This window comes from Xenorhabdus anantnagensis, assembly GCF_028598555.1.
Classification (GTDB): Bacteria; Pseudomonadota; Gammaproteobacteria; order Enterobacterales; family Enterobacteriaceae; genus Xenorhabdus; species Xenorhabdus anantnagensis.
The window spans coordinates 173,015-230,685 of the sequence record NZ_JAQRFN010000004.1 but is presented as its reverse complement, the minus strand read 5'-3'; the positions used below and the strand labels follow the sequence as shown (position 1 = coordinate 230,685).

Here is a 57,671-nt window from a genome sequence, read left to right as displayed (position 1 = left end):
GATGATATCCTTATTGATATATGGCACTGTAATGCAATGGGAAAGTATTCAGGTTGGAAATACATAAACCCAGACCTCGAGGCTCCATCTGATAATATAGGGACGATTTCAAGAACTGATGAAAGCACATTTCTTCGTGGGGCACAAAGGACAGACAAAGAAGGCATAGTCAGATTCACTACAATTTTCCCTGGATTTTATGCTGGAAGAGCTATACATATCCATTTATCAGCAAGGAATGCGAGTGTACAAAAAAGACAGGACGATAAATTCTATTTTGTGGGTCAACTATATTTCCCTGAGGATATATCTAAAGAAATAATGATTAATGATATGTATTCTCCAAGGGATATTGATAGGCTTAAAAATGAAGATGATTCCATCTTTTCTGGCGTCAAAAATAGAGCTGCAATTCTGACAGTAAAAAAAATAGGTGATAGTCCATTGGATGGATTACATGGAAAGATAGTTTTATCTATTAATAAAGACAATGTGTCCAAAAAAATAACCCCTAAAGACTTGGCCAAATACACTGTCTAGGGGAATATAACATAGTAAAAGTTCGATATTTGGAACCGCTTTTGAGGTTGAAAAACAGAGTCTCATATATATTAGTTCAGACCTGATCTGATGAGATGGACGTCCCATATAGCATCAATTGTACCAAAATGAAATAGCCATATTCATTTTACGGGAGCGTCCATCATACGTAATAAAATTCTCGGCATTAATTTAACCGTAGACCAATCCTGATAATCAAACAGATCGAGGATAGCCTGTTTCTGCGATCTGAGTGAATCTCAAGAAAGGCCACTTTTCCAGTGATAGTTAGTCTGGCCAAAGAATTTTTTTATCAGATGGCAAGATGAACAGCGTATCATAGGTTATGTTCTCGAAGGCAAATCGGAAGAATTGCTGTTACACGTTGCCGGCAAACTTTATTGTTCGCTCACACCTCTATGAAAATTTTATCCTTTATAAACAAATAGTTATATTTTATTAAGATATTCAAGTCACTCTACTTATTAAAAGAATCATTTGAAAAAGTAAGGTTTATTGAATAAGATAGCGTGAGTGATTAGCCGTAATTTTTACGTATCTCAATCATTAATACGCGCTCAATTTGAGCAAAAAACAAACTATCAGGAATGGGGAAATGGAAATGTCTGTTCCGCTTAACCACGAAAATAACGGTGATAAAAAATCACTGATTGTGCTGACCGACTCTCAACAAGAACAGGGTATGTTGATGTCGTTATCTGCACCGGGAAAACGAATATACGATAATCCTGCAATTGCATATCTTGTCAGTCTGGGATCAAAACGTAGTCGCCAAACTATGAAATCATTTCTGGATATCGTGGCAAAAATGCTGGGATACCAAAATGTACAAGATTGCACTTGGCACGCACTTCGTCGTCATCATGTTCAAGCAATTATGGAAATGCTTTCAGATTCAGGTAAAGCACCTGCAACAATTAATACTTATCTTTCTGCGTTGAAAGGCGTTGCATTGGAAGCATGGACAATGAAACAACTCGATACCGACTGTTTTCAGCATATAAAACAAGTGCGATCTGTCAGGGGGAATCGGTTGCCAAAAGGTAGGGCACTTGAACGTTATGAAATAAAAACTTTATTTTTTACCTGTGAAAATGATATCAGCACAAAAGGATTACGTGATGCAGCTATCATTGGTGTGCTTGTTGGGTGTGGACTTCGTCGTTCAGAAATTGTTTCACTCGATATGAAACACATTATTCGCCGCGAGCAAGCGTTAAGAGTTATGGGAAAAGGCAATAAAGAACGGTTGTCTTATATGCCGGAAGGAACATGGGAACGTTTAAATCGTTGGATAGATGAAGTACGCGGGGATCATTCAGGCCCACTTTTTACCCGAATTCGTCGCCATGATGATGTGACCGATAACCGTTTGTCAGACCAAGCAATTTATCACATCCTTGAGTCACGCAGAATAGAAAGTGGGCTGGAAAAATTTGCGCCACACGATCTGCGAAGAACATTTGCATCAGCTATGTTGGACAATGGTGAAGATATCGTAACCGTCAAAGATGCGATGGGGCATTCAAGCATCACCACAACCCAGAAATATGATCGCCGTGGAGATGAACGTTTAAAGAACGCAGCCAGAAATCTCAATTTTTGATAAAGCAGATAGTCTTTATTCATATATTCAAAAAAGCTCCTGATATAGGAGCTTTTTTAGTTAATATCTATCTATCACTTATTAATCACTGTTCAAACCCGTCACTCTTCTTCTACCTTGATCGGGCAAACAAATCCATCAGGTTTTATAGCCAACAAATCACATTTAAGTCGATCGATAACATGTTCTGCTGTATTACCAAGAAATGCGGCTGACAGCCCAGTTCGTCCAAGAATGCCTAAAACAACTACACCTGCATTTAATTCATCACATATTTCAGGAATTATTTTTTCTGGTACACCTTCATGAACGTGGGTTTGCTTTTCATCAATATAAAATTTCTGCCGTAATTCTTTCATGGCGATCAAATGCTGACCGCGCAACGCCTGATTATACACATTAGGGTCAAAATCAGGCAGCTCAGTTGCTATGTTTAAAGGCGCGACCGGATAAGCGCTGACAAGATGAATCAAAGGATCTTTTACAATCCGGTTGGCAAGGTCTTGCGTTTCACGTACTAATTTCAGATTCAGTTCATTATGGTAAGGTTCTTCGTTGGATAAATTCACAGCAACAGCAGCAGAACCATTTTCTGGCCATACTTGATCTTTTACCATCCAAACTGGGCAAGGGCATTTACGTAACAGGTGCCAGTCAAGAGGAGTAAAAATCATGGATTCTAACCGAGAATGTTGATGTGCCATTTTCAATAATAAGTCATGATTTCCAGCGATAATTTCTTGAATGATGGCTTCATAAGAACGATTATTCCAAACCACTTTGATCTCAATATCAATGCCTGATTCGAGATAGTAATGGGCTTGCTGTTTTATCCAAGCGACTCGTTGGCCTATTACACCTTTTCGCATTGCACTTCTTTCTTCTGGAGAAAGTAAAGTGGTCATTTCATATGAAAGGTCGTAAATAGGTAAAAACGCTTTAATTCTCCCCCCATTACGTTGCACGATATAAACTGCACGTCTTAATGCGGGTTGATCATCCTGATTGGGATCAATTGCAACCAAGAGGTTTTGGTAGTTTGCCATATTGAGTTCCTCGCAGAGTCTGGATGCCTCTTTCATATAGAAAGATAAACCAATATAGACAACTATAACAGGCTAAAAGTATGCCAGATCAGCAAAATATAGTGATCTGGCTTAAAATTTAGCTAATACTAGCACACATTAGCAGGAGATTTTCCGGCCAACTCAGTCAATTTATCCATATTTTCGACCGCGATATATTTGCCTTTGACAGCTAAAATACCACTTTTTTGGAAACGGCCAAGTAAGCGACTAATTGTTTCAACAGTCAAGCCTAAATAATTACCAATGTCACCGCGTGTCATAGTAAGGCGGAATTCACGAGGCGAAAAACCACGCTGTGCAAAGCGGCGTGACAGATTGTAAATAAAAGCAGCCAGTCTTTCTTCAGCATTTTTTTTGGAGAGCAACAGTATCATTTCTTGGTCGCTTTTAATTTCACCACTCATCAAACGCATCATCTGTTGGCGAAGATTAGGCATTTTCCCAGAAAGGTCATCCAATGTTTCAAATGGGATTTCACATACCATTGACGTTTCCAAAGCTTGGGCAAAACTTGGATGTTCAGTATTTATGATGGCATCAAATCCCACTAAATCACCAGCAAGGTGAAAACCTGTAATTTGTTCATCACCTTCTTCAGTAATAGTATAGCTTTTGATAGTCCCAGAGCGGATGGCATAGAGTGATTTCAGTGCATCACCAGCCTTAAATAACGTTTGTCCTTTCTGAATGGGTTTCTTACGCTCAATAATATTATCAAGCTGGTCAAGTTCATGTTCATTTAAGGTGAAAGGAATGCAAAGCTGGCTAATGCTACAATCCTGACAATGGATTGCACAACCACCAGATTGAATCCGACGAATAATACGTTTTTCCGGGATCATAGGAGATGCTCATTAGAAGTGATTGAGATTGATATGCGTAAATTTAACATATTTAGGTTGTTCTGATAAGGGCTAGGTACATCCATTAATCACGGTATTTATCATCACTAGCGAAAAAGTGAAATTTTTTGGGGATTTATTTCGAATTTACATAACATCTTAGTTATTCAATATAATATATTAAACAAAATTAAATTTAATTAATAATGTATGGATTCAATAGGCACAAGTGATATTGTCATCGATCTTTATTGTATGGCAATGATTTACGCTAAAATCACCAACAGATTAAGAATGCTTTCATGGTGCTTATATATTATTGCAATGGCAATCTCAACTTACTTTCTCAGGAGAAGAAAATATAATGCGTTGATTAAATGGAATAAATTTTATTCTTATTGTTGCAACTCCCATGTTCATCGCTAAAGTGATCAACCAATATACATTTTTTATTATGTGAATCGTATGATAAATAATTCATACTATCTCGATTGATTATCCTACTCTTTTCGCTTTTAGTTCCACATAACAGAAACTGTGACGTTGTCACAGTTTCTGTTATGCATGGAAATTATCACCCTTATAGTTCTCCTATTTTATAGTTTTATAAAGGAATATTTTCATATAAATACTATAAGATTTATTCTCATTTCTTTGTGGTAGCGCACAAATTTAAAGTTAACTATTAACTTATTATTAATATTCCAAGAACTATGTTTTATATATATAAAAATAGATTGATTAGACATATGTTGCAGAATGTTTTTTACGCAGCGATCGAAAATCAAACAAAGTATTTTCAGTTAGTTATTGTGGGTGTTTTATCACCGTCGCAAGACATTCGCCATTAAAACAGAAAATAAAAACAAATTATTAATAAATTTTTAATTTACGACAAAAAACAAAGAATCAATTAAAAGGCTGTGTGATTATGACTAAACCATTTCATCCGAATTTAAATGTAGATGCGTTATTTTTGGGTCCAAAATCAGAGAACGCTGTTTTTTTTAGAGAAATGATGGATTATGCGGTTAGCGAACATATGCATTGGCGTTCAGGCTTTCACCCTGAAGATACTACTTTGGTTACATCCGTTGATCGCTACGAACATAACTATAGAGAAACACTTTATCGCACAGAAGGGATTTTAAACCAGCTATCTGCAAAATTGAAAAATACATCTATTCCTTTCTTTTCTCCCCGTTACCTCGGTCATATCAGCAGTGATACCTTAATGGTTTCTAATCTTGCCTACGTTATGGCCATGATGTACAACCCGAATAACTGTAGTTATGAAGCATCCCCGACAACAACAGAACTAGAGCTTGAATCAGGATTAGATCTCTGCCGCATGTTTGGCTATAACCCTCAACAATCCTGGGGACATATTACTTCTGGCGGCACAGTGGCTAATTATGAAGGAGTGTGGGTAGCCAGGAATTTAAAAACATTGCCTTTTGCAATATCTCAACATCCTAAAGCAAAAGATCTGATCAGCCATAAGACATCCCGGCAATTGAAAAATATGCCAACCGCTGAAATTTTGGATTTGATTACCGAACTGAAAAAACGTGGACTCTTTGACGAAATTCGCGATATGACATGCCGTGGTACGGGAGTTAAAGCGGAAATTCTGGGCAAGTTATTGGTTCCACAATCCAAACATTATTCTTGGATGAAAGCCGCAGATATTTTCGGGATTGGTCAGGAAAACATTATTCCACTACCTGTCAATGAAGATTATCAAACTGACGTTGCACAAATGCGAAAAATCACCTTTGAATTAATTGAACAAGGTGAACCTATTTTGGCAATGGTTGCTGTAGTAGGAACGACTGAAGTTGGCGCAATTGATCGGATTGATGAAGTTGTTGCATTGAGGAAAGAATGTGAAAAGCGTTATGGTGAATCATTTTACATCCACGTTGATGCTGCCTATGCGGGATATGCATGTTCCATGCTTCTGAATGAGCAGGGAGAATTTATAGAATATGATGAGCTGGCTAGTTACCACCAGTCGGTAGGGATCATGCCGGAAAATATCAGCTGGCCGAAACCGGAAGTTTACCAGAGCTTCAAGGCATTGAAAGAAGTTGACTCGATTACCGTGGACCCGCATAAAGTTGGTTTCATTCAATATGCGGCGGGTGCCATCTGCATGAAAGATAAGCGTATCCTCGACCTGATCTCTTCCCATGCAGCGTATGTATTCGAAGACAATAATGATAAAACGGATACCATCAATCGGGGAATTCTTGGTTCATCCATTATGGAAGGTTCAAAAGCGGGAGCAACAGCAGCGGCACTTTGGGCTGCCCATCGTTTATTACCTTTGAATATTAATGGATACGGGAAAGTCATTGCCGCCGGCATCGTCACAGCACAAAGGTTATTGAATAAACTGGCAAATTTATCGCCAATAGAAATCGGTAAACATCGATTTGAAGCACATATTTTTCCATCCCCTGATTTTCATATGATCAACTTTACATTCAAAGAAATCGGTAGTAACAGTCTGAGCAATCATAATGCTCTTAACAAGCGTCTATACGAACTTTGCTCATATTCCACAGGGCGTGCTTATGCCAACGATTTTCTCACATCATCAACCATATTGGATTATAAAGAATATGGTGATACGCCATGGCTTTATGCAGAGAAATGTGGTTTTAATCGTAATGAATGGGAAGAAGTCCGCAATATTTATGTATTACGCGCTGCGGTAATGACTTACTGCTTACGCGATGAAGAGCACTTTGAAGAGTTCTGGGAGCAACTTCAAGCTATCTTTGTCAAAAAATTGAATCAGGTTGTTGATGAAGAAGAGAAAAAAGCACGAGTAAAATTGGGATTAGAAGTACCATTTGTTGGTTAATAACCATAAATTACAATATTAATCAAGTTAGTGTTTGTAGCTTGAAATAATAGTAAATTAATTAAAAAGAGCCTATTTGAATAGGCTCTTTTTATTATGAGTTACCTTTATTATTCCGTCCTTACCTTAAAATTTGTTAAAAACAGCAAAATTCAGTTTTAAAAAGCTTTTTATTTAACCAATGATTTTTAATCAGCTTAATTGGTAAAATCCAAAAATATTTTTTCTTGGGCATTAAAGTTAATTGGCATAGTAATGAACCCTCATGGTTGATTGCTGTAAAAATTGATGATTAAGCTTATCGTTTTTATCAACCTGCAATAGGGATTATCCCTAAAGAAGCACCCAATCCCATTAAAATTATGCCAATAATCCGATTGAGTATGGTTTGTTTTTCTAACATTGTGGCTCTGAGTTTATGATGAGAGAAGAAAACAGCGACTCCCATAAACCAGATAAGGTGCATAAGGGACATGAAGATCCCATAACCAATTTGTAATCCAATATTAGTTGATGGTGAAACAATTTGAGTAAATGTACTGACAATAAAAAGTGTTGATTTGGGATTTAATACATTAGTTAGAAAACCCGTTCTAAAAGAAGCTATTGAAGAATTTTCACTTGAGTTGATATCAACATAGGCTACCGTTTTTGACATGATCGTTTTGTAGCCAATATAGATCAGATAAGCCGCTCCAGCAATTTTTATAGCAAGCAATATGTTGGGAGAGTGAGTAATCAAAATGCCAATACCAAGAATGGTATAAGCAACATGAACCAATATACCCGATGCGATACCAAAAGCTGCAACAACACCTGCTTGTCGGCCATAAAGATAACTGTTTCGAGTGATCATCGCAAAATCAGCTCCGGGGCTGATAACAGCAAGAATGGTAATAACGGCTACAGTAATTAACTCTGTCATTATGTCCTCTAATCATCATGTATCATATTTTAATAACTTATTCTCTTGATTTTTTTGACTAAAGAATAACGATTAATTTACGCTAGAATGATTGAGAAAAAATCAACAATTACACGTAACCCCCCTGATAAAGGACTGTAATGAAAAATCTTCCTTCATTAAATGCACTTCGGGTATTTGAATCCGCTGCCCGTTACCAAAGTTTAGTCAAAGCATCGGAAGAATTATTTGTAACACAAGGGGCTGTGAGTCGTCAGATCCGACAATTAGAAACTGCTTTGGGAGTTACATTGTTTGAACGGAGGAATAGGGGGATTTTTTTGACGCCCGCAGGTGAAAAACTTAAACAAGCCTGCCAACAAGCATTTGGGTTACTAACATTGGCAATTGATGGACTTCAACAAACTTCACAATTAACACCATTAGTTATTTCATGTGAACCTACAATTATGATGAAATGGCTCATTCCCAAGTTAATGGCATTTAAAGCGGATCATCCTGATATCGAAATTCATTTAGTCTCCGGTGGTGGTCATATCAATTTTTCACGCAGTTCAGTCAACTTAGCCATTCGTCGCAATGACTTCCTCTGGGATAAATACTATGTTGCTGAACGGTTGGGAAGGGAGTGGATAGGCCCAATTTGCTTACCTGACGCAGAAAATCATGTTATTACGCATCAACCACTTACACTATTGCATACGCATACTCGCCCTGAAGCGTGGAATGATTGGATGTCAGGTGTTAAGCAAATCATCCCCAAACATCATGAACACTGGTTTGAACATTTTTATATTTTATTGGAAGCAGTGATGGCTGGACATGGAGTTGGGATAAGCTCCATATATATGATTGAACAAGAATTGAGTGATAAGAGAATAAGTGCACCTTATGGCTTCATTCCAGATGGTTCCGCATATTATTTGATATCACCTGAAAATTTCGAAGCCAATACACCTCAAACTCTCTTTCTTGAATGGTTGAAAAAAGCATTCCATGAAACCCATACTCGACTGACTGATTTTTGTCACTCATCATGATCATCACTTTATTTTAATTACCGATGGTGACGCCGACCAAGTGACAACGTCACTAAAAAATCTTTCAATGAAAGTCCAATTGCCACGATAAAAGAGCTTCCCAATATTATCATCGTGGCTACAGTACCATACTGTGTCAGCAAAATAGTGGCTATCGGAAGCAAAAACAGAATAGCTAAGTTATTCAGACTTTCTGAGATAGCCAGTATTTGGCCTTTATCCTGTTTTGCCCGATTTGCCAGAATCGAGGTACTTATCGGAGCTGCGAAACCAAGTGCATATCCCCATAGCATCAAACAACCCAGACTAAAGAGCAAAGACAAGGGCAATAACATAAATGCAGAGCTGGTGATGAAAAGTAATATTAACGATAATAAAAGTGTGCACTCATCCCTGAAATTAAAGCGCTTCACAACACTTACGGAGAAATTCCCCAAACCAAGTCCGATACCAAATGTAGCAACAGAGACACCGACGGCACCCGTTCCTAGCCCATAATGGTGTCGCAAAACCTCTCCAGACAATATAAAAGCAGAGACTGCCGTGCCATTCCAAAATCCTTTTGCAATAAGAGGGCGAATTAAATTTCCTTGGTACACCCATTGCAATATTGCCGTTTGGCGAACGGTTTTTAGGGTATTAACATTTCGGTTATTCATCTGGTTCTGGTTTGGAATATATTTTTTATTTAAAACATTTTTGCTTAAAACATTTTTGCTTAAAACATAAAGCAAAAGACATCCTGCTGCGCTGACCAAAAATGGCACCTGCCAATAAAACAACTCCGTTGAAACGCCAGCAAATACAGGACCACCAGCAATGCCAGCGGTCATACCAAACATAACGACTCCCATTGCTGACGCTTGTTTATGAGATGGAAAAATTTCTGCAACCAACGCAAAAATGGTTGGAATCAAAGCAGCAGAAGCAATACCACCAAAAATGCGCAATCCGATTGCAATCTCCAAGTTGGGAGCTATCGCCAATGCCAATCCATCAAGGAAAAGAAACAGCAAGGATGTCTGCAATAATTTACGCCGATTGATCCGATCTGATAACCAACCAAAAATTGGTGCTGCAAGTGCATAGGCGAGGGCGTAGCCAGATACCAGCCAAGTTGCCTTGTCCGTTGTTGTTTTAAATGCATCAGCCAAAGGCTTAAGCATAGGTGATAACATGAATTCCATTGCACCGATAAAAAATACAGAGAGTGAAAAAATAGGCAAAATAGGATTGATAGAAATAGTACGTGGCAGCACCTCAGCCCCCTTAAATTAAAACAGGATTAGGATTGATAGAAACAGAGTTAAGAGATAACTAATGAAAAATGATGAGATGATGAGATGATGGTATAAAGAAAAAGAATAGGGATAGCGAAAATGAGAAGTTTAAAATGATACTAAGGTTTATCTGACATGACAATTGATCGACTCTATCAGGATAGCACATTAGCTCAGTTTTACGATTTCGATAACGAGTGGACAGCAGATTATTATTTAGGAACAGGGTCGGACTTCCAAAAATGCGCATGCTAATCAGTCATAAAGCCAATAACCCGCTTTTGCCGAGTTAACCAACATGGCCATTGTGAGGGGTAACGGCTCAATGTATTTAACCCTATTTTCTTTTTTTCTTAAAAAATTCAATGGGATTAAAACTTCTTCATTCGGCCAATATTTTATAAATGAAAAATTACGTGGCTCTACATTAAATTTTTCAAAGTATTCAGCGAGGATATCTTCCGCATCTTCCCATGACCAAGGATACTTCCCGGTTGAAAGACTCGTTTCAAGGGTAAGTTTGGGCTTTTTGAAACACAAAAAAATTGGCACATTGTGATTTGTCTCATACCATGCAAACACTTCGCTCTCTATGTTTGTCCGGTCTACCATAAACGATCCTCCCGGTTGGCGATAGAAATGAACGGAAAACCGCGTAACATGCAAGGGCTGTAGCAATACAGCCCGTCTATTCAGTCATAAAGCCAATAGCCCGCTTTTGCCGAGTTAACCAACATGGCCATTGTGAGCGGTTTCGGTTCAATATATTTATATTTATTCTCCTCTTTCCTTAAAAAGTTCAAAGGCATAAAGATTTCTTCATTCGGCCAATATTTTATAAATGAAAAATTACGTGGCTCTACATTAAATTTTTCAAAGTATTCAGCGAGGATATCTTCCGCATCTTCCCACGACCAAGGATACTTCCCGGTTGAAAGACTCGTTTCAAGGGTAAGTTTGGGCGTTTTGAAAAAAGGAAGAAAAGGGAAAATTGGCCCATGATATTCTGCTTCATACCATGCAAACACCTCGCTCTCTATGTTTGTCCGGTCTACCATAAGCGATCCTTTCGGTTGGCGATAGTGTTATATTTTTTGACGGCCTTATAAGTAATAGCCGCTACATCACTAGCGAGTATTACCCAACCCACTAAAGGGATAGTTCTACCTACAAATGTACTGAGTTTCTTTGTCATAATCCGTTTAGTGTTTGGTGGAAAATTTATCCATGTAGGAAGACGCCTCGGCATCTTTTTTTTCCTGAATAATCGTCTGGCATACTTCGATGCGCGCGACGTTCCCTCCGTCGCGCCCGCCGGTTTACCTGTCACGGGAATGTTATTCAGACCTAGGTAAATCGCAAATATTCCGGCTATATCAGTGATACCAAAATGATCCAGTGTTTCATCAATCATGATCCAAAAAAATAGCTTTCCAGCGGAAAGATTAGGCGTTCCATCATAAAAGTAGGTTCCGTGCAATTGCTCAACGGTATCCATGTCTTACTCCTTTTTGTGAAAAAGGACAAATTATAATCACGTAAAGAAGGTTGCTAGAACAGATTTGTTGGAAAAATTAACTTTGTTTTCGTCCGGTTGAGCTTTATATCTAAAAAAGAAAACTCACCACCAGCGTTTGCCAGCAGTGAGTTCTTTTACTTCTTTAACAATACTTAGATTTAATAGTACTTACTTAACAGTATTTTCTTCAATATCAAGTACATTTATTGGGCCAGAATTTCGTGCCATATCTTCACCATATGCGCAAACACGCCATGGAGCTTCAGCTTTTTTCAGTACGATTGGCATCCAGAAAGGTTTGTAATCTGTTTTATCGTCGCAATTAGTTGTCGCTTTAGGGCCATGTTTCACATGTATATTTGTGATTTCATAGGCACTACTTTCAGTAGTCACAAACCAGCTATCACTCTCAAGACCTTTCACATTTAAAGTAGGTTTAATTGATGGTGCTATATTATCGATTTCCCGTAACATGACTGAGGCATCTTTTGTATTTTGCCATTGACCATCATTATTCTGGTGAATAACACAGAGTTTATAGATCCCATCTTGCTTAGGAACCAGCTTTTTTTCCAGGGGGCTTTGGCTTGCAGGAATAGAAGCACTGTATTCCGTTTCATCAGCACAATTTACATCGCTGATTAAACCTGTTTTATAACGAATATTCTTAACGTTAGCTCCTTTCTTGATAACGATATCCCATTTTGCTTCCTCCCCATTAATAGGATTAACGCTTTGAGTTACCCAAGGTGACCAAGGCGTACTCCTTTCCAGAACATTACCACTGTTATTTTCAAGTTTAGAAAGATCCAGCTTGTTATCCTTTGTCAACGCATTAGCAATGCTATCTACGGGGATGAAATAGCTAGCGCCTTCTGTTGGAATACCTTTATTGTTTTCGATGGTACAAGGTCTGCCAAATCCACAGCCGGTCATTCCCGGTGTTGTTGTCGTATTCATTACACCAATCACGTCTGTTTTATCTTTCTCAAAAACAGGAGAGCCAGACGTTCCACCAACTACACCAGCGCAGTTAGTGGAGAAAACCGGCGACCAAATCCACGGGGAGTTACCTTCATACAATACCGGTGATTTTCCGGTGATATTACACTCAGATTTTCTGAGATAAGCATAATTGTAATCAACGTTATCAACAGGAATATGAGTCAACACAATAGGTTGATGTTTCATTTTAAGGTTTTTCTTCAGCTTCAAAGGATGATAGCCTTTTTTCGCTAAGTCACCATAAGTTGCATCCAATTGTAAAACCGCGATATCTTCGTATTTCATCGTTGAATATAAAATACGATTGATTTTTATTGATGATACTTCATCTTTCTTATCAATGAAGTAATCTGGGGTATATTGCCAATATTCAGGTGCTGGCTGATCAACGATCACGTCGTTTGTACCCACATTACTATTTATACAATGCCCAGCAGTGAGTATCAGTGCTGGTGTATCCTTGTTCGGTGTATTCTCACCAGAAATCAGGGTTGCTGTACAATGTGAGTAGGCATTTAATTTACCAACAGTTCTGTACTTTTCAGCATCAGGATCGGTTGATTGCATTAATGGAGCACCATTATCATTTGCTGCTGCTAAAGTAGCAGTGTTTAAGTCTAAAGCACTTGAACTTGCAGAAACCGAGAACAAACTAATTAATATAATTTTATGATAAGTCACAATTTTCCTCCTTTGGATATATCTAATGACTTGGATTCATTATCTAATTTAATCATTGTTCAGTTCTACCAAAGTGATTTGTATTAAAACGGATACAAATGCCCCAAAACGAGGAACTCACTGTCAGTGTTTACCGACAGTGAGTTCCTATTATTGAGGATAATAAGCGATTTTTACTGACTAGAACGTCCAATTGGCATTCAGGAACACGCCATTATCTTTATGGCTGCCAGATAAAACACCGTTATAACCCAGAGACAAGCTGGTGTTTTCATTGATACCCAATGCTGTACCGGCTTTAATGACCGCTGCATCACGTGCGGCTGAAACACTGTTGACCGTAAACGTTGCATTGCTGTTGCTAAAACTTAACTGGGTATCACGATCGACATTGCCAAACTGATGTTGCCAGCCCAATTCACCATAAACGCCCACAGTCAGTTCATTTTCAGTCTGCCATTTTTGGTTGACCCGTAAACCTAATGTCGAGAGCGTTGCATTTTTTGAGTGTTTTTTACCGTTCAATGCAGCGGCACCGCCATGTTCATTTATGCCATCATGACGGAAGTTAACATGAGACAGGTTGGCAAATGGCTCCAGATTCATCCAGGCGGTATTCATGCCGTAAGCGGCTTCAGTGAACAATTGCCCCGTTTGCGCACTATATTTCGCGTTCAGGTTGTCCGATTGACTGCCAAACGCCACCGAGCGTTTGGTATCAAAACGGTGCCAGCTGTAGGCAACACCGGTACGCAACGCCAATGCATCAATTTGCTTGCTGCCGTACAGTGCCAAATGGAAATTATTGCTGCGTGCTGACGTATTATCTCCACCATTCAAAGAAGAGCGGATATACCCGGTGGCAACACCGAGCCGCCAGTCATTGCCCAAGTCTTTGTCCGCGCCCAGTAACACACCATAGTTGGAGACACGGTAACCATTGACTTCACTGTTGCCATCAGCCCGTTGCCAGTTACCGATGATTTGCGCCCACGCCCCGTTTTTATCCGCTTTGATATCCTGCCCGACAGCGCCCCCGTCAGCCTGGCGTAAACGGGTGTTCAGGGTATCGCGCAGATACCGGCTATTATCGATTTGTGCCGCAGCGATATCCGCATGGATCTGCCCGGAAGAGAGTTGTCGGAAGGCTTGGCGGGCTTGTGCTGGCGTATCCGACATCAAGATACTTTCATAAACCGGATGTCCTAAACTCAGCGTATCGGCCGCGTTCGCGACCGCACGTTCATTGGCGGTCACACCCAAGCTGGCAAATGGGGTGGCATTGCGGTTGATATCCAACAGCACGCGATCCAAGTGATAGCTAAGATTGGTACCAACAAACAAATAGTTTGGTACGACAGTAGTAAACTGCCCGTTGATCCCCCTGTTTGCCTGTAGGATCTTGTATTGCTGGCCCAGCAAGCTGCGGACTTCTTGCTTCGATAACAAGTTACTGCTGTTTTCTAGCGTGACTTGCACTTCTCCGCCTTTCAGCGTTGCCAGTCCATTGCTGACAATACGATCACCATAATTTTGGCTATTGGGGGCCACTTCCACCAGATAACGTGAACCCGCCAGGAAGGTCACATTGTGCTCAACGTTCAACACACCGCTTGAGCTTAAGTTGCCGGGGGCAATATTGGCGCCGGTGTTAGCCATAAGTGAACCGACCGTACCCGCACCGCCGAGGGTTGCGCCATCTTGTACCGTTACATCTGACGTGATGGAACCGCTAACCTGCAAACGGCCTTGTTCTACCAACGTCGGGCCTTTATAGGTACTATTTTTACCGGCGAGTTCGAGTGTACCGTTACCGATTTTAGTCAACCCACCGTAACCAGTAATATCGTTATTCCAACTGTCATAGGCGCATTCATAACTGCCACAAACTCGCTCTACCGTTGTGCCTTGCTCGATCACTCCCCCGAGTCCCGGAATATTGGCGATAAATTGAGTTTCAGTATAGGAGCCGGGAATATAGTATTTCTTGGGAATATCCTTTTCGGTGATGAACATTTTGGGACCATCAATGGCATCTTTCAGATTCAACATTCCCCAACCGTACATATCATCAATTCCGGGATCACCCAAATCGGTGGCTGTGGTTTTTAGGACATCAGCGATTTGTCCGGCAGTCATGTAGGGGAAACGTTGCATCAAGACCGCTGCGGCACCCGCAACATGGGGTGAAGCCATTGATGTACCGGTGTAGGCCTCATAGGTGGGAGCAATCTCCAATTCCCCTTTTTCGAAAGCCTCCTCATTAATGTCGCCATTCACGTTAGAAACGAAATTTCCGGTACTGCTGTAAATTTTTGTGCCTGGTGCGGACAAACAGTAGCTGGCGGTATAATCACAACGCGTTGATGATAAATTAATTTTATTTTCTCTGGTCAGGTTGGCAACGCTGAGGTAGTTTTTCAATGCATCAGGGAAGAAATAGGGCATACCCGCATGCATCCAAGTAACGTTATAGTTATTGGCATTTCCCGCAGCAAAAACAACTAATTTTCCATGACGGGCCGCCCGTAATAGACCCGCGCTTCTGGTTATATAATCATCACTCTCTGGGATTGGAGAACGGCTTAACCGATCCAAGTCATCTTTAATTGGTCTGACATAATCAATCACATCTTGCAATGTGACCGGATAATACTTGACCGTCCCATTTTCCCATCGTTTAGGATTGCCGTTTGCATCAATTTCATAGCGAGGGCGAACACCCCAACTATTATTGATAACGCGCGCATTACTTTGGATCATGGCTTCTGTGCGGTTATACGGATTTTGCAAATATTTTCCTGTAATCAACCCTGCATCAAATGCTACGCCGTGCATTTCTTTACCATCCCGGTTTGCTGCAATAATTCCGGAAACATGATTACCATGGGCACCGAAACTGATAATCCCTGTATAGGGGTTTTTATCGTAATTCCAGGGATCGTTAGGGCTCAGGATTTTCAGTTTGTTTGCAAATTCAGGATGGTGGGTAACAGCCTCATCCAAGACACCAACATTAATGCCTTTTCCTGTGTAACCACGTGCATAAGCATAATGAGCACCAATAGCAGCTAATCCCCACTGATGATTAAATTCATCTGATAACCAACTATCTGGTGCATTTTTCTTGCCTTTTTCCTGATATTCAGTTGCAGCCATTGAAGCACTAACAGGTAATAGTCCAAAAAATAATGTCATCCACAAAAAGATCGGTCGTGCCGAATTGTTTTTTTTCATAATATAGAGATTCCATTTTTTAAAAAGTGGTAACTTTCAATTCGCTATTTGGCACATCGCTCCTTGAAAAGTCCTTATTAATAAAACCGATTGTTGAATTTGAATAAGTAGGCAATACCGTTCCCACTCTATATTTATTACTATCTATAGAATAATCCCGAACATAGTGTTTCATGTCCGCAAGTTGCTATAGGATAATAATTAAACCCAAAACGCAAGCAAAAAATTTAACTATTTTATAACCATTTTGAAACAAAACTAAAACCATAGCCATGAGAGAAAGGTTTAATAAATAACATTAAAACATGATGTTGCAGGATTATGATTATTGTCATGATGCTAATTGTTATTGATATGTAATTTTTTTAATGGGTTGATATTATTTTTAACACTTGGTTTTGTGATGGTTTATTATACTGATTTTTATATCAAGGAAGTTAATAAGTTTGTTATAGGTTTCATTTTTTGAATTTTATTGGGTATTAATATAAAAATCATTTCAGACTTTGCTGAAATTATTTAATAAGGATTATTTTAATAAAAACATTACATACAAAAAATGTTATATCATTTATTTTTTAAAAAATTACTTTTAAATTTAATGTGAAATTAAATACACCTACCAATAAATAGGTATAATTAAATCGATCAATTAGTTGCGTTTTTTGGCATAAACAATCAAACGTAAATGTCTTTCTAAATCGGTAATCATTGATGTGTAATCGAAAGCCGTTTCCTGCCCATTTATATTCAGCTCCCGTACGCCATTACAAGGCTCATAGATTTCATGCTTATGCCACATATCATAAAAATCAGGTGATATCTTAAGTAGCTTATTCACTAACGTTTGAATATAACTGTTTTTAGCGGCAAGCGCATAATCCCGCCTAAAGCTAGCCAGTAAACGATAAGCATCTCGTTCCCAATGGCATAATAATTCACGATAATGCTCATTGGTAAATAATAACCACAAGAAATTACGCTGTTCACCTTCAAATTGACTGAAACAAAAATACTCATCTGCGGGTTGATTAAAGGCTAAAACATCCCAATGCAAATTCAGCACATAAGTTAGGTGGGGGGATAAGTCATCCATAATTTGTTTGATAAAGGGAGATACAACACACCACGTTTGTCCTGTTTCGACAGGCTCACGCATGTGCGCCAGTAGGTATAAATGCCTGCGCTCAGCGGTAGTCAGTTTTAAAATTTTGGCAAGATTATCCAAAAAAGCAGCGGATACTCCAATTTCCCGACCTTGTTCCAGCCATGTATACCAAGTTACCCCAACACCTGCTAAAGCTGCTATTTCTTCACGCCTTAACCCCGGGGTTCTACGACGCCCGATGTGAGGCAATCCAACGGATTCAGGACTGGTGTTTTCTCTTTTAGTACGTAAAAAATTGGCTAATTCGGTACGGGATCTTTTCATTTTTGTCATTTATTTCAACCCATTACTTTTAGTAATAGTATAAAGAGTTAAATTGTAACAGGCTAATGACGTGATTAAAATCCGTTTATCTCAAACTTTGTGAGGATTCATATCATGACTAAAAAGGATTATTTAGCTTTGTCAGTTTTGTTATCAGCCGGATTTGTGACTATTTTTGATCTTTTCGTTGTCAATATTGCTATTGCCAATATTCAATTACACTTACAGGCAAGTTTTTTCCAGATTTCACTTGTTATCGTAACCTATGAAATTGGATTCGGTTTATTACTGATTACAGGAGGACGTTTAGGTGATCTATTTGGACGAAAGCGACTATTTAAGTTAGGTATACTCGCTTTTACTCTAACATCATTGCTTTGTGGCATGGCATCTACGGCAACTTTTTTGATTTTTGCACGGTTTTTACAAGGATTATCAGCCGCATTATTATTTCCACAGGTTTATGCCAGTATTCGTGTCAGCTTTGACGGCGATAGTAGCCGTCAAGCATTTGGTTTGTTAGGGATGACTTTAGGCTTCGCTGCCATTGCAGGCCAAACTCTGGGTGGTTGGATAACTTCCGCCAATTTATGGGATTTACAATGGCGCTCAATTTTTCTGGTCAATGTTCCTATTGGTTTGTTAGCTTTGATTTTCTCAGGTTATCTCAACGAAAGTATTGCTCAAGAAAAAATGGGATTAGATTTAACTGGGGTGGCACTGTCCAGCATTGGAATTTCTGCTTTATTGCTGCCAATTTTAATGGGACCAACATTAGGCTGGCCAATATGGTGCTGGGCACTACTTTTTTTAGCTTGTCTGGTACTGTTGCAGTTCTATCGTCATGAAAAACGCCACGCTGCTAAGGGAAAAACACCGCTATTCAATTTCGATTTATTAAAAAATACACAATTTAGTTTAGGCTGTTTATTGGTTTTATTTGTCTATTCCACTTCCAGCTCATTCTTTCTTGTTTTCGCCCTGTTTTTACAAAATGGCTTAGGTTTCAACCCATTCGATGCAGGATTGATTTTTGCTCCTGCAAGCATAGGTTTTGTTTTATCTTCACTCAATGCTCCTTATTGGATTAAACGCTTTGGCAGCAAAGCCATAACTATCGGTGGGTTACTTTATATGCTTTCCTTTATTGCTCTGATTGTTGCCATTAGTGCACTATCTACGGAAGCATTATTATCCATGAAAGCATTATTTGTGATTTTTCCGATTCTAATATTCCTTGGATATGGTCAGGGGCTTGTCATGACACCATTGCTCAATATTGTTCTGGCTTTTGTTGATGTGCGATTTGCCGGTATGGCATCAGGTGTAATTGCGACTTTACAACAAATTGGTGCTGCTTTTGGTGTTGCCGTAATTAGTGTGTTAGTTCAGTGGCATTTTAATGGAATAGATACATCGCCTTTTGTCACATATCAAAATGCTTTTGTTCACAGTATGCTTTACAATGTTGCCGCCACTTTTATTACCTTTTACTTATTGAAAAAACTACTTCGAAAATAGGGGATATTAAAAAGTGATCAGAACTTTTACAGAAGCAGATATGGAAGCAGTTCTGTCTATTTGGTTAGAGGCTTCCATTAAAGCTCACAATTTTGTGGCGTCTGAATTTTGGCAGTCACAAGTCCAAAACATGAGACATATCTATCTCCCGGCCTCAGAAGTATATGTCTATGTACAAGGAGCTAATGTTATCGGCTTTTATGCACTGCACGAAGATAACTTGGCCGCCGTTTTTGTATCACCAGATAAACAGGGGCAGGGAATAGGCAAAGCATTAGTGAATGATGCCAAAAATCGAAGAACTGAACTCACGTTATCGGTTTATCAGCAAAACCAAGCAAGTTATAAGTTCTACTTATCGCAGGGGTTTTACGTTGTCAGCGAAGAAATAGATGAAAATACGGGATGCAAAGAATATTTTATGCGCTTAAATTAGATAATTTATTACCCAAAAACAAATAATCCATTATTGCAGTCACACTTGGAACAAGATAAAAAAAACTAGTCACATTGACTAAATTACCAGTCATAAAACAATTATCAGACAACCAATGTCTATTTATAAACAAAGCCAGCACTTCTTCGGCTGCTGACACATTAATCAACTCGAACAAATAGAAAGCCAACAATGCTTTATTATTAAACAAAAATGCCAAAAATACGATATACTGTGTTTTTATACAGCCAATGTAACTCAATCTGTTATTGTGCTTTTGTTAGAAATATCCTTATTTTCTTTTCTTAGCCTCATCATAGCTACATTTATAGCTTTATAGTAAAAAATAAAGTGTATTTTTTATCCGCATTTAAACAGATACTCTCGGCTCAAATTTCTGAACCGAGGTTTACTCATAAGGAACTGGATACCAGCTAATTACATGCCATACAGATAATTTTCACTTTCTTCGCCAATATCTTCGCGGACTTGCTTCAATGCCTTAGCATAAGACTTAAGTAGTTTCAGCGTATAGTTAACTCGGCTTTCAAATGCCTCATCGTTACAAACCAGATCTTTCGAAATCAAGTTTTCACCCTGACGGAAAATTAAATGGTCAGGCAAGAAACAAACATGATTATTTTTAAAACCGGTCATACGTAATTCGCAAAGTGGGTAAACACCGTTAATTCCACCCGATACACTCGCCAATAATGTTGGTTTATGACCTAATTCTGTTATAGAACAATGTAATAAAAAATTCTTTAATGCTGGAGTTGCCATTCCATGCCATTCTGGAGTAACAAAGATGAATGCTTCACTCTTTCTTAAATATCGTGCAATCGCCTGCCAGGGATGAGATTCCGCTGATATATCTGTCGTAAAACCATCATGTAATGGCAACTCTATATTAGAGAGATCCAAAAGTTCTATATCGGTAAAGCCATGTTCGCTACTTAATTTTTGCAAATAACAAGCCACACGTTGGCTACGGGAATCCGGGCGTTGGCTGCCTGAAATTATAGTAAGATTCATTAATTTTCCTGTTATTTTTTACTCGTTAATTAATTTGTAGGATTATCGGTTTTTTCTATCTGATTCCGGGGAATCGAAAGCCAAACAGAAATAATGATGGTGCATGCTCCAAACATTTGTGGCAAGGAAAATGTTTGTTTTAGAAACAGATAGCCTAAAATACAAGCTGAGACCGCGCTGAGAAATCCCAAAAAAGAGATTGTCACAACAGGTAACTTTTCAATTCCACGAAACCAAATGATATAAGAAAATACTGCACCAATCATGCATAAATAACCGTAACCGAGAAGATTGGTCACAGTAAGATGTTGTGGTAAACCTTCCATAAAAATAGCGATGGGCAATAATATGCAGCCCCCAAGTGTTAATTGCCAACCCGTAAAACTGAGTAATGATAAATTGGCGGGGCGGATCCAATATTTAGTCAACACTACACCTAACGCCATGCAGCAGCATCCTGCCAAGCCAGCAATAACACCTTGCCAATTTAAGCTGGTGGCTGAATTCAATACTAATAAGCTGATCCCTATAATCCCCAAGATTGCAGAAATGATGTGTTTTATTGTCAGGGAAGTTTTCAGTATGTAAGTACTTAACAAGATAACAATAATAGGTTGGCAAGCCATAATCAGTGACGCCGTGCCACCAGGGAGATATTCTGCTGCAACAAAGAGGAAATAAAAAAAAGCCCCAATATTAAGTAATCCCAATACCATAATACGTAGCCACCAAATTCCATTGGGCGCAGTACGGCAAATTAGCAGTAATAATATACCGGCAGGTAATGCCCTGATGGTGGAAGCCAGTAAAGGCATATTGGGTGGTAATACTTCTGTTGTAATGATGTAAGTACTTCCCCAAACAATCGGGGCCAATGCAGTCAGTAAAAGATTCGGAACGGTTTTAATTTCTGACATGCTGATATCCTTCTAAGTTATTCATTTCTTCGTCTCCCTTGTCTACTCAAACGCTCATCAAATCAAACTATCATCTTGAATATGACACGACTTAAAGTATCTTTGCATGAAGATAAATTAAAATAATAGCCTAAACGATTTTTATCAAGTATCTTTTTGTCGAAATAAAATAAATAGGGAAAAAAGCATGAAGTACGATCACGTTGACCGATTACTGATACAGTGGGAACAGCAACGCCCAGACCTTGATCCGTCGTCAATGGGCATCATTGGACGGCTATGTCGCGTAAACAAAATTATTGAACAACGTCTACAACATGCTTTCAAAGAACACGACCTAAGCACCATAGAATTTGATATCCTTGCGACGTTGCGTCGCAATAACGCCCCAATTACGCCTACTGAAATGTATCAATCCGTTATGCTCACTTCTGGAGCAATGAGCACTCGTATTGAGCATATGGTACAACGAGGATTGGTTGAACGTATCGCTAATGAAGAAGACCGACGCAGTTGCAAAGTTTTTCTGACATCAAAAGGGAAGGCATTGATAGATAAAGCAGTGGAAAGTCATTTGGAGAACCAAAAAGCGATTCTTGAACCGTTGACCGAAACTCAACAAGAGCAACTTGCAACGTTGTTACGTCATTGGTTGCTGGCTAATGAATCAGCTAGCTGAGGTTTTTCTGATAAGTCACAAAAGTATCTTCTTTGAAAGACACTATTAAACTAACTATGAAAGTTATCTTTTCTTAAAGATATTTAAAAAATTCGCCCTGGCATAAGTCAGGGCGAAATGTTTCTAATCTAAAAAGATAATGCTAAGGATAGAAAATATTAGAACTTAACATTCATTCTTGCCCAATAAGTACGGCCAGGCTCGTTTACTGCTGTGTTGCCAGAATAACCAAAGCCCTGGTTTCCCGCTAAGTTAAGATGTTCGCTATAAGCTTTATTAAAAATGTTATCAACGCCGGCACTGACCTGAATATTTTTAGTCACTTTATAGGCTGTATTTGCAGATAGAATGGCAAAGTCTTTACTGCTACCAAAATCTTTGCCGACAACGTTACCTTCATTGATTGCTACTCGGTGTTGACTGTTTACCAGACGCAACAAACCACTGCTCGTCCAATCACCATGTTCCCAAGTCAGGCCAAAACGTGCTTCCAAAGGTGGGATCTGCGGCAGTGGACGATGATTGGTGGTATTTTGTGCCCAGGAATACGCCAAACTGGCATCAGTTTTCCAATGTTCGTTGAACTTATAAGCAAGTCCTGTTTCTCCGCCCATAATGGTGGCATTAACGTTATGAGCTGGATCTTGGTTTTCATAGTTAAATATAATGAAATCATTCACCTTACCCACATATGCTGATACCCAACCCTTCAATTGGTTATCGTTATATTGCGCACCGATATCCAACTGGGTGGTTTTTTCAGTTTTTATATTAGTGAAAACATTTTCACCTGCTTTCTTTGAAAATATCTCCCAATAATCAGGGAAACGCTCGGTATAACCCACACCGGCATAGAACATCACGGGAACGTCTTTCAGATGATGTTCAAATCGGATAAAGCCAGCGGGAAGGGTCTCTTTGCGCTCTTGTTGGGTAGAGTATTTATATGCTGTTGCACGATCCATACGTGCACCACCGATAACTTTACTCTGTTCAGTTGCATCCCACGTTAATTCACTGAAAAGGCCATAGTTACGGAAACGTGCATTTTTCTGCCAACCCATCCTTTTATTTTTTTCCATGTAATGATCGGTGTTGGAACGGTGGATATTCGTTTGCATATCTAATCCGCTCTGCAATTTGAAATCCTCCCAAACCCAAGTTCCCATCATACGACCACCCATGGTAAGGCGATCCGGCTCTGAGGCCATTTCCATGTGTAGAGGTGTACGCATGGAATAATTATCCATTACATGGTCGGTGTAGTTGTAATAAAAATTACTTTCGAATTTGTCAAACACCTCACCAATATTAGATTTTTCAAAACGCACGCCAAAACTTTTGCGCTTGAATTGAGAACCATCCATCCCACGCGTAGCATAGCGCGCTTCACCATCACCTTGTCCGGCGCTAAACTCCAGTAATGTATTTTCATCAGGAGTCAAACCCAATGCAATATCGGTATTCCATTTATCCCAACGGGACGGAACACGATGACCATTACCATCTTTATAGTCATTGGAGCGGGATTTATTACCAATCAGACGAATATAACCCAGCTCATTGCCGATACTGAAATCAGCATTACCATCCCAACGGCCATTAGAACCAATAACTGTGCTGGCATTACCTTGTGCACCCAGTTGTTCAAACTGAGGACGAGTACGTTCGAAACGGATAGTTCCTGCTGAGTTTCCTGCTCCCCAAAGTACTGTTTGTGGGCCTTTCACTAAACTCAGAACATCATAACTTTCTGGTGAAATATAAGAACTTGGCGCATCCATACGTCCACCACAAGAACCCAGAATTTCACTATCATCAATCAGCATTCTCAAACGTGAGCCAAACATGCCACGGAATACAGGATCACCATTAGTACCACCATTACGGATCTGTGAAAAACCGGGAATAGTTTTCAGGTAATCAGAACCATCGCTGGCAGGAATTGGTTGACGAGGCGTTTTTAGTGAAGATGCCACTTCAAGTGGCGACGTTGCCGGAGCAGTTACTGTTATCACGACTTCATTGTCATTTACTGTGTGTGTTTCTTTGGCGTGTTCCTCATTGGCAGCCCAGCCACTGATTGGTAAAGAAAGTGCGATAGTCAAAGCAGCTGTCAAAGGTGATACACGAAATAATTGTGCAGCAGACATAAAAAAATCCCTAATTAGTAACAAATTCGGTCTTGGAATTTATTTAAAACATTAAAAAATCGCCGTACACATTATGTAGGGCAAGGAAAATAAAATGATTTATTTCAAATAAATAGACTAATTAAGGGGAGGGGCGCGTGGTTGTGATTCGCCGTAAAACAGCCGAATAGTTGAGCCAGAAAGACGTGATGCTGGTGGTGCCCGAGACACAATAAGCGCCAGCAAAATGAAAGGAACAAAACCTTCTGCCAATAATGGCAGGTTAATCAGAAGTTGGCAGTAACCACAAGCAATATCATCCATCAATCCTATATGGATATGATCAGAACCATGATGATGGTTCATGGAATGAAGCGATGGGGATGTTTGATGGTAACTTGGGTTGTGGTGAGTATTGTTATCACTATTCTGCATATCAGACATAGACATGCAGTGATTCATGCCGCTTTCACACGTTCCATTTTCACGATGGTGTTCCAGCGTTTTCGATACCACAGGCGCAATGAACAGCATCAAAATCGCGAGTAAGGCGATAAAGGCAGGTGTCCGACGCTGCGAGAGGCGAAAAAGTGATAACAAATTAATGGCCCAAATCAATTTCCACGATTGGGCGCTAATCTTACTGCATTTTTGATGGATTTGTTAAAATTTTTTAGGACAGCATTTTCCAACCAGAAGCTAGTTTGTTGATTTCGTTTACGTAATTAAACTCGTAACTAATGATTCGATAATTGAGATTTAACTTGAGTATAGTTTCATTGCAAACTCTTTGTTACAACCTTGTGTGAGGAGTTAAAAAATGTCAGATAACCATCCATTTCAAACCAATCCGTTTCAAACACTGAACCTTAAAGCACATTGGATGCCGTTCAGTGCTAATCGTCATTTTCAACAAGATCCACGCTTAATTGTCTCCGCAGAGGGAAACTGGCTGGTTGATGATCAAGGCCGGCGTATTTATGACAGCCTGTCAGGCTTATGGACGTGTGGAGCAGGCCATACACGAACTGAAATTCGTCAGGCTGTTACTGAACAATTGGGTACATTGGATTATTCACCCGGTTTCCAATATGGACATCCTTTGTCATTTAAGTTGGCAGATAAAATTGCCAGTCTTATGCCCGGTGATTTAAATCATGTATTTTTTACCAGCTCTGGTTCGGAAGCCGTTGATACCGCAGTAAAAATGGCTCGTGCTTACTGGCGGATTCAAGGACAATCCGCAAAGACTAAATTTATTGGTCGGGCTCGTGGTTATCATGGCGTCAATATTGCCGGAACCAGCCTTGGTGGTATTAGTGGAAATCGAAAAATGTTTGGTCAGTTTATGGATGTTGACCATCTGCCACATACATTACAACCCAATATGGCTTTTACTAAAGGAATACCATCGGCTGGTGGCCGTGAACTGGCTGATGAATTATTGAAACTCATCGAACTGCATGATGCCAGTAATATTGCCGCTGTTATCGTTGAGCCTCTTGCGGGATCTGCTGGCGCTATTATCCCGCCACAAGGCTACTTACAACGTTTGCGGGAAATCTGCACCCAACACGATATCTTGCTGATTTTCGATGAAGTGATTACCGGCTTCGGACGTTTGGGTCATTGGAGTGGCGCTGAGTATTTCGGTGTTACCCCCGATATTCTTAATTTCGCTAAACAAGTAACCAACGGTGCAATTCCTTTGGGGGGTGTCGTTGCCACCAGTAAGATCTATGAGGCGTTTATGTCTCAGCCTCTGCCAGAGCATATGATCGAGTTCAGCCACGGTTATACCTATTCTGCTCATCCCGTTGCTTGTGCCGCAGGATTAGCTTCCTTAGAGCTGCTGGAAAAAGAGAATTTACTGCAACAATCCGCTGAATTGGCTCCACATTTTGAACAAGCACTACATGAACTGAAGCACTGTCCGAATGTGGTAGATATTCGTAACTGTGGGCTGGTGGGAGCAATTCAACTTGCTCCACGGAACGGAGATGCGGCGATTCGGTCTTTTGATGCCGGTATTGCATTATGGAAAGCGGGTTTTTATGTGCGTTTTAGTGGTGATGCGTTGCAATTTGGCCCTATGTTCAATGCTGAAACTGATGATTTTGATCGTTTGTTCAATGCTGTGGGTGATGTTCTACACCAGATTAAATAAATAAGTATGCAGATAATCTCCATCATTATTAATTTATTCAATGGGCGGTGTCCTGACCGCCCAAACTCAGTAATCATTACATTTATTAATCTTATAATATGAAGCTGTGTCATATAGTTGGCATAAAGTTGTGGTGATAAATGGTGTCATTATGTTAGTAAATAAACCCACGTTAAACTTAACGAAACATCTAAAAGATAATATGAAAACAGATAAAGCTATTGAAGTAATGAAAAGTAAATATCCCAAAGCAGGACGTTGGGTGTTTGGTGATTCAGCCGCTATGCATGATGAATTAGCTGAATTGGTTGCCAAAGGTATTAAAACAGCGACGACTTGCCCATTTTACGCTTATCATTCTGATGAGTCAGAGGATGGCAAAATTACAGTTGGCAATCCCTATATTGTCTTCGACAGTAGAGAACATCCTGTTTGTGTTGCCAGAGTCACTGCCATGTATTTAATGCGATTTTCAGAAATGACAGAAGAACTGGCATGGAAAGAAGGTGAGGGAGATAGAAGTTTGCTTCATTGGCAATTAGAGCATCAACGTTTTTTTGAAAAAATAGGCGATTTTTCGCCAGATATGGAAATTGTCGTTATTGAATTTAAAGTCATTGAGAATTTCTCTTCATAATTTCAGCTTTACCTTATTCCTTTAGAACACCCATCAAAAACTCATTCGAATGCCGCCATGCTGCGGCTTTAAATCTATTAATTAAAAACCATTAATTAAAAGTCATTGAAGAAATTATGTCTACAGACAGTAGACCAAAGTATCCTTCTGTTTTTACAGGTGTTTTGCCATTATTCCACTTACATTTAAAAACCAACAATTTAGAAATCAAAATGATAATGGGTTCTCATGATGCAAAATAAAAGTTCTATGCTGTTATTGACGTTGTCCATTGCAGTTTTCGGTATTATTACTACTGAAATCGCCGTCATTGGGCTATTACCTCAGCTTGAAGCACAATTAAATGTGACACCGACTCAAGTTGGTTTCCTTGTGAGTGTTTATGCCATTGTTGTGGCTGTAACAGGCCCATTTATAACGCTAATGTTATCTCGATATAACAAGAAATATGTTCTTCTCACTATCCTGCTTTTATTTGTTATTTCTAATCTAATCTACGCCACAACAGATCTCTTTAATTTGATGCTTGCTTTCAGGATAGTTCCGGGGCTGGTACACGCTGTCTTTTTTGCCGTTGCTCTTGTAATCGCAGTGAATGCCGTTCCTAAAGAAAAAAGTGCAAGTGCAACGGCAAAGGTTTTTTCTGGAGTTGCCGTTGGAATGGTATTAGGAATGCCAATGAGCTCATTTATAGCTGAACATCTATCACTTAGCGCGGCATTTTATTTTAGTGCAATTACTTGTGCGTTGGCTTTTGTCGGTATTTTATTGTTTGTTCCTTCTCTCCCTGCGACAAAAGGTGGTATTAATATCAAACAATTAAATATACTGCGTAAGGGAAAGTTATGGCTGGCAATTTCCACTGTGATATTGATTTTTTCCGCAACCTTTTCAAATTTCAGCTACGTAGCTGATTATCTTGCGAAAATCACTCAGTTTGATAATGATTCAATCAGTATGATTCTGATCCTATTTGGTGTTTGTGGCTTTATTGGTAACTTTGTATTTAGTGGCTTCCTGCAAAAAAATGTTGTAATTACAACTTATGCATATCCTATTTTATTAATTTTCCTCTATATCCAAGTCTGGTATTTAGGCTTCTCACCGATAGCTATGTGTATACTGACGATTTTCTGGGGTGGGTTGCATTCAGCCGGTCTGGTAGTTAGCCAAACTTGGATTATGCAAGAAGCTAATGAAGCTCCAGAGCTTGCCAACAGCCTTTATATTTCTTTTGCGAATTTAGGTATTACCATTGGCTCTGTAATTGGAGGATGGTTTCTTTCACAGTTCGGAGTTCATACGACTGTTCTGAGTAGCATCCTCTTTTCTTTACTGGCTTTTCTCAGTATTTACATTAAAAAAATACCTGAAAAGTAATTGCTAAAATTAATCCAGTAAGCCATTTCCCGCCATTTCAACCAGAGTATCTACGACATAGCGTATTTTGGGTAGCAATTGACGGTTTTGCGGCCATAATGCACTAATCGGGATTTCGATACCTGAATACTCTTGTAACACCTCTTTGAGTTCTTCGCTTTTGAGGTACTTTCCCACCATCCATAATGGCAGTTGTGCAAATCCGCAACCTGCCAGAACAGCTGTCAACATTGCATCACCATCAGCAAATTCATAAGTTGCTGGTGGTGCGTAACGTTTAATCTTGCCGTTCTTTTCTTTCAATAACCAAGATATTGGCTGATCCCTACGAAATCCCACGATACACTGGTGCTGGCTCAATTCTTCTGGAGTGTTAGGTTCATCGTTAAAATATAAATAATTCGGTGCTGCGCAAATGACGAGTTTTTGAGTCGTCAATCTACGGGCAATCAGACCGCTGCTATCAGAAAGTTCACCGATACGTATAGCAAGATCAATGCCTTCCTCAATTAAATCAACAAAGCGCTCACTAAATGAAACGGTCAGAGACAGCTCAGGGTAATCACTGGCAACTTTCAGAAGAGCAGGGAGTATTCGCTGACGACCAAACGCGGCAGGCAAATCAATGCGGAGTCGTCCTGAAGGATGAGAAATATGTGAAGTAAGTACGGCTTCAGCCTGTTCGAGAATATCAATGGCGCTCTGACAACTTATCAGGAAGGCTTCCCCATCTGGGGTCAAGCTCAAACTGCGTGTTGAACGCTGAAAAAGCTTAAGCCCCAAGCGATCTTCAAGCCGCCCGACACTTTTTCCTACAGCTGATTTTGTCAAACCAAGGCGTTCTGCCGCAGCAGTGAAACTTCCTAATTGTGCTGTTATAACAAACGCCGTTATTCCACCAAAATGATCTTTTCTACGCATATTTAGGAATATCTATATCAGTCAATGTATTAATGAATATTCAGCCTATATTATCTGTAGCTGAGGTCAACTAGTGTAATTTCTTGGTACTAAATAAAATGACATAAGGAGGATTTATGAAAAATAGGAAGATATTGAATGTTATGATTCTATCTATATCGACAATGATAACTTCTAATTCTTTAGCCAATAAGATTAGAGCAAGGGATTTAGGTATTCCTTTCTCTGGAATAACAGGAAAGTACAATGCGATTACAGATGTTAGTGGTGTAAAAGTGGGTTATTCAACCATCATAAAAGGTGATGGAAAGCTAGAAATTGGAAAAGGCCCAATAAGAACAGGTGTGACAGCTATATTGCCAAAAGGAAAGAAATTTAGCCCTGTATTTTCTAGTATATTCTCTTTAAATGGAAATGGAGATATGACTGGTAGTCAATGGGTTGAAGAAAGTGGTTTCTTGGAAACGCCAATATTAATCACTAACACGCATAGTGTTGGTGTTGTTAGAGACTCAACAATTAGCTGGATGATTGATAATAATCTAGTATCGCCACTAAAAGATGATTTATTTTGGTTATTGCCTGTAGTTACAGAAACGTGGGATGGAATATTAAATGATATAAACGGTATGCACGTAAAAAAAGAACATGTATATAACGCGTTAAATAATGCCAAGTCAGGGGCGATAGAAGAAGGTAATGTCGGTGGTGGAACTGGGATGAACCTTTTTAATTTCAAGGGAGGTACAGGTACTTCATCGCGAATTTTAGATAAAAAAGATGGAGGGCATACTGTTGGCATTCTTGTTCAAGGCAACTTTGGTGATAGAGATGACTTGATTATTGCAGGAGTTCCAGTTGGTAAAGAAATAAAGGAACTTAACCCGATCTATCATGGAGGTAAGAAAAAGCTAAAGGATGCTGGTTCTATCATCGTGGTGGTTGCCACTGATGCACCATTGGCTCCTCACCAATTAGATAAAATAGCTAAAAGGGTATCTCTTGGGCTTGCAAGAGTAGGTGGTGTTGCTAGAAATACTAGCGGTGAGATATTTATTGCATTTTCAACTGCAAATAATGATGCATTTTCTAGAGAGGAAGTCAGAACAATAAAAATACTGCCAAATGACAAACTAGATCCTTTGTATGAGGCAACAATAAATGCAACAGAAGAAGCAATAATTAATGCTATGATCGCAGCAAAAAAAATGGTTGGACGAAATGGCAATACTTCGTATTCTCTGCCTAAAGAGAAAGTTAAGAAAATATTAAAAGAACATAATGTACTTTTGGATGATTAAAATAACCACCTGAAATGAATTAGTTCAGACCTGATATTATGATTTTAAAAGGAGATAGTTACCAACTTTGATTAAAGGTTCTAAATCTGAAAGCAAAGTCGGTAACGCTTATAAAATCATGTTTAACTATTGCTGTTCTGAGCAATCAAGAGACTATTTTCCTAACAATAAGGCAGTCCGTCATGTCAATAACTACAATATATCGAGTAGCCGCCGTTCAAGCTGCCCCTATTTTCCTCAATCTAGAAGCAACTGTTGCAAAAACTATTTCACTCATTGAGTCTGCAGCCAACTATGGCGCTAAATTGATTGCTTTCCCTGAAACTTGGATACCGGGCTATCCTTGGTTCATATGGCTGGATTCACCGCTCTGGGGTATGCAATTCCTCAAGCAATATCACAATAATTCATTAGTTATCAATAGCCAGCAATATCAAAGAATTGAGCAGGCTGCTGCTGACAATAATATTATGGTAGTACTTGGTTTCAGTGAAAAAGATAATGGTAGTCTTTACATATCTCAATCTATTATCGATCAAACGGGGCAAACACTACTGACACGAAGAAAATTGAAGCCCACACATGTAGAAAGAGCAATTTTTGGGGAAGGAGATGGTAGTAGCTTAAATGTTATTGAAACAACTCTTGGTAAAGTTGGTGCCTTAAACTGCTGGGAGCATATCCAACCATTGTCGAAATACGCTATGTTTTCTCAGAATGAACAAATACATATTGGTTCCTGGCCAAGTTTTTCCATTTATAAAGGGCATGTTCATGCTCTATCAGGTGAAATGAATACTGCTATCAGTAATGTGTATGCACTAGAAGGCCAGTGTTTTTTCATTGGTGCCTGTGCTTTAGTTTCACAAGAAATGGTTGACATGATGTGCCAAACTGAAGCGCATAAATCTCTGCTTGTGACTGGTGGTGGCTATGCCTGTATTTACGGACCAGACGGCAAACAGCTTGCTAAGCCACTACCTCCTAACGAAGAAGGCGTGCTGTACGCTGATATCGATCTGAGTGCTATTACATTAGCAAAAGCCATTGCAGATCCTGTAGGGCATTATTCACGCCCCGATGTTACCTGTCTTCTTTTGGATAAAACACGCCGTCAACCTGCGATTATCAAAGAAATCGAATAGCGTGTATCGGGAATATCTGATTCAGCAAAGTACCATTATTTTTCCTTTCAATGGGCAAGAAAAGAAAAAGTGAAAAAACACCGAATATTCGCAATATAGATGATGGGTAGCTATTCTTTGATAGGGAAGGGCGACTATTTCATCTGGGTTGGAACAAGAGTGTAATAAAGCACCTTAATGTGAGGTGAGATAGGTGCTTTATACTTATTCAAAAATGAAGGTCAGAAATAAAGGAAGGGATATGAAATAATTTATCATTGTGGATTATTTAACCTAATACAAATTTATTTTTACTTTTATATAAAAGGTTCTGTTTTTATGACGAATATTAAAAGATTACTTTTATCAGCTTCTCTTTTAGGCACTTTACTTCTCAGTGGTTGTGCCAGTGTACCTCTTGCAACTGAACAAGAATCAGTAAAAGCTAAAAGTTTCCTTGTACCAGAGAAAAGCAAATCTGGTTTATATATCTACCGCGATAGTTTTGTCGGTAAGGCTCTAAAGAAAGACATTTATGTTGATGGAAAGTGTATTGGAGAAACAGCGGATAAAACGTTTTTCTACACACAAGTATCAGGTAACCAAAACCACAAAATATCCACCGAATCAGAGTTCTCCCCTAATGATCTAATTATTTTTACCGAATCTGGAAAAAATTACTTCATAAGACAATACATAAAAATGGGAGTTTTTGTTAGCGGGGCTAATCTAAATGTGTCAACAGAGGAAGAAGGGAAAAGGGTGATATCTAAGGCAGATGTTCATCTTGCAAAGGAAGGACATTGCGATTACCGAAAGAAACAATAGTAAGTACGCATGGTACACAATGGTGGTACGAGTCATTATCATTAAAGATATTAAAGGCTGGAACCAATTACGCGAAAAAAGGGAACTCCATTAAAAATAACTAACCTAGAAGGATCTAGATTAGTTATTTTTGCAAGGTCGCAAATGACTTAATTTAACATAATATAGATTATGCGAACCAATGCTGTAGCACCAATATAGTAATGTCACTTTTTGCGACATAAAGGATAAAACCTTTTAGCTGCAATCAGGACATTCGGATGTTAGTGACTATGTCAGATAAAGGATTAAATCGGATTAACGTTATTCAGGCCGTTTCAGAGAAACGACTAAGGCGGCGTGATGCGGCGGTTCAACTGGAACTCACTGAGCGGCAAGTACAGAGACTCGTTAACCGTTATCGTGAATCAGGTGCAGCTGCGATAACGCGACTAGTCGCTTAATGCAATTACGGTTTATCAAATCAGAATCGACACGAGGATATTTGGAAAAATACGGTAAACCACTTGCTCTGTTTTGCCAAAGTTCCTCGACATGATTTTGATGTCCACCGTCCACTCGATCTTGATGATAATCTTGATAATATTTTTACTTGGCGAGAGTCCAGAAGAGTATCAAAATCTCTGACAGTGCAATAGTCACTCTTCAATCTCGCTCAGAAGAAAGATTCAGGAGCACTGTCATGGCTCCTGAAGGATATTGTTTTTTACCGCGGTAAAAAATATTTCTGGTATATCATTGGGATAAACAGTCTCCAACGTATTGATAAGTTGGTCGATATCCCACCAATGATGGTGTTTAATAACTGTTTTTTCATTTTCAGTCCATTCAGTGGTGTTGATATCTTCTTTATCAAACTTTACGATATAAAAATGTTCTTTTGCTAAAACAGCCTCTCCACTAGGGAGAATCATTTCAAATGTTCTTTGAGCAACACATTGTCCAACATTATCTTTTCGAATACCTGTTTCTTCACGAAGTTCTCTAATAGCGGCTTGTTCAAAAGACTCTCCTGTTTTAACGCCTCCCCCAGGCGTAGCCCAATATGACTGACCGGCTAATGCATCGTCATTATGTACAAAATTAAACAATAATACTCGATTAGACGGGCTAATGATCAGCAAACGTGCTGAACAGCGAATACGCATATCTTATTTCCTTTTAACTATAAATGGGGAATTAGCTTAAATGATAATAGCAACATTGTTGTAATATTTTATCTGTATTCACCTATTATTTACAGCTAACAGTTTGTGGACATTTTAACTTAGCCTTGACATATGCTGTAGTAGCAAAGTTATCATGTCTTTGGATACCACGTAAATAATGTGCACCAAAAATTCAACAGCCGCGTTATTGACGAGCCTATCCATCAACCATCATTTTAAGACCGCCTCTGACTTAAGTTTAACAATATCACCTGATTTAAATACTCATCTTCGACCGTTCGGCTTTCGCGTTGCAAGCAGTCTGCGAAAAGACCACTTGGCAGGACAAGGGAGGGTTTCCCCCTATTCAGTCTCTCTTAGGTATTGGTGAAAGTTGTTTTTGGGTGTTGGGGGATAAAGATAAAAGAATGTTGTAACTAAATAAGGCGCATCAATCTCTGCTATGGTTGAATATTCAAGATCACACCGCTGGAGCGGTATTCAATGGATTGAACCGATTAGGTGAACTGAACTAAGGATGATTAACATTAATCAATTAGGTGTGATACCCTGCAAACTGCCACCATTTGTTATCTTCTGCTGAAGTTGGAAAATACCAATAATCACCATCGGATTTCAAAATAAAATACAATTTTGTGGAAGGATCATAATACAACCACCCTTTTTTTCCTGTTCTATCTGCATCATCCCATTGATGAACAGGTAAATCGGGTGATAGTAACTCATCTTTTTTCGGATATCGCCCAACGTATTCCCAAGAATCATTATTTGTTTTATCAATAGGAAAATAGCCAGCCCTCGCCTTTTTGAGTTTAAAATACTCAGTATCTGTATTGTATGTATTGTGATAAATAAAATAGTCTCCAATATTGACATATGAATTATTTCGCTCATTCCATTCATATACTCTTTGGTTACGGAAATATAAATCATTTATGATTGGATAACCTATGCCGATTGATTTCCAGTCTTGATTATCACTTCCTTTAGGTGGAAAATCTCCATAGCTTCCATCATGCAATGCTTCATAAATGTATGGCTCAGTACTGTTGGGATTTGAGGCAAACATCATTCTTTTATTAGCGTGATTTTGATAAGTTCCCCACTTATGAATACCTCGATAATTGTTACCAAGCAGAGTCAACGTACCATTCGTATCCCATGATGATGAACCGTAATCTTTAGGCTCCATTCCTGGCAGAATGTATTGTTGATTACAAGGATCAGAATTACCATAAGAATTACCATTTGACGACTCTAACAAACTGTCTTGCCCATAATCTCCTTTTATTTGAGCTTCAGTGGCTTTTGCATGTCTTAACGTATTGCACTCATACGGCCCCCAAAAATACTCAAGAAAGACACCATTAAGACGATTAAGTCCTCCCCATTTTGGGGTTTTTATTTCTCCCAATATGTCAAGAGTACCTGTAGTCAGATCTGCCAGAGTTACTTGCCACCAATCTCCTGTATCATCTGAAGTTGTTCTTGGACTTTGCTCAACGCGGAAACGATATTTATGTCCAACTTTCCAATCATAAGTTCCATTCACACTAGAACAAGCCCCAGATTCATAGCAATATACAACAGGTAGAATTCCAGGTTTTGCATCAAGCCCACCCCAAATTGACACTAATGCTTTCTTATTTCCGCCAGCTCGTTGTAAACCAAGGTATCCACCACTGGCATTATTGAATGTAATATATTCTGCCCAATACACGGATGAAGGAGCATATCCCTTATCAAGATAAGTTTCTCCTGAGTCAACATCAATCCGCATAAAATAATCCTTAACATTTGTTGAATCATTTTTTAGTTTCCATCCTCCTGATGGAGTAATTGCAAATGTATTCATGACCATTGAACTGAGTAATATCATTGCTATAGTCGCTTTTTTGAACATAATTTACATCCTTCATGTTAAAATAACGTTTACAATTCTATGTCATCTATATATTCCCTTGTTCAATACTGCTGTCTTTGTATCCGCATTCGTGGAAGTTCTAACGAGAAAACTAATCAGAATCCAAGAATGCGGCAATCAGGCAAGAAAGGGTCTATTAGAAAAGTTAATGGGCCGCTTCTTGTTTAATCGAATTATTGCCATTCAGTTCGTCGTATTCAGGTTCGCATTTAGCTGACCATTATGTTTACCCTAAAGGTTCAATACGGTTTCAGCAAATTCCCCAACCTCAATTTCAGTATTTTCAAATTTCGGCTGGTAGTCCTGCCATAAATGAGCATCTTTTCCTTCTACCCAAGGTGGGAAAACTGGCTGACCATTTCGCCAAAATTGGATGCAAGATTTAACTTTTGGATCTTTCCTGTTTCGATATATCCATCTCAGTTCACTGCCGGTATATGAAGTCCCTTTCTTCATCTTTTTCTCATAATGTTTGTAGATAACACTCTCCATATCTATTCCGTCTAAAATAAAATGAATGCATGAGTGGTTTAGTGAAAGAGAGTACCAAGATAACCCAGCTTTACATTTTCTCTTTGTCACTTTTTTAGTATAGGAAATACACTTTTTATTCCAATCAATATCAAATTTCGACGTTCTATTATCTTTCATAGCAAACTGCAATACCTTGTATTTATGATGATTTTCTATCGATTTTGTAAATTTTTCTTGATTAGGTGGGATTTTTGTTCCAAAACATTTCCGCATTTCAATTTCTTCTGGAGTAATTGAATATCTGTCAATTATTGAGAAATGACTCTTATCGCGTAAATGGCAGAAAGCTGGATATTTTATGGCATATTCGTTTCTCTTTGTATTTAAACCATATACAAGATCCTCTGACTCAAGATACGTTTTAAATGGTTGAAAAAAAGGCATATTTCCTCCTGGTTTTTCACTTTTATCTATAATAAATTTTAGCACTCTATATAATTTCATTGCAGATAATTTATTATAGTTATTTATTTCAATCAAGCCTTTCCATTATGTATTTATCCTTATGTCACTTAATAAATAATTTACTTTAAAAACAAAATGTTAATAGCATGAGAAATAATTCAACCTTGACTAATAAGAAATAAATTTTTCTACTAATAGGGTTATTAATGATAATAATTCGCAGATGAGAGGATAATTATGATTGTTTTTGTGACAGGGGCAACTTCTGGTTTCGGTGAAGCGATTGCGAGAAAATTTATCAAACATGGCGCGGTAGTTATTGCAACAGGGCGTCGTCAAGATAGATTAGATAAGTTGAAGCGCGAATTAGGGGAAAACTTCCACCCCATTCAACTTGATGTCAGAGATCGCACCGCAATTGAACATACAGTTCAGCAATTACCAGATACTCTACGTAATGTAGACGTTCTTGTGAATAATGCAGGGCTTGCATTAGGATTAGAACCAGCTCACCAAGCTAATCCTGATGACTGGGAAACAATGATTGATACCAATACAAAAGGATTAGTGAACATGACACGGGCTTTGTTACCTAATATGGTACAAGCCAACCACGGACATATCATTAATATTGGTTCCACCGCAGCAAGTTGGCCTTATGCAGGTGGCAATGTATATGGCGCCACCAAAGCCTTTGTCAAGCAATTTAGCTTAGGGTTGAGATCTGACTTACATGGAAAGAACATTCGAGTTACTGATATTGAGCCTGGACTTGTCAGAGGGACTGAGTTCTCTCATATCCGTTTTAAAGGTAATGAGCAAAAAGTAGATAAAACTTATGAAGGTGCTAACGCATTAACAACAGATGATATTGCAGAAGCTGTATTTTGGGTTGCTAACCTGCCTTCTCGTGTCAATATTAATACATTGGAGATGATGCCAGTTTGTCAGTCATTCGCGGGTTTAAACATACATAGAAGCTAGTTACTAAGTAGGGTTGACAATAAATCTGATACTTTTAGCAGTCTCGTTAAATGATATAGTCTTATAATTATAGCTTAGCAAATAGTATGTTGAATAAACGGTATATAGTTAGTAAACGGTATAGTGAAAGAGGTTCAAGCATGAACATTCATAGTTCTTCGATTGTTAAAAGCATTTTGGCTATTGCCCTACTTTTCTCTCTCTTCTGGCAAATGCCAGCATTTTCCACGCCTTGTACGACAGAAAGTACATGTATAACCATCAATGGTGGCGGCGAAAATTCCATGAGCAGAGAAGCGGCTCGTCAAAGCCGAGAAGAATGGAATGAACAGAGAAGACTGCGTCAGAAAGTAGACAAACGTAGAGAGAAAGAGTTTGATAAGTACGAAGTGGAAGTTGATAATCGTGATACCTGTTTGAAGAGTGCCAACATTAATGCTTATTGGGAACCAAGCACAAAGCGTTGCCTGGATATCAATACAGGTCGCCCGATTAAACCTTGATAGATTCAACACCGACGTCAATATAAGGAGATGATGGTGAAAAAGATCCTGCTGACTGGAGCTTTGTTCTTTGCGTTTTCTTCCTTTGCAGTACATGCAGAGCAAACTTCACAAAAGGTAACATGTGAAAGCCTGAAAGAAGAAATTGCGCAGAAAATCATTAAAAATGGTGTTTCTGAAACGGATTTTAGGCTTGACTTAGTCCCTAGTGATCAAGTTAATGAAGACAACACCACTAATGGAAAAATTGTTGGCCATTGTGATCAAGGGAAGAAAAAAATAGTTTATATCCGTTTTTCTCACACTAACATGACCCCTGATAAAGCACCAAGCGACAAGAAAAGCCAAGAGTAATACTCTTTAAATGACATAGTATCAGGGGCATTATCGGAAAGATAAAAAGGGAGCAAAATATGCTCCCTTTTTTATTCCTTTTTTAATAATCAAAAAGTTACATGTAAAGAACTATATGTAAAAGGATTATATGTAAAATAACTATGTGTGAAGTTTATTCATTAAAGGATAAATCAAATGCCGATATTGCGGCAACATCCAAATAACAAGATAAATCGCGTTCTTCTGGCCTTAAAAGATAAGGTATCTCCCCTAACTGCGGAGCGGTTATATGGCACCGTAACCTGTCCAATATTTTAGCGTAGTGAGCTAGTCCGGGATTGATGCGGTTAGCAATCCAACCAATCAAAGGTACACCATCATTAATGATGGATTGGGCTGTTAGAATGGCGTGATTAACACAACCAGCCTGAATGCCGACGACCAAAATGACAGGAAGCTTTTCTTGCACAACCCAATCAGAATAAAATGTTTCATCTTCCAGTAACATACGCCACCCACCATTACCTTCAATGATTACACGATCTGCTTTATGCTCTAAATTTCTTAGGCATTTTGTCATTTGAGTAAAATCAGCACGATTTCCTTCTTCATAATTGCTTTCCCAAATAACTGGGTTGATTTCTTCATAATCCACTTGAACCGGTGAAGATTTACGTATGACCAAAGCATCACGATTACGTATTCCCTCCGGAGTTTCTCTTTTTTCTGTCGCAATAGGCTTATATCCTACTGCGGTTGTTCCTTCACGATTAAAAACTTGCAGTAATGCGCGGGTAACAACTGTTTTACCGATGTTGGTATCCGTGCCTGTAACAAATAAGCGCGTTAACATAAATTCATTTTTCCGTTTTCCATAAGAACAGACCAGATAGACCGGTTACTCTCTTTAGCGAGTAGGTTGAGAGTGTAGAAGATGTATTTGAGGTAGGGATTGAGTTAGCTCAATGTTTTGCGTGATGTGCGCTATCCTTATCCTTGTATAAGCGCGATCTTCCTGCGCCAACATTCTCATCAATGACAAGCTGGATAAGATTCTTATAGTTCTTCCCTACCCTGAGTTCTCGTGTGATGCGCGAACTTATAGTGATTATTACTTTTGATAAACAATCTTACCTGTAAGACTCTTACACAATATTTGAGATCAGGAGATTGGTCAGCCGCTCTGCCGCAGGGCTATTGTTACGATTTTTATGTTTGACCAGCCAAACTTCAGAGTAAGCAGGATTATTCGCTAAAGGCAGATATTGAACTCCATCCAGTTTCATTCGGATAAATGATTCAGTAATAATGCTTACTCCCAACCCCGCAGCAACCAATCCTAGTATTGTCATTGCTTCCCCTGCTTCTTGAGAAATCGTTGGAACCACTCCTACATTGGCCAATAAGGAAATAATCTCATCGTACAATGCCGTCCCTACATCACGCTCAAAAAATACTAATGGGAAATCAGATAGCATTTCCAAATCAACACCCTCATTAGCGTACTTCAGTAAAGGATGTCCATTATAAACGGCCAACATAAAACGTTCTCTGAAGAGTAATTGATGTTCTAAATTATCGGGTAATGATGTATTACGCATAATCCCTATATCAATCCGACCTGTCTGCAAAGGGGCTATTTGCTGTTTGGTATTCATTTGATGCATATGAATGGCTACGTCAGGATAACGTTCCCGATACTGACGTAAACTAAGTGCCACTTTTTGCATAAAAGGTGCGATGGACGTAAAACCAATCGATACCTCCCCTAACTCTCCTTGCTGCATTCTGGCCGCTTTGATAGCGGCCGCATCAACCTGAGCAATGATTTGATATGCTTCCTGAAGAAACATGCGTCCGGCAGGTGTCAGATTGACATTTCTGTTATTACGCACCAGTAACTTGGCATTTATATTTGCTTCCAGAGACTGGATTTGTTGGCTTAATGGTGGTTGTGAGATATTCAACCGTTCTGCTGCTCGCCCAAAATGCAATTCTTCCGCAACAGCAATAAAATAACGCAAATGCCTGAGTTCAATATTAGTCGTCATTATCTATCACCCAATTGATACTTTTAAGATATTATTCCTGACGATTAATATATTAGACAAAATATTTTTGAATTCCTATCCTTGATCTAAATCAAGTAGTTAACATTTGTTTTATATAGATAAGGAAGTAGCGTGAATACAACCCAAAGCGTCAGTGAAAAATCAGCAATCTCTGGCGTTATTAAAAGAGATGTTGAAAACACGATTAATCCAAGACAAAAAAGTCAACAGCATTACATTCAACGTGAAGAGACTACATACCTACGTGTCACTCTCTCATTCTTTACCGTTGGGCTGGCAACTTTTGCATTGCTCTACTTTATCCAACCTATTTTGCCTATTTTGTCAAAAGAATTTAATATTTCACCGGCCAATAGTAGTTTGGCTCTATCACTTACTACTGGGGTGTTGTCTCTGGGTCTATTAATCACAGGCCCTTTATCTGATGCACTTGGCCGTAAAAATGTCATGGTAATATCACTGGTTGCTGCCGCCATTTTTACTCTCTTAAGTGCGGTAGTATCGAGTTGGCACGGAATTTTGTTTATCCGCGCATTAGTAGGTTTATCGGTCAGCGGAGTTGCTGCGATTGCAATGACCTATTTAAGTGAAGAAATTCATCCCAGTTATGTCGCCTTATCAATAGGGCTTTATATCAGTGGTAACTCAATAGGAGGAATGAGTGGACGTTTGATTACTGGTGTAATCACAGATCACCATTCATGGAGGTTTGCAGTCATCTTATTAGGTGCTTTTGCTTTAATCTCTTCTATTGCATTTTGGAAACTGTTACCAGAATCTAAGCATTTTAAGTCAAGCCCAGTAAAGCTTAAAACGCTGCTTATAAATTTGAAGATACACTTTCGTGATCAAGGTCTTCCCCTTCTATTTGCTGAAGCTTTTTTGATTATGGGGGGCTTTATTACCATGTTTAATTACATTGGTTATCGATTATCAGAAGCACCTTATAATTTAAGTCAGACTACCATTGGATTACTATCTATTGTCTACCTAACAGGAACCTATAGCGCCACTAAAGCTGGAGCATTAACAAGTAAACATGGACGAGGAAAAGTATTGTTAATGGCTATTAGTACAATGTTGGTTGGTTGCGTAATCACCCTATTTTCTCCTCTATGGGTAGTAATTCTGGGGGTGATGATACTAACAACGGGCTTCTTTGCCGCCCATGCAGTTGCTAGTGGATGGATTGGTCAACGAACCAAGCGAGCAAAAGCGCAAGCTTCATCACTTTACTTATTCTTTTATTATTCTGGTTCTAGTATTGCAGGGACATTAGGTGGAGTATTCTGGAGCCATTTCTCCTGGAACGGTGTTGCCGCATTTATTTCATTATTAACTATTGTTGCTCTCTATCTAGGCTTCAAACTCAATAAATTATCAAAATAATTACAATTGCCGACATAGTCTTCTGTTTTCAATCATCATCTTCAATAATAAGATTGAGTCGGCAATGATAAGACTTTTTCTAAATATCCATTAACAAGTTCAATGCATCCTTCTTTTTTTAAAGAAAGTAATACACGTTGTATACAACTGCGTGAAATCGTACATCTTTGCTCTATATATTTAATTACGGTAATATTTTTTCTGAATTCCATTGGTGAATTCATCAAACGAGATAATAAATTATATACAACCTCTCTATTATTATGACGAAAAATACTAATATCTCTTGCATATAAAAAAGACATTTTATAGGAAAAAATTCTCAACCACTCTTTATAGAGATTGTGTGTCCTTATAGTACTTAACGCACTACTGCGAGGAATCTGATAAATCTTACAATTTCCCCCTAATTCAATGGAATAATAAATTCCTGCACCAGGATAAAAAGACAAACCAATAACATAAGGTGAAAAAAGCGTCGCAATGATTAACTCATCATCTATTCTACGTATATTGACATACCCTTGATCTAGTAAGAAAATTTTAAGAAATTCACTATCTATTTTAATTGATTTTCCTTGTGTTAATAAATCTGTTGTGATCAGTTCAGAGTGTGGCAATAATACATTAATAACTTCATTGAAGGAATCTAGAGGCTTGATTAACTTGTTCATATTTAACAACCTTTTTGAATTACTCACCCTTCCAATAAAATAATGAAGATTGAAATTATGTTTGATAAAGTAAATGACCGTACAATTAACCCATTAAAATAAGTTAATTTATTACCATGATTTTAATTTCTCCTGCAATAATTGTTTTTTATTTTTTATATATTATTTAGCGTTTGTTTGATTTTGTTGTGGAGATTTTTGTAGATTATGGTTAGACTTATAAGTATGTTGTAACTAAGTAGGTATTGTAAGCGGCTGACAATAACAGAGAATATATTCATGAATAAATATCTTTCAATAGAATCACTGACAACCTGTTTCAAAAAACAAGAAGAAAAACTGTCTGAGCTGGTTGGATTGTTAATGAACTACCCCCTTATTGATGCCCGAATATTTGAATTACCTAAAATAGAGAAAGGCGAAGAACATGAACAAGTGACCGAAATTATGGTCAATCTATTACAGGGAGATGAAGCACTCGATGTAGGTTTACGCTTCTACCAGAAATTATTTATACATCATAACAATCCTAATATCAGCAGCAAAGCTGCGAGCCGCCTTCCCGGAGCATTGTGCTTTTCTGTCAACCACCAGCAATATAAAGAAGCAATGAGAATCATTGACGAAGTAAATCAGTTAAAAATAGAGCTGGAAAATATCGTTACCAAAGAATCAGGCGTCAGAAAAGAGCAACGGTTTGAATTTGTTCATGAACATTTGCGAGGCCTCATTACACTGAATGCCTATCGTACTATCACTCACCTATTAAACCCTGACTCCATTAACTTTGGTTGGGCCAATAAGAACATTATTAATAAGATTACCAAACAACAAGTTCTGGAAAGGCTGGAAAAAAGCCATAATGCGGGAAGAGCAGTTCCTCCCTACTCCAGTGAGCAATGGGCAGCATTGATGGCATTAGAGATTACAGATATCAAGAAATTACCTGATGATGTGGTATTGAAAATCAAACGGCCAGTTAAAGTACAACCGATTACCCGTGTATGGTATTCAGAAATACAAAAACAAGTTCAATATGCTTGTCCAGTTCCGGTGATTGTTTTTTATACGGAAAATAAAGAAATCAAACCTAAACTCGGTATGCTGTCTAACTACAACGCCAATGCAATTAAATATAGATATAAGCCTAAGGCCAAGCCACTTGAGTTAGTAATTCCCCGCCTACATCTCTACAAAGAAATCTAAAATGCAAGAAGAAATACTGCCGTCAGTTGACGGCAGTATCAAATGTATCCCATTTCTGACTGGGAGATCCATTACATGGGCTTAATGTTACATTGCTGCCAAAACCATTGTTAGTAAGACACAATGATGTATTCTCTTTTCTTATCTCGTTATTTTTTATTTCCCATTTCAAACCCGGTGTGTCATGTATACATGTTTTGAGTTTTATCCCACCATCATCGGCTAAACAGTAATTTCTTAGTGTTTCTATATAGTGCGATTTCGAATAAACCCAACTTTGTTTGAAATTCCTAGAGCAATAAGATGTGTTTATATTAACACCTTCTCCAATATTTCCTGATATATTAAGGCACAACTTATTGTTTTTTATAACCCCACGTAATGAATTCCCAATTCCATTCTCATGAATAGAGCCAGAATTTATTGTGGTAATTTTAGAAAAGTCCTTACAGTCTCCACCAGTATTTACCGATGTTATTTCAGCTATAGATTTATTCCCGGCTGAATAACCCACTGGTAATGAAAAAGTGGCTTTGCTATATGGCTGCCCAAGGCAAGTTGCCCTAGGATCGCTCCCCTCATAATACTCAGACCAATTTATTATACTTAATGGAGATATTTTTGTAGCTGGTGTTTTTATACTACCCAGTATAAACGAGGTCTTATCAGCAAGGTCAGTAACTTTAACTGATAACCAGCTATCACCATCATAGGAAACGTGAAACAGATAAGGATGGCCTACCTTCCAATCAAGATGCATTCTACAACTATACCCATCGCCACCCTCATAAAATTTACTACAAATACTCCCTTTGCTGCCGACTTTCGCCGCCGTTGCCTTCCAGATAGAAAATATAAATGTCCTTTTACTTTCACCATTACTTTGCAACCCCGTATAACCTCCGGATAGAACAGAAGGTGAAGGTGATATGCCAATTAGACCAAACTGACCGGCCCAAAATATACTGGCAGTATATCCGGGATCTTTATTTACTGTAATTGAGAAATCGAAAGAATCGAATTCTGGGACATTATTTCCAAATTTATAATGTGTATATGTCCCAGGGGCTTGCCCTGATAACACATAAGAAGAATAAATTAACAAAAAACCGCAGAATAAAATAATTTTTTTATACATAACTAATCCTTATTGAAATGATAGCGAACAAGCGCAAAGTGTATGCTGCTCACGCAAATACGCGGGACGCGAGAAAAGCCATGTTTCAATGATCAAGAAGATCAATTGAGGAAGTTGTACAACACTGGATACTTGGTACTGTACAAGTATTATACGAATAGTACCTGAAAGAAATAGCACAAAGTATATCGTTCCACAAGGCAAATATGCTTGTGGATAAGGTGAAATTAGAATGGCGGTAATTTAAGGAATTCCAACATCTCACTAATAAAAAACCGGAGTAAATGTTCTCCGGTTTTTTAATTCAGTAACATCAGTAAATTATCTGCTCATAACAAGCATTACTTCATACTACCAACCATATCTTCTGGGCGAACCCACGCATCAAATTCAGCTTCAGTTAAATATTCTAACTGAAGAGCTGACTGTTTCAGAGTCAAGCCTTCTTTATGCGCTTTTTTGGCAATCTCTGCAGCTTTATCGTAGCCAATATGAGTATTCAACGCAGTGACCAGCATCAGTGATTCGTTCAGCAACTGGTTGATACGATCATGGTTAGGTTCAATACCAATAGCACAATGCTCATTAAAACTACGCATACCATCCGCCAGCAGTCGAACGGATTGCAAGAAGTTATGAATAACCATCGGGCGGAATACGTTCAATTCAAAGTTACCAGATGCACCACCAATATTGATAGCCACATCGTTACCCATAACTTGAGCGCATAACATGGTCATCGCTTCACACTGAGTTGGGTTCACTTTACCTGGCATGATGGAGCTACCTGGCTCATTTTCAGGAATGGAAATTTCACCAATTCCACAACGAGGGCCAGAAGCTAACCAACGAACATCATTAGCAATCTTCATTAATGATGCAGCCAAACCTTTCAATGCACCATGCGAATGAACCAACGCATCACAAGTTGCCAGCGATTCAAATTTATTTGGTGAAGTTACAAACGGCTGACCGGATAATTCAGCAATTTTCTGCGCAACACGAACTGCATATTCAGGATGAGTATTCAGGCCAGTTCCTACCGCTGTACCACCCAGAGCCAGTTCACACACATGAGGAATGCTATCTTCAATATGTTTCAAGTTATGTGTCAACATAGCGACCCAGCCGGAAATTTCCTGGCCTAAGGTCAGTGGAGTTGCATCTTGTAAGTGAGTACGGCCAATTTTTACGATATCTTTAAATGCTTCAGCTTTATCTGCCAGAGTTTTTTGTAGCACTTTTAACTCTGGTAGCAAATGTTCACGTACTGCAATCACTGCCGCAACATGCATGGCAGTAGGGAAAACGTCATTAGAGCTTTGGCTCTTATTAACATCATCATTAGGATGAATCAGACGTTCATTGCCCCTTTCACCACCAAGGATCTCACTACCACGGTTCGCCAACACTTCATTCATATTCATGTTGCTTTGAGTTCCCGAACCAGTCTGCCAGATAGCAAGAGGGAATTCTGTTGGGTGTTTGCCTTCCAACACCTCTTTTGCCGCAGCGATGATTGCATCACTACGCTCTTTAGGCAGAAGACCTAGATCCATATTGACGCTGGCCGCTGCTTGTTTAGTCAATGCCAGAGCCTGAATCAATGCAACAGGCATTTTTTCCTGAGAAATGCGGAAATGCTCCAGTGAGCGCTGAGTTTGCGCCCCCCATAATTGGTCAGCAGGTACTGCGATAGGTCCCATTGAGTCTTTTTCAATGCGAGTGGCTGCCATTACTATCTCCTTAGCACACAGAATAATTGAATACGCCGGAACAAACTTTGCAGATAAATTAGTCGGCACTTTTTTATCATGCCATAAATTTAATATCGATAATGCGACCCAATCGTGTTTATTGTATTGTTGTCTATAAATAAATTACTTTTTTATTATAGGAAATTCCGCCATGCTGAAAATGACCAACAACATCCAACATTATGACTGGGGAAGTAAAACCGCCCTGACGGATATCTACGGTATCGAGAATCCTGATAGTCAACCAATGGCAGAATTATGGATGGGAGCACATCCGAAATGTAGTTCATTGGTCGCTGATCCTCAAACAGGCGAAACCATTGCCTTGAATATCTTGATCGATAAAGAACCGGAGAAATATCTTGGTGAAAAAGTAGCCCGACAATTCCAGCGTTTGCCTTTTTTGTTCAAAGTGCTGTGTGCCGCTCAACCACTATCTATTCAAGTGCATCCTGACAAAAAATCCGCAGAAATGGGCTTTGCCAGAGAAAATATACAGGCAATCCCTTTAGATTCAGCACAGCGCAATTATAAAGACGATAATCACAAACCTGAATTGGTCTATGCACTGACACCGTTCAAGGCCATGAATGCTTTTAGGCCTTTATCTGAGATTGCGAAATTATTGGGTCACGTTTCTACCGCACATCCAGATATTCAAACATTTCTCCAGCATCCAACTGAGCAAAGCTTATCATTTCTATTTTCACAGCTATTGAATATGCAAGGCGACCAGAAGTACTTGGCAATTGCTGTCTTAAAGTCAGCATTGAACAGTCATCAAGGCGAGCCGTGGGACACCATCAAAAAAATGACCTCGTTCTATCCAGATGATAATGGACTGTTTGCCCCACTCTTGCTCAATGTGGTTGAACTCAAACCTGGTCAAGCGATGTTTTTATATGCCCGCACCCCTCACGCTTATCTTGATGGTGTGGCCTTGGAAGTCATGGCCAATTCTGATAATGTTCTGCGTGCTGGTTTAACCAGCAAGCATATTGACGTTCCCGAATTAATGGCTAATCTGGATTTTATTCCAAAATCTACCGATACTTTGCTAACCGAGCCAAAACAGGAAAAAGACGCCTTGAATTACCCTGTTCCTGTCAATGATTTTTGTTTTTCTGTTTATTCTGTTGCAGAACAGCTAATCTCATTAGAAAATGATTCAGCTTCAGTTCTATTTTGCGTTGAAGGGTGGGCTGTTATCAGCACCGATAATCAGCAATTAAGATTATTCTCAGGTGAATCAATCTTTTTATCTGCTATAGAGAAATCTGTAACTGTTTATGGCAATGGGAAAATAGCCAAGGTATCTAATTAAATTAGATTCATGGACTTATAATCGTTTCCATTAATTATTAATCACATTCTCAGTAAAAACTGATTAAAACCATTTTAGCTAGACTATACACTTAACAACCATTTTTGACATAAATACAAAACGCATACACCGACCATGTTATATGCGTTAAAGGATGGAATTTTCATATGAAAAAATCGTTAGTTGCAGTAAGCGTTATTGTTGCTCTGGGTGCAGTATGGACCGGAATGTCATGGTATACAGGTAAGCAACTTGAAAGTCGTTTAGATCGCTTCATAGAAAAAGCAAACACTGAACTGAAAAATTCAGCACCTGAAAACGGGTTAGAATGGCAAGCAAAAGATTTCAAACGAGGCATTTTCAGTTCTGATGTCCGTTTGATCCTAACCACCAAAGGCGGTATAGAAGAAGCTGGAATTAAGCCAAATGAAGAAGTCGTTTTCAAATCGACTATTGATCACGGGCCATTCCCCATTGCCAATTTGAAAACATTCAATCTAGTGCCGAAAATGGCTTCTATCCATTCGGAGCTTGAACAAAGTGATACGCTAAAAGAATTATTTAATCTCACGGATGGAAAACAGCCATTCAAATCAGTTGTTAACGTTAGTTATAGCGGCGCTATCTCTGCCAATATTGATTTTGTCCCTATTAAACATACAAAAAACAATAAAAATGGCGATCAGCGAATCCTGTCATTCACCGGCGCAAAAATCAACGCCAATACTAATCGCGATTTAAGTACATTTGCATTCACCGTAAAAAGTGATGAATTATCTTTTAGTGATCCTGTAAAAAAAGAAACAATTTCACTTAAAGGAATTGATTTTAAAGGGAATGAGAAAAAAGGTAATTTCGATTTTTATATTGGAAATCAAAATTATAGCATTGGTGAATTCAGTATGAGTGGAATTCCTAATGAACCAAGTATTTCTCTCAAAGGAATAAAAATCACTTTAAATTCGAGTGAAGATAAAGATAATCTGAATATCAAAGTTGCCTCTAGTATTGATGGTGTAAAAATTAAGGATATAGAGTTCGGTTCCGGTAAGTTCAATCTGGGTATGGAAAAGTTAGATAGCCAATCTGTACACAAATTTACTCAAGCCTATAATGAAGCAGCACAAAAGGCCTTAGCTACGAATAAAGTATTGCCTGATGATGCTGTTCTCAGCAAATTACATCTACTCATAAACAAAAATCCACAATTCAGCATTTCACCTTTAAGTTGGAAAAACAGTAAAGGTGAAAGTTCAATGGATTTCAAACTTTCCTTACAAAACATTCCAGAAGATAAAAGTGCGTTATCCCTCATGGAGCCAGAAGAAACAATTCGTACTCTGGTTAAAGAATTATCATTGAACATTAACGTACCTAAAGCTATGTTGATAGAATCTATCGTACAAGCAGATGAGCTAGACGGTAAGGATAAAGCTGCCGCTAAAATTAAGGCTGAGCAACAAGTTCAAACTGTTATCCTCCTTGGAAGTAAATTCCTTACTGCTAAAAATGGAGTTATTGGCCTTAACTTCCACTATGCCAATGACAAAGTTAAATTAAACGACAAAGAATCCAGCTTACATCAATTCCTGCTTGATAATAACCTTTCCGGATCCTATGATGATGCGGATAGTGTAGAAAGTCAGCATGATGATAAGGCTGAACTTCCGGTGGTTGAATAAGTACAGTTGAATAACTGTCACCATAACAAATAACCAGAACCCGAGTTTCGGGTTCTTCCACAAGAAAGTACATGTATTAGGTTAAAAAAACCTATACAGCTAAAACATCTTTAAGATATCGCTAACATTAAGATATCAATAGTGCTTTCACTTTCCTGCCAGTCAACACGTTGACTGGCTTTTTTGTATATATAATTTGATAAGAAGGATAAGAAAATGATTGACATACAGCTTCCACTGACCGACTTACACCGCCATCTTGACGGTAATATTCGTCCCGAAACTATTTTGGACCTCGCTCGCCAACATAATATTCCCCTCCCGGCCTATGAACTGGAAGCATTGCGCCCCCATGTCCAAATTATTGAAAATGAGCCTACCCTTGTTAGCTTTCTACAAAAATTGGATTGGGGTGTGACTGTTTTGGCCAACTTAGACGCTTGCCGCAGGGTTGCCATCGAAAATGTTGAAGATGCTGTCAATGCAGGTCTTGATTATGCTGAACTGCGTTTTTCTCCTTATTACATGGCCATGAAACACCAACTTCCCGTTGAAGGTGTCGTAGAGGCAATCATCGATGGTATCCAATCAGCAAGTCAGCAATATGATATTCAGATCCGCTTAATTGGTATCCTGAGCAGAACATTTGGTGAAAAAGCTTGTTCCCAAGAATTAGCCGGGCTTCTTGCTCATAAGCAACATATCACCGCATTAGATCTGGCTGGTGATGAATTGGGATTCCCAGGCCATCTCTTTGAACAACATTTTAACCAAGCACGTAATGTGGGTTGGAATATTAGTGTACACGCAGGTGAAGCAGCAGGTGCGGAAAGTATTTGGCATGCTATTCGTGAATTGGGTGCAACTCGTATCGGGCATGGTGTGAAAGCAATCACCGATCCTGCCCTGATGGATTATCTGGCTGAACACAGTATCGGTATTGAATCCTGCCTGACATCAAACCTGCAAACCAGCACCGTCAGTTCCCTGCTAACTCATCCGTTGAAACAATTCCTTGAACACGGTATTTTGGCATCAATCAATACAGATGACCCGGCAGTAGAAGGCATTGAAATTAGTCATGAGTATAATATTGCTGCGCCAGCGGCAGGGCTGTCTCCAGCCTTGATCAAACAAGCGCAAATTAATGGATTGGCAACCGCATTCCTCAGTAAAGCAGAAAAACAGGCCCTGAAAGACAAAGTCGTCAACCGCTAAGAAGTGTTATTTATTCCTAAAGGCAGAAAACTACTCTGCCTTTTTTGTCCTCAGACGCTGAGCATAACGCTGAGCAAACACAGCACAGACCATTAGTTGGATTTGGTGAAAGATCATCAATGGTAACAACATCACGCCAACTACTGATGCAGGAAACAGTACATTAGCCATCGGCACACCATTCGCCAAGCTCTTCTTCGAGCCACAAAACACTATGGTGATTTCGTCTTCTTTGCTAAACCCCAATAAACGCGAGCTATATATATTAATTATTAATACCACAGCCAACAAAACACAGCAGACGATGCCAATCATAAGAAGTGAATAAGCATCTATTTTATGCCAAATGCCTTCCACCACCGCCTCACTAAATGCAACATAAACCACCAGCAATATAGAAGAACGATCCGTCATATTGACCAGTTTTTTATGTTTTTCCACCCAACTGGCAATCAAAGGACGTGATAGGTGCCCAACAATAAAAGGTACCATCAGCTGCAAGATAATATCTTTTATCGCTTTCCACGTATCAGTATGAGCACCACCTTCATGAGTTTGGATCAAAAAGCCAACCAATAATGGAGACAGGAACACGCCTAATAAGCTTGAAGCGGAAGCACTACATATTGCTGCTGCAACATTCCCACCAGCAACGGAAGTAAACGCGATAGCTGACTGTACTGTGGCAGGTAAGGCACAAAGATAAAGAAATCCCATATAAACCGTTGGTGACATCCATTCTGGCACGATAAAACTTAAGCCCATGCCCAATATGGGAAACAAGATAAAAGTGCTGGTGAAAATCACCAAATGCAACCGCCAGTGTCCTATCCCTGCCAAAATGGCATTACGAGATAACTTCGCGCCATGCATAAAGAATAACAATGCAATAGCGGCCGTTGTTAAGTACTGAAACCACTTTTTGGCTTCACCTTCACAAGGAAAAAAAGATGCAATGATAACCACCGTAATCAGTATCACCAAAAAAGGATCGATTCTTAATTTTTGCAACACGTTCATCAATATAGCTCCCCTTGCCCGACCTGCCAGTGTGTCATTAATCAATTAAAATAGTGCGTTGTTCTTTTGCTGATTTTTCACCGGCTTCAATAAGCTTCATGATCAAAATAGCTTCGCTGGCAGTCACTGGGTTAGGTTTTCCAAACAAAATCGCATCACGAACAGCAGCATAATAAGCTCCATAATTTCCCGGCACAGTTGGGATAACTTGCGTAAACAAATCTTCACCTTGTGACAACGTCACATAACCATTTCGTGCATCATATCCCCAATCTGCCCGTGGTGGCCTTTCTCCTGCTTTCAAACATTCTTCCTGAGGATCGAGACCATACTTGGTATAACTACCCGCCATACCATGCAATGTATAAATAGGTGACTCTGCCGCAGCAAGCATGGTTGCGTGTAATACGACTTTCAAATCAGGATAAGTGAGTTGCGCATGAAAATAATCCGCAGTCTCTGCACTCGGACGTATCATGCCTAAATCTGTTGTGATGGCTTTGGGCTTACCAAAGAGCTGAACCGCCTGATCCAGTAAATGAGGCCCTAAATCATACCAAATACCGCTACCTGCTCCGGCAGCTTCGCGCCAACGCTGACGAACAGAGGGACGATAACGGTCAAAGTGGGATTCATAATATTTCAGTGCTCCCAATTTATTTTCTTTAATGATTGATTGCACTGTCAAAAAACCAGAATCCCAACGACGATTATGGAATACAGACAACAATAAATTCGCTTCTTCCGCTTGTTTTTTCAGTGATTGAGCTTGTTCTACAGTAATGGTAAAAGGCTTATCAACGATAACATGCTTCCCAGCTGCGAGCGCCTTTTGTGCCAATGGATAGTGAGTATCATTTGGTGTTGGGATCACAATAAGGTCAATATTGGGATCATTGAAAAGTGCCTCCGGTGAAGAAACGACTGATACCGTTGGCCAATCTTTTTTGACCTTATCTGCATCACTACTGGAAATTGCAACCAATTCAACATTGAATGTCCCTGCAATCAACGGAGCATGAAACGTTTTACTTGCATAGCCATAACCGACCAAACCAACTTTTAAAAAATCACTCATAACCCCACCCTAAAAAATGATCGTAATCTCATGGTTCGTAATACCATAACCTGATGACAAGGCGTCAAAAAATATCACCACTTATCACACGTTAGCAAATAATCCTGATTCCTGTGCTACTCTCTTTTTCCTATAATATTTTTCCTATATCAAAGACACTCATGATGGAGTGAAGACTTTTTATGTATCAATCCAATGATTATTATCGCATCAACGGCTGGTTATTAGCGCCCGCTGCATACCTAATAATGACATTAATCGCAGCTAGTTTTATGTTGCTGTTATATACAATGATGTTTATCCATAAAAATGAAGCGATTCATCAAATCAGTGGGAGCTTTACCACGCTGTGGTATACCTCTGTATTAACCACTGTAATGATGTGGTGTTTTACTGTATGGGTATTGAAATTACTTTTTATTCGCTCGAAACGATTCCCACGTATTTTTATTATTTGGCTGATGGTTTCTGTTCTGATTGCTATAAAAACCTTCGCCTTTTCCCCTATTTCCGATGAAATGGCAATACGCTCTCTATTATGGCCATTACTGGCTGCTGCTGTTTTCGTTCCTTATATTAAACGCTCACATCGGGTAAAAATGACTTTCACACAAGATCGATAACATACCCCACAATTGATTGTTATCATTGCCCCCACTTGCCCCACACTCAAGTGGGGAATTTCTATTCAGATTATATAAGCAGTGTTCCACTTTCCTAATATCTTATTTTCAGGTACAGCAATGACTGAATACCTCTTGTTATTTATTGGCACAGTTTTGGTCAATAACTTTGTTTTAGTAAAATTTTTGGGCCTATGCCCTTTTATGGGTGTATCCAAAAAACTCGAAACCGCCATCGGTATGGGTTTGGCAACGACTTTTGTGCTCACCCTGGCCTCTATCAGTTCATGGTTGATAAACACTTTTATTCTTGTTCCGCTTGATTTGGTTTATTTGCGAACCCTGAGCTTTATCCTCGTCATTGCGGTCGTCGTTCAATTTACTGAATTGGTCGTCCGCAAGACCAGCCCGACGCTGTATCGCCTCTTAGGGATTTTCTTGCCACTGATTACAACCAACTGTGCTGTACTTGGTGTCGCACTACTTAACGTCAATCAATCCCACGGTTTTTTACAATCTGCCGTATATGGATTCAGTGCTGCGGCTGGTTTTTCCCTTGTCATGGTGCTGTTTGCCGCCATTCGGGAACGTCTGGCTGTTGCCAATATTCCTGCCCCTTTTCGTGGTTCATCAATAGGGCTTATTACTGCGGGGCTAATGTCCCTCGCATTTATGGGCTTTAGTGGTTTGGTGAAATTCTAATGATGTCATTATGGATTGCTATCGGCGTGTTAGGTGTGCTTGGGTTAGCCTTTGGTTTAATTCTGGGTTTTGCAGCTCGTCGTTTTAAAGTAGAAGAAGATCCGATTGTTGAAAAAATCGATAATTTATTACCTCAGAGTCAATGTGGGCAATGTAGCTATCCCGGTTGTCGCCCCTATGCTGAAGCGGTAGCTAACAATGGCGAAATGATCAACAAATGCGCTCCCGGCGGAGAGCAGGTTATGATCAAAATATCTGAGTTGCTGGGTGTTGATCCTCAGCCACTGGATGGCGACGATAGCGTGCAGAATCCAGCCAGAAAAGTTGCTTTCATTGATGAAGAAAATTGCATAGGCTGCACAAAATGCATTCAAGCGTGTCCTGTGGATGCCATTATTGGTGCAAACCGTGCCATGCACACCGTTGTTGAAGATCTCTGCACAGGTTGCGACTTGTGTGTCGCGCCTTGCCCAACAGATTGCATTACAATGATTCCAGTTGCCACCACTACCTCAAATTGGAAATGGGATTTAAACACCATTCCAGTAAAAAACATTCCCGTAACACCAGAGCCGATTTTGTTCTCCCCTGCTAAGCCTGTTGAGGTTAAAACCCATGTTTAATCTGCTCAACTTACTTAACAAGAATAGAATCTGGGATTTTGATGGTGGCATCCATCCACCAGAAATGAAACTGCAATCTAGCAGCACCCCGTTACGTCATGCCCCATTACCGGATGAATTAATTATTCCCCTACAGCAACATTTGGGGCCAGAAGGTGAACTGCGGGTTAAAGTGGGTGATAAGGTATTGAAAGGCCAGGTGTTGACGCTTGGAATAGGTAAAACGCTGCCTGTTCATGCTTCCACATCAGGGACAATTATCGCAATCGAGCCTTGCGTCACAGCACACCCTTCTGGACTGAAAGAACTATGTGTCCGGTTACGCCCTGATGGTAAGGACCAATGGATAGAACGTAATCAAGTCGCTGATTACACAACGCTGGATGTTAATGAAATATTGAAACGCATTCAGCAAGCAGGCATTGCGGGCTTAGGTGGAGCTGGTTTCCCTACTGAGACAAAACTGAAAGGTGGTCGACATAACCTCAAAATTTTGATCATCAATGCCGCAGAGTGTGAACCCTATATCACTGCTGATGACCGTTTAATGCAGGAACATGCAGAAGAAGTTATTGAAGGTATCCGTATTTTAATGCATCTGCTCAATCCAAAGCAGGTGTTGATCGGTATTGAAGATAACAAACCCGACGCAATTAATGCCCTAAATACTGCTCTCAATGGTGATAAGTCCATCATTGTGCGAGTTATTCCAACCAAATATCCTTCTGGTGGAGCCAAACAACTTACCAAGATCCTGACTGGAAAAGAGGTTCCTTCTGGTGGACGTTCCTCTGATATCGGCGTTCTTATGCAAAATGTGGGCACAGTAGTGGCTATAAAGAGGGCCATTATTGATGGAGAGCCGTTAATCGAGCGAGTCGTCACACTAACCGGGGAATCTGTAACTTCTCCCGGTAATTTCTGGGCCCGTCTTGGTACACCGGTTCAATTCTTGCTACAACAAGCTGGATTTAAATCAGGATCAGAACAAATGGTCATTATGGGTGGGCCATTAATGGGTTTTACTCTGCCTGACTTGAATGTTCCCATCGTAAAAATCAGTAACTGTATTCTTGCGCCTTCGATACAAGAGATGGAACCAAAAGAGATTGAAGAGGCATGTATTCGCTGTGGCTTATGTGTTGAAGCATGTCCTGCCGGGTTATTACCTCAACAACTTTATTGGTTCAGTCGTGGGCAAGAACATGAAAAAGCCAAAAATCACAATTTATTCGACTGTATTGAATGTGGTGCCTGTGCTTATGTGTGTCCAAGCAATATTCCCCTGGTTCAATACTATCGACAGGAAAAAGCCGAAATACGCGCCATCGATGCCGAGACACGCCGTTCAGCCGAAGCCAAAATTCGGTTTGAGGCTAAACAAGCACGTATGGAACGAGAAAAACTGGCTCGTGAAGAACGCCATAAAAAATCTATGGTTCAAGTAGATAGTAAAGATCAGAATGCTATTCAAGCCGCCCTTGCCCGTGTAAAAGAAAAACAGGCTACAACGGGTAAAGCTATCACCATACAAGCTGGACAACTACCTGATAATGACGACGCGATTGCAGCACGTAAAGCCAGAAAAGAACAGTTGCGTGCCCGTCAGGCAGAAAAACAAGCCACTACAAACTTGGATGCAGATACATCAGCATCGGTTGAAGACAATGATCCTCGTAAAGCGGCTGTCGCCGCTGCAATAGCCAGAGCAAAAGCGAAAAAGGCAGCTCAAAGCAGCGAAGAAGTGACAATGTCACCGCAAGCTGTTTCCGAAGCGCCGGAAGAAGTCGATCCACGTAAAGCCGCTGTCGCTGCCGCCATTGCCCGTGCCAAAGCCAAGAAAGCCGCGCAAAACCCGTCAGAGCCGATGCCACCACAAGCGATTTCCGAAGCGCCGGAAGAAATCGATCCACGTAAAGCCGCTGTCGCTGCCGCCATTGCCCGTGCCAAAGCCAAGAAAGCCGCGCAAAACCAGCCGGAGCCGATACCACCACAAGCGATTTCCGAAGCACCGGAAGAAGTCGATCCACGTAAAGCCGCTGTCGCCACAGCCATTGCCCGTGCCAAAGCCAAGAAAGCCGCGCAAAACCAGCCGGAGCCGATGCCACCACAAGCGATTTCCGAAGCACCGGAAGAAGTCG

General features: G+C 39.4%; 50 protein-coding genes and 1 pseudogene (2 of these 51 running past the window's edge). 26 read left to right on the top strand and 25 right to left on the bottom strand.

The window, feature by feature from the left end; all coding sequences use genetic code 11:
- Nucleotides 1–540, top strand: the 3' portion of a protein-coding gene (locus PSI14_RS05320; protein ID WP_273574823.1) for an intradiol ring-cleavage dioxygenase. It extends 291 nt beyond the left edge of the window; 540 of the gene's 831 nt are visible here — the last part of the coding sequence; the start codon falls outside the window, past its left edge; it ends in the stop codon at nt 538–540.
- Between the two features lie 709 nt (nt 541–1,249).
- Nucleotides 1,250–2,167: a tyrosine-type recombinase/integrase gene (locus PSI14_RS05315; protein ID WP_370688819.1), complete on the top strand. Its 918-nt coding sequence runs from the start codon at nt 1,250–1,252 to the stop codon at nt 2,165–2,167.
- 101 nt (nt 2,168–2,268) lie between these two features.
- Here the strand turns inward: PSI14_RS05315 and uspE are convergent, their stop codons facing one another.
- Both uspE and fnr read right to left on the bottom strand, forming a co-directional pair.
- Nucleotides 2,269–3,213, bottom strand: a complete 945-nt coding sequence (uspE, locus tag PSI14_RS05310; RefSeq protein ID WP_273574822.1) for a universal stress protein UspE — start codon at nt 3,211–3,213, stop codon at nt 2,269–2,271.
- Nucleotides 3,214–3,341: 128 nt separating this feature from the next.
- On the bottom strand, nt 3,342–4,097 hold the full coding sequence (gene fnr, locus PSI14_RS05305) for a fumarate/nitrate reduction transcriptional regulator Fnr (protein WP_273574820.1): 756 nt from the start codon (nt 4,095–4,097) through the stop codon (nt 3,342–3,344).
- A 931-nt stretch (nt 4,098–5,028) separates the two neighbouring features.
- Here fnr and PSI14_RS05300 point away from each other — a divergent pair.
- A complete protein-coding gene (locus PSI14_RS05300) occupies nt 5,029–6,972 on the top strand; it encodes a pyridoxal phosphate-dependent decarboxylase family protein (protein ID WP_273574818.1) in 1,944 nt (647 codons plus the stop codon).
- Between the two features lie 310 nt (nt 6,973–7,282).
- Here the strand turns inward: PSI14_RS05300 and PSI14_RS05295 are convergent, their stop codons facing one another.
- Nucleotides 7,283–7,897 (bottom strand): LysE family translocator, encoded by a 615-nt coding sequence (locus tag PSI14_RS05295; protein ID WP_273574815.1) that lies wholly within the window; start codon nt 7,895–7,897, stop codon nt 7,283–7,285.
- Nucleotides 7,898–8,037: 140 nt separating this feature from the next.
- Here PSI14_RS05295 and PSI14_RS05290 point away from each other — a divergent pair, with 140 nt between their 5' ends.
- A complete protein-coding gene (locus PSI14_RS05290) occupies nt 8,038–8,937 on the top strand; it encodes a LysR family transcriptional regulator (RefSeq protein WP_273574813.1) in 900 nt (299 codons plus the stop codon).
- A gap of 17 nt (nt 8,938–8,954) precedes the next feature.
- Here the strand turns inward: PSI14_RS05290 and PSI14_RS05285 are convergent, their stop codons facing one another.
- The 7 genes from PSI14_RS05285 to PSI14_RS05255 form a co-directional block, all read right to left on the bottom strand.
- Nucleotides 8,955–10,196: an MFS transporter gene (locus PSI14_RS05285; protein WP_273574812.1), complete on the bottom strand. Its 1,242-nt coding sequence runs from the start codon at nt 10,194–10,196 to the stop codon at nt 8,955–8,957.
- A 276-nt stretch (nt 10,197–10,472) separates the two neighbouring features.
- Nucleotides 10,473–10,829: a DUF1493 family protein gene (locus tag PSI14_RS05280; protein ID WP_273574811.1), complete on the bottom strand. Its 357-nt coding sequence runs from the start codon at nt 10,827–10,829 to the stop codon at nt 10,473–10,475.
- 80 nt (nt 10,830–10,909) lie between these two features.
- Nucleotides 10,910–11,275: a DUF1493 family protein gene (locus tag PSI14_RS05275; RefSeq protein WP_273574809.1), complete on the bottom strand. Its 366-nt coding sequence runs from the start codon at nt 11,273–11,275 to the stop codon at nt 10,910–10,912.
- Entirely contained in the window at nt 11,269–11,715 is a 447-nt protein-coding gene (locus PSI14_RS05270) for an STM2901 family protein (protein WP_273574808.1), read from the bottom strand. Before PSI14_RS05270 ends, PSI14_RS05275 begins: the two co-directional genes overlap by 7 nt.
- A 189-nt stretch (nt 11,716–11,904) precedes the next feature.
- Nucleotides 11,905–13,422 carry a trypsin-like serine peptidase gene (locus PSI14_RS05265; RefSeq protein ID WP_273574806.1) on the bottom strand — a complete coding sequence of 506 codons (1,518 nt, stop codon included), beginning with the start codon at nt 13,420–13,422 and terminating at the stop codon, nt 11,905–11,907.
- Nucleotides 13,423–13,602: 180 nt separating this feature from the next.
- Nucleotides 13,603–16,659, bottom strand: a complete 3,057-nt coding sequence (locus PSI14_RS05260) for an autotransporter domain-containing protein (protein WP_273574805.1) — start codon at nt 16,657–16,659, stop codon at nt 13,603–13,605.
- 652 nt (nt 16,660–17,311) lie between these two features.
- Nucleotides 17,312–18,100, bottom strand: coding sequence for a helix-turn-helix transcriptional regulator (locus tag PSI14_RS05255; protein ID WP_273574803.1), 789 nt, complete (start codon nt 18,098–18,100; stop codon nt 17,312–17,314).
- Between the two features lie 105 nt (nt 18,101–18,205).
- Between PSI14_RS05255 and PSI14_RS05250 the strand changes: the two genes are divergently transcribed.
- Both PSI14_RS05250 and PSI14_RS05245 read left to right on the top strand, forming a co-directional pair.
- Complete coding sequence (locus PSI14_RS05250; RefSeq protein WP_273574802.1) at nt 18,206–19,612, top strand: MFS transporter; 1,407 nt, start codon at nt 18,206–18,208, stop codon at nt 19,610–19,612.
- Nucleotides 19,613–19,625: 13 nt separating this feature from the next.
- Nucleotides 19,626–20,048, top strand: a complete 423-nt coding sequence (locus PSI14_RS05245) for an N-acetyltransferase (protein WP_273574801.1) — start codon at nt 19,626–19,628, stop codon at nt 20,046–20,048.
- Between the two features lie 438 nt (nt 20,049–20,486).
- Here PSI14_RS05245 and PSI14_RS05235 read toward each other — a convergent pair whose 3' ends face one another.
- Complete coding sequence (locus PSI14_RS05235) at nt 20,487–21,083, bottom strand: NADPH-dependent FMN reductase (protein WP_273574800.1); 597 nt, start codon at nt 21,081–21,083, stop codon at nt 20,487–20,489.
- Between the two features lie 29 nt (nt 21,084–21,112).
- Nucleotides 21,113–22,000 carry a DMT family transporter gene (locus tag PSI14_RS05230; protein WP_273574799.1) on the bottom strand — a complete coding sequence of 296 codons (888 nt, stop codon included), beginning with the start codon at nt 21,998–22,000 and terminating at the stop codon, nt 21,113–21,115.
- A 187-nt stretch (nt 22,001–22,187) separates the two neighbouring features.
- On the opposite strand from PSI14_RS05230, the gene PSI14_RS05225 reads away from it, so the two are divergent.
- On the top strand, nt 22,188–22,679 hold the full coding sequence (locus tag PSI14_RS05225; protein WP_273574798.1) for a MarR family winged helix-turn-helix transcriptional regulator: 492 nt from the start codon (nt 22,188–22,190) through the stop codon (nt 22,677–22,679).
- A gap of 158 nt (nt 22,680–22,837) precedes the next feature.
- Here PSI14_RS05225 and PSI14_RS05220 read toward each other — a convergent pair whose 3' ends face one another.
- Nucleotides 22,838–24,832, bottom strand: a complete 1,995-nt coding sequence (locus tag PSI14_RS05220; protein ID WP_273574796.1) for a TonB-dependent copper receptor — start codon at nt 24,830–24,832, stop codon at nt 22,838–22,840.
- Nucleotides 24,833–24,949: 117 nt separating this feature from the next.
- Nucleotides 24,950–25,411, bottom strand: coding sequence for a DUF2946 domain-containing protein (locus tag PSI14_RS05215; protein WP_273574795.1), 462 nt, complete (start codon nt 25,409–25,411; stop codon nt 24,950–24,952).
- Between the two features lie 220 nt (nt 25,412–25,631).
- Between PSI14_RS05215 and aptA the strand changes: the two genes are divergently transcribed.
- The 3 genes from aptA (at nt 25,632) to PSI14_RS05200 (ending at nt 28,995) form a co-directional block, all read left to right on the top strand.
- Entirely contained in the window at nt 25,632–26,978 is a 1,347-nt protein-coding gene (gene aptA, locus PSI14_RS05210) for an omega-aminotransferase AptA (protein WP_273574794.1), read from the top strand.
- Nucleotides 26,979–27,129: 151 nt separating this feature from the next.
- Nucleotides 27,130–27,615, top strand: a complete 486-nt coding sequence (locus PSI14_RS05205; protein WP_273574793.1) for an ASCH domain-containing protein — start codon at nt 27,130–27,132, stop codon at nt 27,613–27,615.
- 228 nt (nt 27,616–27,843) lie between these two features.
- Nucleotides 27,844–28,995 carry an MFS transporter gene (locus PSI14_RS05200; protein ID WP_273574791.1) on the top strand — a complete coding sequence of 384 codons (1,152 nt, stop codon included), beginning with the start codon at nt 27,844–27,846 and terminating at the stop codon, nt 28,993–28,995.
- 9 nt (nt 28,996–29,004) lie between these two features.
- Here PSI14_RS05200 and PSI14_RS05195 read toward each other — a convergent pair whose 3' ends face one another.
- A complete protein-coding gene (locus tag PSI14_RS05195; RefSeq protein ID WP_273574790.1) occupies nt 29,005–29,916 on the bottom strand; it encodes a LysR family transcriptional regulator in 912 nt (303 codons plus the stop codon).
- 116 nt (nt 29,917–30,032) lie between these two features.
- On the opposite strand from PSI14_RS05195, the gene PSI14_RS05190 reads away from it, so the two are divergent.
- The 4 genes and pseudogenes from PSI14_RS05190 to PSI14_RS05175 all read left to right on the top strand — a co-directional run.
- On the top strand, nt 30,033–31,217 hold the full coding sequence (locus PSI14_RS05190; RefSeq protein ID WP_273574789.1) for a DmpA family aminopeptidase: 1,185 nt from the start codon (nt 30,033–30,035) through the stop codon (nt 31,215–31,217).
- 182 nt (nt 31,218–31,399) lie between these two features.
- The gene (locus tag PSI14_RS05185; RefSeq protein WP_273574788.1) at nt 31,400–32,362 is read left to right on the top strand and encodes a carbon-nitrogen hydrolase family protein; all 963 of its coding nucleotides are present in this window, start codon (nt 31,400–31,402) and stop codon (nt 32,360–32,362) included.
- A gap of 318 nt (nt 32,363–32,680) precedes the next feature.
- The gene (locus PSI14_RS05180) at nt 32,681–33,169 is read left to right on the top strand and encodes a DUF2846 domain-containing protein (RefSeq protein WP_273574787.1); all 489 of its coding nucleotides are present in this window, start codon (nt 32,681–32,683) and stop codon (nt 33,167–33,169) included.
- A 272-nt stretch (nt 33,170–33,441) separates the two neighbouring features.
- Nucleotides 33,442–33,594: pseudogene (locus tag PSI14_RS05175) on the top strand (helix-turn-helix domain-containing protein); the annotation flags it as partial.
- Nucleotides 33,595–33,849: 255 nt separating this feature from the next.
- On the opposite strand, the gene PSI14_RS05170 reads toward PSI14_RS05175, so the two are convergent.
- The 3 genes from PSI14_RS05170 to PSI14_RS05160 form a co-directional block, all read right to left on the bottom strand.
- Nucleotides 33,850–34,317 carry an NUDIX hydrolase gene (locus PSI14_RS05170; RefSeq protein WP_273574786.1) on the bottom strand — a complete coding sequence of 156 codons (468 nt, stop codon included), beginning with the start codon at nt 34,315–34,317 and terminating at the stop codon, nt 33,850–33,852.
- Between the two features lie 556 nt (nt 34,318–34,873).
- Complete coding sequence (locus PSI14_RS05165) at nt 34,874–36,241, bottom strand: DUF3472 domain-containing protein (RefSeq protein ID WP_273574785.1); 1,368 nt, start codon at nt 36,239–36,241, stop codon at nt 34,874–34,876.
- Between the two features lie 252 nt (nt 36,242–36,493).
- Nucleotides 36,494–37,276 carry a hypothetical protein gene (locus tag PSI14_RS05160; protein ID WP_273574783.1) on the bottom strand — a complete coding sequence of 261 codons (783 nt, stop codon included), beginning with the start codon at nt 37,274–37,276 and terminating at the stop codon, nt 36,494–36,496.
- Between the two features lie 162 nt (nt 37,277–37,438).
- Between PSI14_RS05160 and ydfG the strand changes: the two genes are divergently transcribed.
- The 3 genes from ydfG to PSI14_RS05145 all read left to right on the top strand — a co-directional run bounded on the left by ydfG (nt 37,439) and on the right by PSI14_RS05145 (nt 39,042).
- On the top strand, nt 37,439–38,185 hold the full coding sequence (gene ydfG / locus PSI14_RS05155; protein ID WP_273574781.1) for a bifunctional NADP-dependent 3-hydroxy acid dehydrogenase/3-hydroxypropionate dehydrogenase YdfG: 747 nt from the start codon (nt 37,439–37,441) through the stop codon (nt 38,183–38,185).
- Nucleotides 38,186–38,325: 140 nt separating this feature from the next.
- Nucleotides 38,326–38,688: a DUF1283 family protein gene (locus tag PSI14_RS05150; protein WP_273574779.1), complete on the top strand. Its 363-nt coding sequence runs from the start codon at nt 38,326–38,328 to the stop codon at nt 38,686–38,688.
- 33 nt (nt 38,689–38,721) lie between these two features.
- On the top strand, nt 38,722–39,042 hold the full coding sequence (locus PSI14_RS05145; protein WP_273574778.1) for a DUF1161 domain-containing protein: 321 nt from the start codon (nt 38,722–38,724) through the stop codon (nt 39,040–39,042).
- Nucleotides 39,043–39,196: 154 nt separating this feature from the next.
- Here PSI14_RS05145 and bioD read toward each other — a convergent pair whose 3' ends face one another.
- Nucleotides 39,197–39,877, bottom strand: coding sequence for a dethiobiotin synthase (gene bioD, locus PSI14_RS05140; protein ID WP_273574777.1), 681 nt, complete (start codon nt 39,875–39,877; stop codon nt 39,197–39,199).
- Nucleotides 39,878–40,169: 292 nt separating this feature from the next.
- Nucleotides 40,170–41,075: a LysR family transcriptional regulator gene (locus PSI14_RS05135; protein WP_273574776.1), complete on the bottom strand. Its 906-nt coding sequence runs from the start codon at nt 41,073–41,075 to the stop codon at nt 40,170–40,172.
- A 132-nt stretch (nt 41,076–41,207) separates the two neighbouring features.
- Here PSI14_RS05135 and PSI14_RS05130 point away from each other — a divergent pair, with 132 nt between their 5' ends.
- A complete protein-coding gene (locus tag PSI14_RS05130; RefSeq protein WP_370688815.1) occupies nt 41,208–42,485 on the top strand; it encodes an MFS transporter in 1,278 nt (425 codons plus the stop codon).
- 41 nt (nt 42,486–42,526) lie between these two features.
- Here the strand turns inward: PSI14_RS05130 and PSI14_RS05125 are convergent, their stop codons facing one another.
- Nucleotides 42,527–43,159, bottom strand: a complete 633-nt coding sequence (locus PSI14_RS05125; protein WP_273574775.1) for a helix-turn-helix domain-containing protein — start codon at nt 43,157–43,159, stop codon at nt 42,527–42,529.
- A gap of 279 nt (nt 43,160–43,438) precedes the next feature.
- Between PSI14_RS05125 and tus the strand changes: the two genes are divergently transcribed.
- Complete coding sequence (gene tus / locus PSI14_RS05120) at nt 43,439–44,365, top strand: DNA replication terminus site-binding protein (protein WP_273574773.1); 927 nt, start codon at nt 43,439–43,441, stop codon at nt 44,363–44,365.
- 22 nt (nt 44,366–44,387) lie between these two features.
- On the opposite strand, the gene PSI14_RS05115 is transcribed toward tus, so the two are convergent.
- Entirely contained in the window at nt 44,388–45,503 is a 1,116-nt protein-coding gene (locus PSI14_RS05115; protein WP_273574771.1) for an RICIN domain-containing protein, read from the bottom strand.
- Between the two features lie 341 nt (nt 45,504–45,844).
- Nucleotides 45,845–47,239, bottom strand: a complete 1,395-nt coding sequence (gene fumC / locus PSI14_RS05110) for a class II fumarate hydratase (protein ID WP_273574769.1) — start codon at nt 47,237–47,239, stop codon at nt 45,845–45,847.
- Between the two features lie 172 nt (nt 47,240–47,411).
- Between fumC and manA the strand changes: the two genes are divergently transcribed.
- The 3 genes from manA (at nt 47,412) to add (ending at nt 51,484) form a co-directional block, all read left to right on the top strand.
- Nucleotides 47,412–48,584, top strand: a complete 1,173-nt coding sequence (gene manA, locus PSI14_RS05105) for a mannose-6-phosphate isomerase (protein ID WP_273574768.1) — start codon at nt 47,412–47,414, stop codon at nt 48,582–48,584.
- A 167-nt stretch (nt 48,585–48,751) separates the two neighbouring features.
- The gene (locus PSI14_RS05100; protein ID WP_273574766.1) at nt 48,752–50,266 is read left to right on the top strand and encodes a YdgA family protein; all 1,515 of its coding nucleotides are present in this window, start codon (nt 48,752–48,754) and stop codon (nt 50,264–50,266) included.
- Between the two features lie 216 nt (nt 50,267–50,482).
- The gene (add, locus tag PSI14_RS05095; RefSeq protein WP_273574765.1) at nt 50,483–51,484 is read left to right on the top strand and encodes an adenosine deaminase; all 1,002 of its coding nucleotides are present in this window, start codon (nt 50,483–50,485) and stop codon (nt 51,482–51,484) included.
- Nucleotides 51,485–51,514: 30 nt separating this feature from the next.
- On the opposite strand, the gene PSI14_RS05090 is transcribed toward add, so the two are convergent.
- Entirely contained in the window at nt 51,515–52,504 is a 990-nt protein-coding gene (locus PSI14_RS05090; RefSeq protein ID WP_273574763.1) for a bile acid:sodium symporter family protein, read from the bottom strand.
- A gap of 37 nt (nt 52,505–52,541) precedes the next feature.
- Nucleotides 52,542–53,582, bottom strand: a complete 1,041-nt coding sequence (locus PSI14_RS05085) for an oxidoreductase (RefSeq protein WP_273574762.1) — start codon at nt 53,580–53,582, stop codon at nt 52,542–52,544.
- Between the two features lie 182 nt (nt 53,583–53,764).
- Here PSI14_RS05085 and PSI14_RS05080 point away from each other — a divergent pair, with 182 nt between their 5' ends.
- The 4 genes from PSI14_RS05080 to rsxC all read left to right on the top strand — a co-directional run.
- Nucleotides 53,765–54,205 carry a DUF2569 domain-containing protein gene (locus PSI14_RS05080; protein ID WP_273574761.1) on the top strand — a complete coding sequence of 147 codons (441 nt, stop codon included), beginning with the start codon at nt 53,765–53,767 and terminating at the stop codon, nt 54,203–54,205.
- Between the two features lie 120 nt (nt 54,206–54,325).
- Nucleotides 54,326–54,907, top strand: a complete 582-nt coding sequence (gene rsxA / locus PSI14_RS05075) for an electron transport complex subunit RsxA (protein ID WP_092518572.1) — start codon at nt 54,326–54,328, stop codon at nt 54,905–54,907.
- On the top strand, nt 54,907–55,530 hold the full coding sequence (gene rsxB / locus PSI14_RS05070) for an electron transport complex subunit RsxB (protein WP_273574758.1): 624 nt from the start codon (nt 54,907–54,909) through the stop codon (nt 55,528–55,530). Before rsxA ends, rsxB begins: the two co-directional genes overlap by 1 nt.
- On the top strand, nt 55,523–57,671 hold the 5' portion of the coding sequence (rsxC, locus tag PSI14_RS05065) for an electron transport complex subunit RsxC (RefSeq protein WP_273574757.1). Its footprint extends 95 nt past the window's final position; only the first 2,149 of its 2,244 coding nucleotides appear in the window; it begins with the start codon at nt 55,523–55,525; its stop codon lies off the right edge, out of view. Before rsxB ends, rsxC begins: the two co-directional genes overlap by 8 nt.

Bases quoted from the DNA above. Each gene is read 5' to 3' on its own strand.
- PSI14_RS05315 (WP_370688819.1), top strand. From the start codon at position 1,250: ATGTCGTTATCTGCACCGGGAAAACGAATATACGATAATCCTGCAATT.
- uspE (WP_273574822.1), bottom strand. From the start codon at position 3,213: ATGGCAAACTACCAAAACCTCTTGGTTGCAATTGATCCCAATCAGGAT.
- fnr (WP_273574820.1), bottom strand. From the start codon at position 4,097: ATGATCCCGGAAAAACGTATTATTCGTCGGATTCAATCTGGTGGTTGT.
- PSI14_RS05300 (WP_273574818.1), top strand. From the start codon at position 5,029: ATGACTAAACCATTTCATCCGAATTTAAATGTAGATGCGTTATTTTTG.
- PSI14_RS05295 (WP_273574815.1), bottom strand. From the start codon at position 7,897: ATGACAGAGTTAATTACTGTAGCCGTTATTACCATTCTTGCTGTTATC.
- PSI14_RS05290 (WP_273574813.1), top strand. From the start codon at position 8,038: ATGAAAAATCTTCCTTCATTAAATGCACTTCGGGTATTTGAATCCGCT.
- PSI14_RS05280 (WP_273574811.1), bottom strand. From the start codon at position 10,829: ATGGTAGACCGGACAAACATAGAGAGCGAAGTGTTTGCATGGTATGAG.
- PSI14_RS05275 (WP_273574809.1), bottom strand. From the start codon at position 11,275: ATGGTAGACCGGACAAACATAGAGAGCGAGGTGTTTGCATGGTATGAA.
- PSI14_RS05270 (WP_273574808.1), bottom strand. From the start codon at position 11,715: ATGGATACCGTTGAGCAATTGCACGGAACCTACTTTTATGATGGAACG.
- PSI14_RS05260 (WP_273574805.1), bottom strand. From the start codon at position 16,659: ATGAAAAAAAACAATTCGGCACGACCGATCTTTTTGTGGATGACATTA.
- PSI14_RS05255 (WP_273574803.1), bottom strand. From the start codon at position 18,100: ATGACAAAAATGAAAAGATCCCGTACCGAATTAGCCAATTTTTTACGT.
- PSI14_RS05250 (WP_273574802.1), top strand. From the start codon at position 18,206: ATGACTAAAAAGGATTATTTAGCTTTGTCAGTTTTGTTATCAGCCGGA.
- PSI14_RS05235 (WP_273574800.1), bottom strand. From the start codon at position 21,083: ATGAATCTTACTATAATTTCAGGCAGCCAACGCCCGGATTCCCGTAGC.
- PSI14_RS05230 (WP_273574799.1), bottom strand. From the start codon at position 22,000: ATGTCAGAAATTAAAACCGTTCCGAATCTTTTACTGACTGCATTGGCC.
- PSI14_RS05225 (WP_273574798.1), top strand. From the start codon at position 22,188: ATGAAGTACGATCACGTTGACCGATTACTGATACAGTGGGAACAGCAA.
- PSI14_RS05220 (WP_273574796.1), bottom strand. From the start codon at position 24,832: ATGTCTGCTGCACAATTATTTCGTGTATCACCTTTGACAGCTGCTTTG.
- aptA (WP_273574794.1), top strand. From the start codon at position 25,632: ATGTCAGATAACCATCCATTTCAAACCAATCCGTTTCAAACACTGAAC.
- PSI14_RS05205 (WP_273574793.1), top strand. From the start codon at position 27,130: ATGTTAGTAAATAAACCCACGTTAAACTTAACGAAACATCTAAAAGAT.
- PSI14_RS05200 (WP_273574791.1), top strand. From the start codon at position 27,844: ATGATGCAAAATAAAAGTTCTATGCTGTTATTGACGTTGTCCATTGCA.
- PSI14_RS05195 (WP_273574790.1), bottom strand. From the start codon at position 29,916: ATGCGTAGAAAAGATCATTTTGGTGGAATAACGGCGTTTGTTATAACA.
- PSI14_RS05190 (WP_273574789.1), top strand. From the start codon at position 30,033: ATGAAAAATAGGAAGATATTGAATGTTATGATTCTATCTATATCGACA.
- PSI14_RS05185 (WP_273574788.1), top strand. From the start codon at position 31,400: ATGTCAATAACTACAATATATCGAGTAGCCGCCGTTCAAGCTGCCCCT.
- PSI14_RS05180 (WP_273574787.1), top strand. From the start codon at position 32,681: ATGACGAATATTAAAAGATTACTTTTATCAGCTTCTCTTTTAGGCACT.
- PSI14_RS05170 (WP_273574786.1), bottom strand. From the start codon at position 34,317: ATGCGTATTCGCTGTTCAGCACGTTTGCTGATCATTAGCCCGTCTAAT.
- PSI14_RS05165 (WP_273574785.1), bottom strand. From the start codon at position 36,241: ATGTTCAAAAAAGCGACTATAGCAATGATATTACTCAGTTCAATGGTC.
- ydfG (WP_273574781.1), top strand. From the start codon at position 37,439: ATGATTGTTTTTGTGACAGGGGCAACTTCTGGTTTCGGTGAAGCGATT.
- PSI14_RS05150 (WP_273574779.1), top strand. From the start codon at position 38,326: ATGAACATTCATAGTTCTTCGATTGTTAAAAGCATTTTGGCTATTGCC.
- PSI14_RS05145 (WP_273574778.1), top strand. From the start codon at position 38,722: ATGGTGAAAAAGATCCTGCTGACTGGAGCTTTGTTCTTTGCGTTTTCT.
- bioD (WP_273574777.1), bottom strand. From the start codon at position 39,877: ATGTTAACGCGCTTATTTGTTACAGGCACGGATACCAACATCGGTAAA.
- PSI14_RS05135 (WP_273574776.1), bottom strand. From the start codon at position 41,075: ATGACGACTAATATTGAACTCAGGCATTTGCGTTATTTTATTGCTGTT.
- PSI14_RS05125 (WP_273574775.1), bottom strand. From the start codon at position 43,159: ATGAACAAGTTAATCAAGCCTCTAGATTCCTTCAATGAAGTTATTAAT.
- tus (WP_273574773.1), top strand. From the start codon at position 43,439: ATGAATAAATATCTTTCAATAGAATCACTGACAACCTGTTTCAAAAAA.
- PSI14_RS05115 (WP_273574771.1), bottom strand. From the start codon at position 45,503: ATGTATAAAAAAATTATTTTATTCTGCGGTTTTTTGTTAATTTATTCT.
- fumC (WP_273574769.1), bottom strand. From the start codon at position 47,239: ATGGCAGCCACTCGCATTGAAAAAGACTCAATGGGACCTATCGCAGTA.
- manA (WP_273574768.1), top strand. From the start codon at position 47,412: ATGCTGAAAATGACCAACAACATCCAACATTATGACTGGGGAAGTAAA.
- PSI14_RS05100 (WP_273574766.1), top strand. From the start codon at position 48,752: ATGAAAAAATCGTTAGTTGCAGTAAGCGTTATTGTTGCTCTGGGTGCA.
- add (WP_273574765.1), top strand. From the start codon at position 50,483: ATGATTGACATACAGCTTCCACTGACCGACTTACACCGCCATCTTGAC.
- PSI14_RS05090 (WP_273574763.1), bottom strand. From the start codon at position 52,504: ATGAACGTGTTGCAAAAATTAAGAATCGATCCTTTTTTGGTGATACTG.
- PSI14_RS05085 (WP_273574762.1), bottom strand. From the start codon at position 53,582: ATGAGTGATTTTTTAAAAGTTGGTTTGGTCGGTTATGGCTATGCAAGT.
- PSI14_RS05080 (WP_273574761.1), top strand. From the start codon at position 53,765: ATGTATCAATCCAATGATTATTATCGCATCAACGGCTGGTTATTAGCG.
- rsxA (WP_092518572.1), top strand. From the start codon at position 54,326: ATGACTGAATACCTCTTGTTATTTATTGGCACAGTTTTGGTCAATAAC.
- rsxB (WP_273574758.1), top strand. From the start codon at position 54,907: ATGATGTCATTATGGATTGCTATCGGCGTGTTAGGTGTGCTTGGGTTA.